The 56,382-nt window shown below is 63.8% G+C and carries 55 protein-coding genes and 3 pseudogenes; 29 read left to right on the top strand and 29 right to left on the bottom strand.

The genetic code is table 11. The features are described 5' to 3' along the window. Nucleotides 1-60 precede the first annotated feature (60 nt). Complete coding sequence (locus MLD63_RS17020; RefSeq protein WP_255331106.1) at nt 61-861, top strand: sugar phosphate isomerase/epimerase family protein; 801 nt, start codon at nt 61-63, stop codon at nt 859-861. Nucleotides 862-906: 45 nt separating this feature from the next. On the opposite strand, the gene ccoS is transcribed toward MLD63_RS17020, so the two are convergent. The 13 genes from ccoS to MLD63_RS16955 form a co-directional block, all read right to left on the bottom strand. Continuing rightward, complete coding sequence (gene ccoS / locus MLD63_RS17015; RefSeq protein WP_255331105.1) at nt 907-1,065, bottom strand: cbb3-type cytochrome oxidase assembly protein CcoS; 159 nt, start codon at nt 1,063-1,065, stop codon at nt 907-909. After that, nucleotides 1,062-3,215 carry a heavy metal translocating P-type ATPase gene (locus MLD63_RS17010; RefSeq protein ID WP_255331104.1) on the bottom strand — a complete coding sequence of 718 codons (2,154 nt, stop codon included), beginning with the start codon at nt 3,213-3,215 and terminating at the stop codon, nt 1,062-1,064. Before MLD63_RS17010 ends, ccoS begins: the two co-directional genes overlap by 4 nt. Beyond that, a complete protein-coding gene (locus MLD63_RS17005; protein WP_255331103.1) occupies nt 3,212-3,658 on the bottom strand; it encodes a FixH family protein in 447 nt (148 codons plus the stop codon). Before MLD63_RS17005 ends, MLD63_RS17010 begins: the two co-directional genes overlap by 4 nt. Then, the gene (gene ccoG, locus MLD63_RS17000; protein WP_255331102.1) at nt 3,655-5,190 is read right to left on the bottom strand and encodes a cytochrome c oxidase accessory protein CcoG; all 1,536 of its coding nucleotides are present in this window, start codon (nt 5,188-5,190) and stop codon (nt 3,655-3,657) included. Before ccoG ends, MLD63_RS17005 begins: the two co-directional genes overlap by 4 nt. A gap of 159 nt (nt 5,191-5,349) precedes the next feature. Beyond that, nucleotides 5,350-6,336 carry a cytochrome-c oxidase, cbb3-type subunit III gene (gene ccoP / locus MLD63_RS16995; RefSeq protein WP_255331101.1) on the bottom strand — a complete coding sequence of 329 codons (987 nt, stop codon included), beginning with the start codon at nt 6,334-6,336 and terminating at the stop codon, nt 5,350-5,352. Then, complete coding sequence (locus MLD63_RS16990; RefSeq protein ID WP_255331100.1) at nt 6,326-6,568, bottom strand: cbb3-type cytochrome c oxidase subunit 3; 243 nt, start codon at nt 6,566-6,568, stop codon at nt 6,326-6,328. The genes ccoP and MLD63_RS16990 overlap by 11 nt, the downstream gene beginning before the upstream one ends. Nucleotides 6,569-6,580: 12 nt before the next feature. Next, nucleotides 6,581-7,402: a cytochrome-c oxidase, cbb3-type subunit II gene (gene ccoO, locus MLD63_RS16985; protein WP_255331099.1), complete on the bottom strand. Its 822-nt coding sequence runs from the start codon at nt 7,400-7,402 to the stop codon at nt 6,581-6,583. Nucleotides 7,403-7,406: 4 nt separating this feature from the next. Then, nucleotides 7,407-9,014 carry a cytochrome-c oxidase, cbb3-type subunit I gene (gene ccoN, locus MLD63_RS16980; protein WP_255331098.1) on the bottom strand — a complete coding sequence of 536 codons (1,608 nt, stop codon included), beginning with the start codon at nt 9,012-9,014 and terminating at the stop codon, nt 7,407-7,409. A gap of 194 nt (nt 9,015-9,208) precedes the next feature. After that, nucleotides 9,209-9,946 carry a transcriptional regulator FnrL gene (gene fnrL, locus MLD63_RS16975; RefSeq protein ID WP_255331097.1) on the bottom strand — a complete coding sequence of 246 codons (738 nt, stop codon included), beginning with the start codon at nt 9,944-9,946 and terminating at the stop codon, nt 9,209-9,211. 55 nt (nt 9,947-10,001) lie between these two features. Beyond that, nucleotides 10,002-11,174 carry a 2-methylaconitate cis-trans isomerase PrpF family protein gene (locus MLD63_RS16970; protein WP_255331096.1) on the bottom strand — a complete coding sequence of 391 codons (1,173 nt, stop codon included), beginning with the start codon at nt 11,172-11,174 and terminating at the stop codon, nt 10,002-10,004. Further along, nucleotides 11,171-13,852, bottom strand: a complete 2,682-nt coding sequence (gene acnA / locus MLD63_RS16965) for an aconitate hydratase AcnA (protein WP_255331095.1) — start codon at nt 13,850-13,852, stop codon at nt 11,171-11,173. Before acnA ends, MLD63_RS16970 begins: the two co-directional genes overlap by 4 nt. 115 nt (nt 13,853-13,967) lie before the next feature. Then, entirely contained in the window at nt 13,968-14,828 is an 861-nt protein-coding gene (locus MLD63_RS16960; protein WP_255331094.1) for an isocitrate lyase/PEP mutase family protein, read from the bottom strand. A 2-nt stretch (nt 14,829-14,830) separates the two neighbouring features. After that, a complete protein-coding gene (locus MLD63_RS16955; RefSeq protein WP_255331093.1) occupies nt 14,831-15,553 on the bottom strand; it encodes a GntR family transcriptional regulator in 723 nt (240 codons plus the stop codon). Between the two features lie 201 nt (nt 15,554-15,754). Between MLD63_RS16955 and MLD63_RS16950 the strand changes: the two genes are divergently transcribed. The 8 genes from MLD63_RS16950 (at nt 15,755) to MLD63_RS16915 (ending at nt 24,421) form a co-directional block, all read left to right on the top strand. Further along, on the top strand, nt 15,755-16,768 hold the full coding sequence (locus MLD63_RS16950) for a tripartite tricarboxylate transporter substrate binding protein (RefSeq protein WP_255331092.1): 1,014 nt from the start codon (nt 15,755-15,757) through the stop codon (nt 16,766-16,768). 54 nt (nt 16,769-16,822) lie between these two features. Next, complete coding sequence (locus MLD63_RS16945) at nt 16,823-17,290, top strand: tripartite tricarboxylate transporter TctB family protein (RefSeq protein WP_255331091.1); 468 nt, start codon at nt 16,823-16,825, stop codon at nt 17,288-17,290. A 7-nt stretch (nt 17,291-17,297) separates the two neighbouring features. Then, entirely contained in the window at nt 17,298-18,821 is a 1,524-nt protein-coding gene (locus MLD63_RS16940) for a tripartite tricarboxylate transporter permease (protein WP_255331090.1), read from the top strand. Between the two features lie 232 nt (nt 18,822-19,053). Beyond that, nucleotides 19,054-20,634 carry a gamma-glutamyltransferase gene (ggt, locus tag MLD63_RS16935; RefSeq protein ID WP_255331089.1) on the top strand — a complete coding sequence of 527 codons (1,581 nt, stop codon included), beginning with the start codon at nt 19,054-19,056 and terminating at the stop codon, nt 20,632-20,634. 60 nt (nt 20,635-20,694) lie between these two features. Next, entirely contained in the window at nt 20,695-21,672 is a 978-nt protein-coding gene (locus MLD63_RS16930; RefSeq protein ID WP_255331088.1) for a Bug family tripartite tricarboxylate transporter substrate binding protein, read from the top strand. Nucleotides 21,673-21,734: 62 nt separating this feature from the next. Next, a complete protein-coding gene (locus tag MLD63_RS16925) occupies nt 21,735-22,205 on the top strand; it encodes a tripartite tricarboxylate transporter TctB family protein (RefSeq protein WP_255331087.1) in 471 nt (156 codons plus the stop codon). A 37-nt stretch (nt 22,206-22,242) separates the two neighbouring features. Further along, nucleotides 22,243-23,739, top strand: a complete 1,497-nt coding sequence (locus MLD63_RS16920) for a tripartite tricarboxylate transporter permease (RefSeq protein ID WP_255331086.1) — start codon at nt 22,243-22,245, stop codon at nt 23,737-23,739. 88 nt (nt 23,740-23,827) lie between these two features. Further along, nucleotides 23,828-24,421, top strand: a complete 594-nt coding sequence (locus MLD63_RS16915) for a CAP domain-containing protein (RefSeq protein WP_255331085.1) — start codon at nt 23,828-23,830, stop codon at nt 24,419-24,421. A 428-nt stretch (nt 24,422-24,849) separates the two neighbouring features. On the opposite strand, the gene MLD63_RS16910 is transcribed toward MLD63_RS16915, so the two are convergent. Further along, nucleotides 24,850-25,221 (bottom strand): aldehyde dehydrogenase family protein, encoded by a 372-nt coding sequence (locus MLD63_RS16910; protein ID WP_255331145.1) that lies wholly within the window; start codon nt 25,219-25,221, stop codon nt 24,850-24,852. 615 nt (nt 25,222-25,836) lie between these two features. Here MLD63_RS16910 and MLD63_RS16905 point away from each other — a divergent pair. Beyond that, nucleotides 25,837-26,085, top strand: coding sequence for a helix-turn-helix transcriptional regulator (locus MLD63_RS16905; RefSeq protein ID WP_255331084.1), 249 nt, complete (start codon nt 25,837-25,839; stop codon nt 26,083-26,085). 486 nt (nt 26,086-26,571) lie between these two features. Here the strand turns inward: MLD63_RS16905 and MLD63_RS16900 are convergent, their stop codons facing one another. Continuing rightward, nucleotides 26,572-27,006 (bottom strand): MerR family transcriptional regulator, encoded by a 435-nt coding sequence (locus tag MLD63_RS16900; protein WP_255331083.1) that lies wholly within the window; start codon nt 27,004-27,006, stop codon nt 26,572-26,574. Between the two features lie 89 nt (nt 27,007-27,095). Here MLD63_RS16900 and MLD63_RS16895 point away from each other — a divergent pair, with 89 nt between their 5' ends. Then, on the top strand, nt 27,096-29,327 hold the full coding sequence (locus MLD63_RS16895) for a heavy metal translocating P-type ATPase (protein WP_255331082.1): 2,232 nt from the start codon (nt 27,096-27,098) through the stop codon (nt 29,325-29,327). 27 nt (nt 29,328-29,354) lie between these two features. On the opposite strand, the gene MLD63_RS16890 is transcribed toward MLD63_RS16895, so the two are convergent. Further along, on the bottom strand, nt 29,355-29,762 hold the full coding sequence (locus MLD63_RS16890) for a c-type cytochrome (protein WP_439957688.1): 408 nt from the start codon (nt 29,760-29,762) through the stop codon (nt 29,355-29,357). 147 nt (nt 29,763-29,909) lie between these two features. Between MLD63_RS16890 and MLD63_RS16885 the strand changes: the two genes are divergently transcribed. The 8 genes from MLD63_RS16885 to MLD63_RS16850 all read left to right on the top strand — a co-directional run bounded on the left by MLD63_RS16885 (nt 29,910) and on the right by MLD63_RS16850 (nt 37,549). After that, the gene (locus MLD63_RS16885; RefSeq protein ID WP_210310521.1) at nt 29,910-30,290 is read left to right on the top strand and encodes a hypothetical protein; all 381 of its coding nucleotides are present in this window, start codon (nt 29,910-29,912) and stop codon (nt 30,288-30,290) included. Nucleotides 30,291-30,363: 73 nt separating this feature from the next. Next, nucleotides 30,364-31,911: a multicopper oxidase family protein gene (locus tag MLD63_RS16880; protein WP_189426713.1), complete on the top strand. Its 1,548-nt coding sequence runs from the start codon at nt 30,364-30,366 to the stop codon at nt 31,909-31,911. Between the two features lie 122 nt (nt 31,912-32,033). Next, nucleotides 32,034-32,162: a hypothetical protein gene (locus MLD63_RS16875; RefSeq protein ID WP_255331081.1), complete on the top strand. Its 129-nt coding sequence runs from the start codon at nt 32,034-32,036 to the stop codon at nt 32,160-32,162. A 16-nt stretch (nt 32,163-32,178) separates the two neighbouring features. Further along, the gene (locus MLD63_RS16870; protein ID WP_255331080.1) at nt 32,179-32,568 is read left to right on the top strand and encodes a DUF302 domain-containing protein; all 390 of its coding nucleotides are present in this window, start codon (nt 32,179-32,181) and stop codon (nt 32,566-32,568) included. 77 nt (nt 32,569-32,645) lie between these two features. Beyond that, nucleotides 32,646-33,131, top strand: coding sequence for a DUF305 domain-containing protein (locus tag MLD63_RS16865; protein WP_189426715.1), 486 nt, complete (start codon nt 32,646-32,648; stop codon nt 33,129-33,131). 186 nt (nt 33,132-33,317) lie between these two features. Then, complete coding sequence (locus tag MLD63_RS16860) at nt 33,318-34,628, top strand: APC family permease (RefSeq protein WP_255331079.1); 1,311 nt, start codon at nt 33,318-33,320, stop codon at nt 34,626-34,628. A gap of 68 nt (nt 34,629-34,696) precedes the next feature. Further along, on the top strand, nt 34,697-37,030 hold the full coding sequence (locus MLD63_RS16855; protein WP_255331078.1) for a heavy metal translocating P-type ATPase: 2,334 nt from the start codon (nt 34,697-34,699) through the stop codon (nt 37,028-37,030). A 90-nt stretch (nt 37,031-37,120) separates the two neighbouring features. Continuing rightward, nucleotides 37,121-37,549: a DUF411 domain-containing protein gene (locus MLD63_RS16850; protein WP_255331143.1), complete on the top strand. Its 429-nt coding sequence runs from the start codon at nt 37,121-37,123 to the stop codon at nt 37,547-37,549. Between the two features lie 26 nt (nt 37,550-37,575). Here the strand turns inward: MLD63_RS16850 and MLD63_RS16845 are convergent, their stop codons facing one another. The 3 genes and pseudogenes from MLD63_RS16845 to MLD63_RS16830 all read right to left on the bottom strand — a co-directional run. Beyond that, nucleotides 37,576-37,833, bottom strand: coding sequence for a hypothetical protein (locus MLD63_RS16845; protein ID WP_189426719.1), 258 nt, complete (start codon nt 37,831-37,833; stop codon nt 37,576-37,578). Nucleotides 37,834-37,995: 162 nt separating this feature from the next. Continuing rightward, nucleotides 37,996-38,664, bottom strand: a complete 669-nt coding sequence (locus tag MLD63_RS16835; RefSeq protein WP_255331076.1) for a YcbK family protein — start codon at nt 38,662-38,664, stop codon at nt 37,996-37,998. Between the two features lie 49 nt (nt 38,665-38,713). Further along, nucleotides 38,714-39,251 (bottom strand): annotated as a pseudogene (locus MLD63_RS16830) (baseplate multidomain protein megatron); the annotation flags it as partial. A 15-nt stretch (nt 39,252-39,266) separates the two neighbouring features. Between MLD63_RS16830 and MLD63_RS16825 the strand changes: the two are divergent. From MLD63_RS16825 to MLD63_RS16810, 4 genes and pseudogenes are all read left to right on the top strand, one after another. Continuing rightward, nucleotides 39,267-39,731 (top strand): annotated as a pseudogene (locus MLD63_RS16825) (5-formyltetrahydrofolate cyclo-ligase); the annotation flags it as partial. A gap of 200 nt (nt 39,732-39,931) precedes the next feature. Further along, a complete protein-coding gene (locus tag MLD63_RS16820; RefSeq protein WP_255331075.1) occupies nt 39,932-40,453 on the top strand; it encodes a DUF2243 domain-containing protein in 522 nt (173 codons plus the stop codon). A gap of 583 nt (nt 40,454-41,036) precedes the next feature. Beyond that, nucleotides 41,037-41,456: an OsmC family protein gene (locus tag MLD63_RS16815; RefSeq protein ID WP_255331074.1), complete on the top strand. Its 420-nt coding sequence runs from the start codon at nt 41,037-41,039 to the stop codon at nt 41,454-41,456. Between the two features lie 553 nt (nt 41,457-42,009). Continuing rightward, nucleotides 42,010-42,834: a manganese catalase family protein gene (locus MLD63_RS16810; RefSeq protein ID WP_255331073.1), complete on the top strand. Its 825-nt coding sequence runs from the start codon at nt 42,010-42,012 to the stop codon at nt 42,832-42,834. Nucleotides 42,835-42,916: 82 nt separating this feature from the next. On the opposite strand, the gene MLD63_RS16805 is transcribed toward MLD63_RS16810, so the two are convergent. From MLD63_RS16805 to MLD63_RS16775, 7 genes are all read right to left on the bottom strand, one after another. Further along, nucleotides 42,917-43,279 (bottom strand): hypothetical protein, encoded by a 363-nt coding sequence (locus MLD63_RS16805; protein WP_255331072.1) that lies wholly within the window; start codon nt 43,277-43,279, stop codon nt 42,917-42,919. A gap of 68 nt (nt 43,280-43,347) precedes the next feature. After that, entirely contained in the window at nt 43,348-43,698 is a 351-nt protein-coding gene (locus tag MLD63_RS16800; protein ID WP_255331071.1) for a hypothetical protein, read from the bottom strand. Nucleotides 43,699-43,838: 140 nt separating this feature from the next. After that, nucleotides 43,839-44,537, bottom strand: coding sequence for a recombinase family protein (locus tag MLD63_RS16795; RefSeq protein ID WP_255331070.1), 699 nt, complete (start codon nt 44,535-44,537; stop codon nt 43,839-43,841). 72 nt (nt 44,538-44,609) lie between these two features. Then, entirely contained in the window at nt 44,610-45,137 is a 528-nt protein-coding gene (locus MLD63_RS16790; RefSeq protein WP_255331069.1) for a phage terminase small subunit P27 family, read from the bottom strand. 7 nt (nt 45,138-45,144) lie between these two features. After that, a complete protein-coding gene (locus MLD63_RS16785; protein WP_255331068.1) occupies nt 45,145-45,609 on the bottom strand; it encodes a phage terminase small subunit P27 family in 465 nt (154 codons plus the stop codon). A 262-nt stretch (nt 45,610-45,871) separates the two neighbouring features. After that, nucleotides 45,872-46,084 carry a DUF7220 family protein gene (locus MLD63_RS16780; protein WP_255331067.1) on the bottom strand — a complete coding sequence of 71 codons (213 nt, stop codon included), beginning with the start codon at nt 46,082-46,084 and terminating at the stop codon, nt 45,872-45,874. Next, a complete protein-coding gene (locus MLD63_RS16775) occupies nt 46,081-47,397 on the bottom strand; it encodes a site-specific DNA-methyltransferase (RefSeq protein WP_255331066.1) in 1,317 nt (438 codons plus the stop codon). The genes MLD63_RS16780 and MLD63_RS16775 overlap by 4 nt, the downstream gene beginning before the upstream one ends. 466 nt (nt 47,398-47,863) lie before the next feature. Here MLD63_RS16775 and MLD63_RS16770 point away from each other — a divergent pair, with 466 nt between their 5' ends. Continuing rightward, entirely contained in the window at nt 47,864-48,325 is a 462-nt protein-coding gene (locus MLD63_RS16770) for a hypothetical protein (protein WP_255331065.1), read from the top strand. Nucleotides 48,326-49,028: 703 nt separating this feature from the next. On the opposite strand, the gene MLD63_RS16765 is transcribed toward MLD63_RS16770, so the two are convergent. The 3 genes from MLD63_RS16765 to MLD63_RS16755 all read right to left on the bottom strand — a co-directional run bounded on the left by MLD63_RS16765 (nt 49,029) and on the right by MLD63_RS16755 (nt 50,877). Beyond that, complete coding sequence (locus MLD63_RS16765) at nt 49,029-49,421, bottom strand: DUF305 domain-containing protein (protein WP_255331064.1); 393 nt, start codon at nt 49,419-49,421, stop codon at nt 49,029-49,031. A gap of 115 nt (nt 49,422-49,536) precedes the next feature. After that, nucleotides 49,537-50,337 (bottom strand): MauE/DoxX family redox-associated membrane protein, encoded by an 801-nt coding sequence (locus MLD63_RS16760; protein WP_255331063.1) that lies wholly within the window; start codon nt 50,335-50,337, stop codon nt 49,537-49,539. Nucleotides 50,338-50,352: 15 nt separating this feature from the next. Next, nucleotides 50,353-50,877, bottom strand: coding sequence for a DUF305 domain-containing protein (locus MLD63_RS16755; RefSeq protein WP_255331062.1), 525 nt, complete (start codon nt 50,875-50,877; stop codon nt 50,353-50,355). Nucleotides 50,878-50,983: 106 nt separating this feature from the next. Between MLD63_RS16755 and MLD63_RS16750 the strand changes: the two genes are divergently transcribed. The 5 genes and pseudogenes from MLD63_RS16750 to MLD63_RS16730 all read left to right on the top strand — a co-directional run. Then, nucleotides 50,984-51,256, top strand: a complete 273-nt coding sequence (locus MLD63_RS16750; protein ID WP_255331061.1) for a metal-sensitive transcriptional regulator — start codon at nt 50,984-50,986, stop codon at nt 51,254-51,256. A 474-nt stretch (nt 51,257-51,730) separates the two neighbouring features. Continuing rightward, complete coding sequence (locus tag MLD63_RS16745; protein ID WP_255331060.1) at nt 51,731-52,513, top strand: hypothetical protein; 783 nt, start codon at nt 51,731-51,733, stop codon at nt 52,511-52,513. Then, a complete protein-coding gene (locus MLD63_RS16740) occupies nt 52,506-54,386 on the top strand; it encodes a hypothetical protein (protein WP_255331059.1) in 1,881 nt (626 codons plus the stop codon). The genes MLD63_RS16745 and MLD63_RS16740 overlap by 8 nt, the downstream gene beginning before the upstream one ends. A gap of 202 nt (nt 54,387-54,588) precedes the next feature. Then, nucleotides 54,589-54,807 (top strand): helix-turn-helix transcriptional regulator, encoded by a 219-nt coding sequence (locus tag MLD63_RS16735; RefSeq protein ID WP_255331058.1) that lies wholly within the window; start codon nt 54,589-54,591, stop codon nt 54,805-54,807. Further along, nucleotides 54,804-56,382 (top strand): annotated as a pseudogene (locus tag MLD63_RS16730) (hypothetical protein); the annotation flags it as partial. The gene MLD63_RS16735 and the pseudogene MLD63_RS16730, both read left to right, overlap by 4 nt.

The following is a 56,382-nucleotide window of genomic DNA, read 5'->3' as shown; positions in this document are numbered from 1 at the left end:
GCACACACCGCTTGAGGACCTCGCCGTGATCGCGATGCCGCATTGAGGAGAGCGAGAACCTTGAGACGACTGTCGGTCGCGCATCTGACCGCCCTTCAGCTGCCGCCGCCCGCGTTGATCGAGGCTGCGGCCGCGGCGGGGTTCGACGCGGTGGGTCTCAGGCTGATCGCCGTGACGCCGACCACGCCCGGATACCCGCTGATGCACGATGCGAGGATGCTTCGCGAAACCAAGGCGACGCTCGCATCCACAGGACTGGCGGTCGACGACATCGAGTTCGTGAAGATCACCCCGGACATCGATCTGGATGCCCTGGAACCCGTGCTCGATGCGGGGGCCGAACTGTGCGCTCGCCACATCATCACTGCGCCCTATGACGACGATCTTTCGCGCCTATCCGATCGGCTTGCCGCGATACAGGCCGCTGCGCGGTCACGGGGCCTGACGGCCGTGCTGGAATTCTTTCCGTGGACCGCTGTTCCCGATCTCGCCACCTGCAGGTCCGTCGTCGAAGCCGCAGACCCGGATATCGGGATCCTTGTGGACAGCCTGCATTTCAACCGCTCAGGCTCCTCCCTGGATGATCTGGCCACGATCCCGATGACGCGCCTGCCCTTTGCGCATCTCTGCGACGCGCCGGTCGCACCGCCCTATAGCCGCGACGAGCTTCTGCGCACGGCACGTGAGGATCGGTTGTTTCCCGGCGAAGGGGACATCCCGCTGAAGGATCTGCTTGCCGCCTTGCCTGCCGACATTCCTCTGGGGCTGGAGGTGCCTGTCTCGAGGTCCCGGATGATCGCGGACCCGGTCAAGACGCTGACGCGACTGCGCGAGGCCACGCTGGCGCTGCTTAACAGGTGAGGCCGAGGCGTCGCGTAGAGATGTCCGGATCCCGAGTGACGATCTCTAATCCTTCGGCGCGGCGTCCCAGCGGTTGTCCAGGATCCGGTGTCGGTCGCCTTCGGTGTCGTCGTACTGCGATGCCCGCATCGTCCAGAAGAAAGCTGCCAGCCCAAGCAGTCCCAGACAGACCGACACCGGGATCAGGATCGCGAGGACGTTCATCGCAGTTTTCTCAGCGCGTTGAGCGACACCGTGACCGAAGACAGCGACATCGCGATCGCCGCCAGAAACGGTGTCGCGAGACCGGCCAGCGCCAGCGGAACCGCAACGACGTTGTAACCCGCGGACAGCAGGATGTTCTGACGCATCCGCCGCACACCCGCACGGCTGACCGTGACCAGATCTGCAAGACCCGCCAGAGAGCCTGACAGCACCACCACGTCAGAGGCCGCACGTGCCGCGTCGAGACCCGAACCCAGGGCAGCCGAAGCATGGGCCAGCGACAGCGCGCCGGTGTCGTTCAGCCCGTCGCCGACCATCAGCACCCGGTGTCCTGCGCGATGCTTGGCGCGGATCCACTCCGCCTTGTCGTCGGGGGTCATCGCGCATTGCACGTCATCGAGGCCAAGACTGTCCGCCACCCGGCGACACGGTGTCCTGCTGTCACCCGACAGCATGGCCACCGAAAGACCGGCCCCGCGCAGCCGCGCGATGAGCTCCCCCGCGTCGGCGCGGACGTCTTCGCCGAACGTGAACAGGATCGGCTCACCCGACCCATCATCCAGCGCGACGCCGTCGCCGGTTGTTCCGATCCACGACGGTCGTCCCAGCCTGACCGTCCGCCCCTCGACGATGGCGTCGATCCCAAGACCCGGTCGCTCCACGACCTTTTCGACCGCGCCCGGCACGATCCCGCGCGCCTTCGTCGCGGCGATCAGCGCGCGAGAATAGGGATGGGTCGATCCGGACGCGAGTGCCGCGGCCAGAGCCAGCTCCGCATCTCGCGGTGCGCCCTGCAACCGCGCCTCGCCTGTCGTCAGCGTCCCGGTCTTGTCGAAGGCCACGACGTCGATTTCGGCCAGTCGCTCAAGCGCCGTCGGGGACTTGACCAGCAGACCCTTGCGGAAAAGCCGCCCGGTCGCGACGACGGAAACGGCCGGGACGGCAAGTCCCAAGGCGCAGGGGCATGTGATGACGAGAACCGCGATCGCCACGTCGATGGCCCGCCAGGCATCGCCCGTCAGGTGCCACCAGGCGACGAAAGCGACGAGGCCGAGGATATGGACCAGCGGCGCATAGGCCCGTGCGGCCCTGTCCGCGATGCCGGTGAAGCGGGACCGCTGCATCTCTGCGGTCGCGACCAGTTCGGCCAGCCTGCTTAACGCCGTGTCCTTCCCGGCCCTCAGCACCCGGATCGTGAGCGGTCCCGACAGGTTCACCTCACCCGCCGACACGGGCGCGCCGATAGCGACGGGACAGGTCGCGGATTCACCCGTCAGCGCCGATCGGTCGACATCGCTCAGACCGTGCTCGACGGTGCCATCAGCCGGAAGACGATCACCGGGACGAACGCGGATCCTGTCTCCGGCGCGCAGATCTTCTGCCCGGACCACACGCTCACCCTCTGGCGTCAGCAGGACGGCTTGCGGAACGGTCAGGGCGGAAAGCTCGGCAGCGGCCGACCGCGCCGCGCTGCGTCCGGCATGGTCCAGAGTTCGGCCGATCAACAGGAAGAAGGTCAGCGCAAGCGAGGCGTCGAACCAGCTGTGACGATCCGCCCCCTGGACCGCGCCGATCAGCGAGACGACGGCCGAGAGAAGGATGGCAAGGCTGATCGGTACGTCCATGTTGAGACGCCCGTTCCTCAGCGCACCGAAGGCCGAGGCGAAGAAGGGCCGGCCGGAATAGGCGACGGCGGGCAGCGCGATCGCGGCCGATATCAGATGGAACATCCGCTGGGTCGTGTCCGCGGCGCCCGACCAGACAGCCACCGACAGCAGCATCACATTCATCATGGCAAAGCCGGCGATGCCGGTGCGCAGCAGAAGGCCGCGCATCTCATCGCTTTGGCCTGCAAGCATGCCTTCATCCAGAGTCTGCGCGCGATGTCCCGCCTTGGCCAAGGCGTCGATCAGCGGCGCAGGGTCGAGCCCCCATCCACTGACGACAGCCTGCTTGCGGGACAGGTTGACGCGGGCTTCCTGGACGCCGGGCATTGCCGACAGGGTCGTTTCCACAGACGCGATGCAAGCGGCGCAGCGGATATCCGGCAGATGCAGCAGGATGCGCTCGGACGCGGCCGCGCTGCCGGCGGTCGCCCTGTCGGCGGCAAAGTCGGCGGCTCCGACGCAGGCGGGGCAGAAGCCGGTCATCGGGCGATGTCCAGAAGCACCGCATGCATGAACGGCGCATGATCGTCCGAACTTCGAAGATCCAGACGCCATCGCCCCGGTTCAAGATCAATGTGTGCGTCGCCTTCGGCATCGAACATCAGCGTCGCGTCATCGCTTCGTGTGGTCGGTCGTCCGATCGTCGCGGTGAAGTGCGCCGGATCGATCCGCTTGCCATTCTGCGCCCTGACGCTGAGCCGCAGCGTCCCGGCGGCGTAGGTTACATCCGTTCTCCAGCCGAGCGCCTCTTGCGCGGCTCGGCGTGCCTGAAAGCTCTGGCTTTCGACATATGAATTGGCGACCTCCAGTCCCGGAAAGGTCCGCACGGCCTGGACGGCGAGCGTCACGTTGACCGCGATGATCAGGCCGAAGCCGGCCGCAAACATCGCCAGCACGTGTCGTCCATTAAGCGGGCTGCCGATCATGACGCGTCTCCGTTGAATGTCGTTTCGACCGATGCGGTTTCCCCGGTCGCCCTATCCGCGACGACAAGGCTGATCTGTGAGCGGTCGATGCGCGCCTCGACCGCATCGGCGGGGGCGGTGACGTAGACGCGGATCAGACGCTGGGTGTCGGCCTGAACGGAAACGGCGCCCGCTTGCTCTCCCTCGACCTCCAGCATCAGATCCTGCGATCCATCCAGGCTCAGCGCCACGTCCTGCACCGCGCCCAGCCGGTTGCGGACCCGCACGTCATAGGCATTGCGGATGCTGCCGTCGGATAGCGTGACGAAGGTCGGGTTGCGCACGGGCGAGACGGTCAGTTCCAGCATGGGTCGCATGAACAGCGCGACCAGAAGCACGATCCCGATCGCCGACCAGAGACCGAAATAGATCAGGTTGCGCGGCCGCAGGACGTGTCGCCACAGGGATTGCGGCGCGCCGCCCGCCCTTTCGCGCGGCGCGTCGGACAGCGCGAGATAGTCGATCAGACCGCGTGGGCGACCCACCTTTTCCATCACCTCGTCACAGGCGTCGATGCACAGCGCGCAGGTGATGCAGGCCAGCTGCTGACCCTCGCGGATGTCGATCCCCATCGGGCAGACATTGACGCAGGCATTGCAATCGATGCAGTCACCGGCCCCCTGATCCTGCGCGGATGGCTCGGATCGGATCACGCCCTTCATGTCGCGAAACTGCATCGGAACCAGCGGGGAGCGTCCGCCGATCTGCGGACCGGCGGCGCGCGTCATCGCCATGTCGGCGCCGTGACGCTTCAATCCCCGGGCGCGGGGTTCACCCCGCCATTCGCGGTAGGCCACCGTCAGCGTGCCATCGTCCATCATGGCGCCCTGGATGCGGGGCCACGGGCACATGTAGATGCAGACCTGCTCGCGCATGAACCCGCCGAAGACGAATGTGGTCGCGGTCAGGATCGCGATGGATGTCCACGCGACAGGTGGGGCGCGAAAGGTCAGCAGATCGCTGAGTAGGGTCGGCGCATCGGCGAAGTAGAAGACCCAGGCCCCGCCGGTGGCGAGCGAGATGGCAAGCCAGATCGCCCATTTCGTCAGCCGCAGCCGCCACTTGCGCGCAGTCCAAGGCGCCTTGTGCAGCCGAAGGCGGGCGTTCCGGTCGCCCTCGACCCAGCGTTCGACGCCAAGGAACAGGTCGGTCCAGACGGTCTGGGGACAGGCATAGCCGCACCAGACCCGTCCAAGCGCGGCGGTGAACAGGAACAGTCCCAGCCCCGCCATGATCAGCAGGCCCGCGACAAAGTAGAATTCGTGCGGCCAGATCTCGATCCAGAAGAAATAGAAGCGGCGATGCGCCAGATCGACGAGAACCGCCTGATCCGGCAAAGCCGGCCCGCGATCCCAACGCAGCCATGGCGTGACGTAGTAGATGCCCAGCGTGATCGCCATGATCTGCCACTTCAGGCGACGGAAGGCGCCTGATACGCGCCGGGGGAAGATCGGTTCGCGCGCGGCGTAGAGTGAGGTCGAATGATCGCTCATGCAGATGATATCCTGTTCGCCAGATCGCTATGCGCCCGCGTGGCGTGACCCGCGTTGACCTGAATCAAGTGCGGCGAACAAAAGGTGCGGGCGGCGACCCAGGAACCGCCGCCCGCGGTAACGCCACGCGCAATCGTTGCGAACAGGATGCGCGTGTCGCTACTCGGATCGGGATGCCGCGCCGCCGTCACCCTTTTCGGGAAATGGGACGTCAGCAGGGTTCGATGGGTCAGCCCCGGTCGCGATGGGGGCATCCGCCGCTTGCGCGTCGCCGATCTGCGTCTCGGCATCGCCCTCGCCGCCGCCAAGCTGATGGACATAGGCCGCGACGGCGCGGACCCCATATTCCCCAAGACGATCGCCCCATGCCGGCATCACGCCGTATGGTCCCTGCGAGATCAGGCTGGTGAGGATTTCGTCGTCCGGCGAATAAAGCCAGATCGCATCCGTCAGGTTCGTGGCCCCGATCTCGCGATCGCCGCGTGCATCGTCGCCGTGGCATGAAGCGCAGTTCTCGGCAAATAGCGCGCCGCCCGCACCGCCCAGGGGATCGGCCCCGTTCGGCAGCGACTGCACGTGGTCCACAAGCGTCGCGATCTGGTCGCGGTCGAGCATGTCGCCGAAGGCGGGCATCTGGCTGAAGCGCGCGTCCGGATCATCTTCGTTACGGATGCCGTGCCGGATCGTCAGGGCGATATCCTCGATACGACCGCCCCAAAGCCAGTCGTCATCCAGCAGGTTCGGATAGCCAACCGCGCCGGCCGCACCCGAGCCGTGGCATTGCGAACAATTCGTGCGGTAAAGGGCGCCACCCGCCTGAACGGCGTATCGGTGCAGTTCCTCGTTCCTTGCCAGCACACCAAGATCGGTTTCGACCAGTGCGTCGCGCAACTGGGACTGGCTCGCCGTCACGGCCTCGATCTCGGACGCAACCTCTGCCCGCTGCGACCAGCCAAGGACGCCCCCCGTGGCGCCGTTCACCAAAGGCCAGGCGGGATAGAGGATCGTGTAGATCAGCGCCCAGGCAATCGTGGCGTAGAACGTCCACAGCCACCATCGCGGCAGCGGATTGTTGTATTCCTTGATCCCGTCCCAGCTGTGACCGGTCGTCTCGACCTTGGGCTTGATCTCTTTCTTATCGGTCATCGGCCGCCCCCTTCTTGCTGCAAGCGCAGGTGGCACATTGCCTGTCGCATGCGCCTGCCAGCGCTCGTGGCGGCTCGACGCCCTCACGAAAGATCGAGCGCGCCGCGTCGTCGTGGAGCGGTCGGCTGCCCGGTCGCCAGACCCACAGGAAGGCGCCGACGAAAAAGCCCACCAGCGTCAGCAGGGCCCAGCTGTCGGCGAATTGGCGCATCAGGGTGTAGGTGTCATGCATGTCGCGTCCCCGTCATCGGCTGGCATCGGCGGTGAAGGTCGAGAAATCGACCGTCGTGCCGAGCATCTGGAGATAGGCGATCAGCGCATCCATTTCGGTCAGCTGGGGCTGCGCATCGAAATTGCGCACCTGCGCGCCGGGATAGCGTTCCAGCAATCCCTCGTAATCGCCGAACGGATCGACCTGGACGCGAAAATCCGCGGCGGCCGCCTCGATCATCTCGTCGGTGTAGGGCACGCCGACGATGGCGTGGGTCGCCAGCAGGTCATGAATATGATCAGGCGTAACCGGGGTGCGCAGCAGATAGTCGTATTTCGGCATGATGCTTTCAGGCACGACGCTTTGCGGATCGCTGAAGTGATCGACATGCCATTCGTCCGAATAGCGCCCGCCGACTCGCGCCAGATCCGGTCCGGTCCGCTTTGACCCCCACTGGAAGGGGTGGTCGTACATCGACTCGGCGGCGAGGCTGTAATGACCATAGCGTTCCACCTCATCGCGCATCGGGCGGATCATCTGGCTGTGGCAGACATAGCAACCCTCGCGAACGTAGATGTCGCGTCCGGTCAGTTCGAGCGGGCTGTAGGGCCGCACGCCCTCGACCTCTTCAATGGTGTTCTCCAGCCAGAACAGGGGTGCGATCTCGACGATGCCACCGATGGTCACGACGAGGAACGAGAACACCAGTAGCAGCGTCGCGTTACGCTCGAGGATGCCATGCCTGTCGATGAGGGCCGTGTGATGCGGCAATTCGTTTGGAACGCCGCCATCGCCGGGCTGCACGACTTGGGGGTCGTCCTGCGGATCGGGAACGCTGTCGTTGTGCTTGGTCATCGGCTTACTCCGCAGGGACTGGAACGATCACCGCGCGCGCCTGCGGACCGCGGATCGTCATCCACATGTTCCAGACCATCAGCACCGCGCCGGCGAGGTAGAAGACACCGCCCGTCGCGCGGACCAGGTACATCGGAAACTTGGCTGCGACGGTGTCGGCGAAGGAATTGACAAGGAAGCCCTGGTCATCGACCTCGCGCCACATCAGGCCTTCCATGATGCCCGACACCCACATCGACGCGGCGTAGAGCACGATACCGATCGTCGCGAGCCAGAAATGCCAGTTGATCGCCGCCGTCGAATGCATCCGCTCGCGGCCCCACAGTCTCGGTGTCAGGAAATAAAGGCAGCCGAAGGTGATCAGCCCGTTCCAGCCGAGCGCGCCGGAATGAACGTGACCGATGGTCCAGTCGGTGTAGTGGCTGAGCGAGTTGACCGCGCGGATCGACATCATCGGGCCTTCGAAGGTGCTCATCCCGTAGAAGGCGAGCGAGGCCACGAACATGCGGATGATGGGATCGGTGCGGATCTTGTCCCAGGCGCCTTCCAGCGTCATCAGCCCGTTGATCATGCCGCCCCAGGACGGCATCCACAGCATGATCGAGAACACCATGCCCAGGGTCGAGGCCCAGTCGGGCAGCGCGGTGTAGTGCAGGTGATGCGGTCCCGCCCAGATGTAGAGAAAGATCAGCGCCCAGAAATGGATGATCGAAAGCTTGTAGCTGTAGATCGGACGATCGGCCTGCTTGGGCACGAAAAAATACATCATGCCCAAGAAGCCCGCGGTCAGGAAGAAGCCGACGGCATTGTGGCCATACCACCATTGCGTCATCGCGTCCTGCACGCCCGCGAAGACCTGCACCGACTTCGAGCCGAGGATCGAGACGGGAAGCGACAGGTTGTTGACCACGTGCAGCATCGCGACGGTCACGATGAATGCGAGATAGAACCAGTTCGCGACGTAGATATGCGGCTCGCGGCGCTTGACCAGCGTGCCCAGATAGATCGCCAGATAAGCCAGCCAGACGATGGTCAGCCAGATGTCGACATACCATTCCGGCTCTGCGTATTCCTTGGACTGGGTCGCGCCCAGCAGGTAGCCGGTCGCGGCCAGCACGATGAAAAGCTGGTAGCCCCAGAACACGAACCACGCGAGGTTGCCGCCCCACAACCTTGCCGCGCAGGTGCGCTGCACCACGTAGAAAGACGTGGCGATCAACGCGTTGCCGCCGAAGGCAAAGATCACCGCGCTGGTATGAAGCGGACGCAGGCGACCGAAATTCGCGTAGCCCTCGGACCAGTCGAAATTAAGCTCGGGAAAGGCGAGCTGGAAGGCGATGAAGGTTCCGACCAGAAAGCCAGCCAGGCCCCAGAAGGCCGTCGCGATGACGCCCGCGCGGATCGGTCCGTCCATGTAGCCGGTCTGAACAGCCGGTCTCTGTTTGCCTTCGATCGCGTCCCCGAAGCGCTTGACCTCCCACAGAAGCAGAGTGGCCGCGATGGCCATCACCAGAAGCGCGTGGAACGCGAAGGCCGGATCGCGGCCCCTGTTCGCCGCAAACGCCGCGATCAGCGCGATCAGCGCCAAAGAAATCTGTCTGAATATTGCCATCAGGCCCTCGGTCGAATGCTCGCACCGCAGGACGACGGGCGCGCTTGTCGACCGTTCACTGCCATGCAGCGTCGCGGGTCGCCTTGACCTGGATCAATAGGGTGACGGCTTGATCATGTCCGGTCACTCGCAGAAGGACGAAGGAGCGCTTTTCCAGCGGGACCGATGCGCCGGCAGGATCAGACCCGGAACGCTCAGGCGGAGGGCGCGCCGTCTTCGTCCATCGCTTCCGGCATAAGGTCCACGAGGTCGGGCACGACGATTGTCCGCGCCGTCGGCGTTTTGATCAGGCCGTCCTTCCTCAGCGCCGTGAACTGCCTGCTCGTGGTCTCGATCGTCAGGCCGAGATAATCGGCGATCATTTCGCGCGACAGGGGCAGTTCCAGGCGGACCGGACCGGATCGATGCGCCGCACCCGTCTCCGTCGCTTCGCGGCGAACCAGACTGAGCAGGAAATGGATCACCCTTTCCCGCGCAGTGAGCCGCCCGAGCAGCACCTGCCAGTCCCGCGCCACGTCCAGTTCATCCAGCGTCATCGTCAGCAGGCGACGCGCGACATTGGGCGACGACCTGATGATCGCCTCGAACGCGCGGCGCTGAAAGCGGCACAAGGTCACGTCGGTCGCCGCCTCGATGTCGAAGGACAGGGTGGCACGGCCTGGACGGCCGATGAAATCGGACGGCAGCAACAGCCCGACCATCTGCCGGCGGCCATCGGCCAGCGTCTTCGAGACCGTCGCGCATCCCGAAACGACAGAGGACAGATGGTCCAGCGACTCTCCCGCTTCCGCGATGCGGCCGCCTTTCGGGACGGTCACATAGCTCTTGATGCCTTCCAGCACGGCAAGCTCGGTGTCATCGCATTCGGCACAGACCGCGCGATGGCGGATCGGGCATTCGATGCAGGACGTTCTGGCAAGCCGCAGGTTCATCCCGAATGTGTATTTCGCGCCTTGATCTGCATCAAGGCGGCAAGGCCACGCGATGTCAGTCGTTCTTCGTCGGCACCGGCACCAGAACAGACCCCTCCATCAGGCGGCGCGCTGTCCGGAACACCGTCGCGCGCTCGACCTTCCAGCCGGCGTCGGCGCGCGACACACTGGCCTTGACGGGCATCACGCCAGACGAATGGCCGATCCGCACCATTCCATCGGCATTCGCGCGAACCGTTTCGGCAACGCAACTGCCCGCGATGCCCGACGCAACCGCGGTGCACATTGCGCCAGTCAGGGTAACCGCGCGATGCGCCTGCCCCATTGAGATCATCCGGACGGCGATGTCGAAATCGGCGGCACCGATCGTCTCGCCGGCTGTGCTGACGTAATCCTGTGGCGCGGCAATCATCGCGATCTTTGGACTTCCTGCCAGCCGGGCCGCCGCATCCGTATCGGCCGCCAGCCCCATCCTGACGCTTGCCACCCTGCGGATCGCCTCCAGCCGCTGCATCAGATCACCGCGGGCTTCGATCTCATCAGGCGTCTCGTAGCCGGTCAGACCCACCGTCCTTGCCGGGATGAAGACTACGGCGTTGGTCGCGTCTACCAGCGACGCTTCGATCACACCATCGAGCGAGGCGTCCTCCAACCGGTCCAGTTCGCGTCCCGTCGGCAAAAGCCGTCCCGTCGCGGCCCCACCCGGGGAAAGAAAATCGAGCTGGATCGCCGACCCGGTGCCAGCCACGCCGGGATTGACGAAATCGCCTTCGACGAGCGGCACTCCGTCACGGACCTGAAACCGGCTTTCGATGATCTTGGAGGTGTTGGTGTTGTGGATGCGCACGACAGCTTCGCCGTCCGCTGTCTGAACCAGACCTTCCTCGACCGCGAAGGGTCCGATGGCCGATGACATGTTCCCGCAATTCGCGCTGTAGTCAGGACGATCCGTCGTCACCGGGATCTGGACGAAGGTGTAGTCGACGTCGGCATCCGGTCGGGTCGACGGTGCGATCACGCAGATCTTCGACAGCGAGGAAACGCCGCCGCCCAGCCCGTCAAGCTGACGACGCCCCGGGTCCGGGCTGCCGATCGCGCGCAGGAAGATGCGGTGACGTTCGTCCATGTCGGCCGGCAGGTCGTCAGCGTGAAAGATGATCGCATTGCTGGTGCCGCCGCGCATGAACACGGCGGGAATGCGAAGCTGTCGGGCCGATCCTGTGGTCATGCAGTCCCCATCGCGCTGCGCAGCACGTAATGCAGGCTGCCTCCGTTGCGGTAATAGTCCAGTTCCACCCCGGTATCGAGCCGGCAGATCAGTTCGATATCGGTCACGGCACCATCGGACGCCGTGATGCGGCACGGCAGGCGGCCCTTCGGCTTCAATCCGTCTGCGATGCCCTGGATGTCGAACGTCTCGGTTCCGTCAAGACCGAGGGTCTCGCGCGCCACCCCTTGTGTGAACTGCAATGGCATGACGCCAAAGCCGATCAGGTTCGAACGATGGATGCGTTCGAACCCTTCCGCGATGATCGCGCAAACGCCAAGCAGCTTCGTCCCCTTTGCCGCCCAGTCCCGCGACGAGCCGACGCCGTAATCCTTGCCGGCGATCACGACCAGCGGAACACCCGCCTTGCGACAACGTTCGGCGGCAAGATGGATGGGAATGATGTCACCGGTCTCCGGGTCCCGGGTCCAACCGCCTTCACGCCCGCCCGCCATCTCGTTGCGGATGCGGATATTGGCGAAGGCACCGCGGATCATCACGTCATGGTTGACCCGTCGCGCCGCGAAGGAATTGAACTCGGCGGGTGGCACGCCAAGTTCCTGCAGGTATTGCCCGGCCGCCGAACTTGGCGTGATGGTGCCGACGGGCGAGATATGGTCCGTCGTGATGCTGTCGCCGAACATGGCAAGGACCCGGGCGCCGCGAATGTCCTCGACGGGGCGTACGTCGGGGCCGATATCGCTGAAGAAGGGCGGCTCTTTCATGTAAAGGCTGCCGGCATCCCATTCGAAGGTTCCGGTGTCAGGGACTTCGACCGCCTTCCACCGCGCCTCGCCTTCGAAGACGTCGGCATAGCGGTCCCTGAACACCTGCGGGTCCAGCGCCCGATCGACTGCCTCGGCCAGCTCCTCTGCCGTGGGCCAGATGTCTTGCAGATAGACCGCTTGTCCGTCCGACCCGGTTCCAAGCGGTTCGCGCATGATGTCGGCGCGCATGCTGCCGGCGAGAGCGTAGGCCACGACGAGCGGCGGGGAGCAGATGAAGTTCGACCGGACATGGGGGTGGATCCGGCCCTCGAAATTGCGATTCCCGGACAGGACCGCGCTGGCCGCGACGCCGTGGTCGTCGATTGCAGCGGCGATGGCCGGATCCAGTGGACCGGAATTGCCCATACAGGTCATACAGCCGAAACCGACGAGCTGGAATCCAAGCTGATCGAGCGGATCCTGAAGGCCCATCCGGGCCAGATACTCCGCCACGACACGAGATCCAGGTGCGAGGGACGTCTTGACCCAAGGCTTCACCGACAGCCCCTTTGAGACGGCGTTTCGCGCCAACATGCCTGCCGCGAGCATGACCGAGGGGTTCGAAGTGTTGGTACAACTGGTGATGCTGGCAATCACGACATCCCCGTGGTCCAGCGTCCAGTCCTTGCCGGCGACAGGTGCCCCACCGCCTGGCAGCGGATCATAGCCTTCAGCCAATTCGCTGAACCGTCCCGAAGCATCGGCCAGGCGGATGCGATCCTGCGGCCGCCTGGGTCCGGCGATGCTGGGCTCTACCCGGTCCAGCTCCACCCGGATGGTTTCGGCATAGTCCGGCTGGGGTTCATCGGGATCGTGCCATAATCCCTGCGCCCGGCAGTAGGTTTCCACCAAGGCGAGGTGATCGCCGCCACGTGCTGTCGCGTCGAGATAGCGCAGGACCTCTTCGTCGATCGGAAAGAAGCCCATGGTCGCGCCATATTCGGGCGCCATGTTGGCCAAAGTCGCGCGATCCGACAGGGACAGTGATTTCAGTCCGTCGCCGAAGAATTCGACGAAGCTGCCGACCACGCCATGCGCGCGCAGGCGTTCGGTGATCGTGATGACAAGATCCGTCGCGGTCGTCCCGGCCGGAAGGCGTCCTTTCAGCTCGCAGCCCACGACGCGCGGGACGATCATCGTCACGGGCTGGCCCAGCAGGGCGGTGCCACCCTCGACGCCGCCGACGCCCCAGCCAAGGACACCGATCCCGTTGATCATCGGGGTGTGGCTATCGGTCCCCAGAAGGGTTTCGGGATGGGCGATCGCGGAATTGCCATCCGTCGTCGACCAGACAGCCCGTGACAGATATTCGAGGTTGACCTGATGACAGATGCCCGTGCCTGGCGGCACCACGCGGAAATTGTCAAAGGCGCCCTGCGCCCAGCGCAGAAAGCGGTAGCGTTCTTCGTTGCGCTCGAATTCCTTGTCGAGATTGGCGCTGAACGCCCCCGCCGATCCATGGGCATCGACCATGACCGAATGATCGACCACCATGTCAGCCGGAATTTTCGGGTTCACCAAGGCCGGGTCGCCCCCGTTTCGCACCGCCGCCGCCCGAAGCGCTGCAAGGTCCGCGACCAGCGGAATGCCGGCCGAATCGTTCATGAGGATCCGGGTCGGATGAAAGAAGATCTCCATCTCCTGATCGGGCTTGGCCGCGGCGCTAGCGAATTCGACAAGATGATCCTTGCTGACCGCGTCGCCATCCTCGTTCCGAAGAAGATTCTCGTAGAGGACCTTGAGGGAACGGGGCATCCGGGTGACGGGACCGGCCCCGGCCTCTTCGGCCGCATCGAGGCTGTAATAGGCGAAGGTCTGGCCGCGGACATCCATCGTCCGTTTGGTGCCAAGGCTGTCCAGGCTGCGTCCCATCGCATCTCCTCCCTGTCGTTTCGGGCGTCATGTGCGGGGGTCATGTGCGGGGGTCACCGGCACATACCCTCCGCCCTACTGCCAGCCCCTTTGGTGGAAAGCCGTTGCCTCCACTTCAGACCGCATATGCCTTGTCGCGGGCGAGCCAGTCCTTCGTGCCGATGATCTCTTCGCGATCGCTGAACGAGATCATGCTGTCCTGAAACGACGCCGAGGAACCGTCGGTCCGGATGGCGGTCAGCGTCCGTTCCATCGCGTAAAGCGCTGCACGCTGCAAATCGCTGGGGATGATGACCAGCGAGTAGCCCAGCTCTCCCAGACGCTCTGCCGGCATCAGGGGTGTCTTGCCGCCCGCGAACATGTTGATCAGCTTGGGGTAAGGCAGCATCTCGGCGATACGCTCGATCTGTTCGACGCTGGTCGGCGCCTCGACGAAGATCACGTCGGCACCGGCTGCCATATAGGCATGCGCGCGATCGATCGTGGCGTCGAACCCTTCGACGGCAAGTCCATCTGTGCGGGCGATCAGGACCAGTTCCTCGTCCGTCGCGGCATCCTTCACCGCCTTGATCTTCTGTTCCATCTCGCGCGTCGGCACGATCGACTTGTCGTCGTAGTGCCCGCAGCGCTTGGGGAACTGCTGATCCTCAAGATGGAAGCCCGCGACACCCGCCCGCTCGAAGGCGCGGACCATGTGCTGTACATTCAGCGCATTGCCGTAACCCGTGTCGGCGTCGGCAATGACGGGGATGTCGACCGCGTCGACCATCGTCGCAAGCCGGTCGGTGATCTCGGCCATGCTCATCAGGCCCAGGTCGGGGATGCCGGTGCTGCGGGCGATGGCGCCGCCGCTGGCATAGACCGCAGGAAACCCGGCGCGTTTGATCATCCGGGCGGAGATGCCGTCATAACCGCCGGGCGCCACGACGGGGCCGCCCTCGGCCATCAGCTGGCGCAGTCGCTTGGATGCAGTCATCGTCAGTCTCCTTCTGGTTTCAGGTCAGGCCAATCGGCCGTGTCCGCTTGGTCGCGCTGAGCCGCGTCCTCTGCCCATGACGGCTCGAACACGGCAAGCGCGGCGCTGATGTGCCGCCGCATCATCAGTTCGGCCATCTCGGGATCGCGGTCTTCGATCGCTGCAAGGATGCGCCAGTGTTCCTCTACCGCGCGACGCGCCCGCCCCCGCTTCGATTTGTGCTGATTGCGGAAGATCTTGAGCAGTTGGTATAGATCGTCACTCAGCAGCGAGACGAGCATCTCGTTCTTGGACCCGCGGGCGATGCGGTCGTGGAAGTCCCAGTCCTGCTGGTTCTGGCTGTAATCATCGCTTTGGCGGACATAGCGTTCGTGCGCTTCCAGCATCTCGCGAAGCTCGGCGATCTCGTCATCCGCCATGTTCTGGGCGGAAAGCCGTGCCGCCATGCCTTCCAGTGCCTCACGCACCTTGTAGATCCCATGCAGCTTTGGCCCGGTCAGACGCACCACGCGGACGCCACGTTGCGAAACACGCTCGACCAGACGACGCTCTTCCAGCCGGCGCATCGCCTCGCGCAAGGGACCACGGCTCATTCCGAAACGCTCGGCCAGCTCGACCTCGAGAATGCGGGCGCCGGGCGCTAGCTCGCCCGAAACGATGCTTTTCGCCAACGCGTCGTAGGCTTGATCCGCCAGGGTTTCGCTTTTCGTGTTGGTCGTATCCACGTTCGAAGTGACCTGAATGTCAACAATGATCCTTGTGATTTGTAGGCTTCGATCTATCGACAGGTCAATACTGCCCGCAAAAATCGGTATTTACGACAAGGATCGTTGACGGTTGACATAGCCTGCCCGCTAGCGAATGATAAAAATGTTGACATTACGTGGGGGAACGCATGTCAGCGCAGCAGAGGAGGAGGAGATTCAATGACACAAAAACATCGGCAGATTACACGCCGCGCCGCCACCGCCATGACGCTCGCGACAGCGATGGGGGTGGCCACGCCCCTGCAACTCGCAGCGCAGGAAACCGAATGGCCCGAACGTCCGATCACGTTCGTCGTGGGCTTCGGCGTCGGCGGAAGTGCGGATCGCACCGCGCGGGCGCTCGCCCAGTTCATGACCGATGAAATCGGACAACCGATTTCGGTCGTCAACCGCGAGGGCGCCGGTGGCCAATTGGCAGCGGCCTACGTTCTGGCGCAACCCGCGGACGGATACACGCTTCTTGCGACGTCGTTGTCGCCGTATCTCGCGAATTCGATCCTGAACACCGGCGCCGACTACACGCTCGATGATTTCGCGTTCATCAACGGACAATGGTCGGATCATGACCTGATCGCGGCAAGCGCCGAGTCGGGCATCTCGTCGATGGCAGAGATGATCACTGCCATCAAGGAGGCACCCGGCGAGCACAGCGTCAGCGTGGTGACGGGATCGGCAGGTGAACTTTCGACCTACATCCTTCTGGACGCAGCCGGCATTCCTGCGGACGACCTCAACATCGTGACCTATGAAAGCGGCGGCGCCGCACGATCGGCCGCAGCCGGCGGCCAGGTCGACTTCACCATCCTGGGAGCCGAGGGCAGCGATGCGATCCGCGACATGATCACCCCGCTCGCGGTCGTGGCCGAGGAGCCTCTGGAAGGCTGGGACGGCGTGCCGCTGGTCAACGAGGCACTGGCCGAAGCAGACTTGGAAATCCCGGTCGTCAGCGGCTCGATCCGCGGGCTTGCCGCATCGGCCGAGTTCAGGGAGCAGCATCCCGACCGCTGGGAAAAGCTCGTCTCAGCCTATGAGCGCACGATGCAGAACCCGGATTTCATCGCGCATCTGGAAGCCAACGAGATCGGCGCGGAATGGCTTGGGCCAGAGAAGACGACCGCACGGATCGAAAGCAATTTCGAGATCCTCGAAAAGTACGGACACCTGATGCAGTGACACGGAACGGGGGCTTCGGCCCCCGCTCTTGTCGCCAGCCCAAAGGGTAAGGGAATGATCGTCCAAAGCGCGAAACGCAGGATCGACTGGGGGCATCTCGCCCTTCTCGTCGTCCTTGCGGGTATCGTCGTCTGGTATCTCCACGACGCGTGGAGCGCCTCGGCGAGGGTTCGAAACCTGATCCTCGTCCTGCCGGCCAGTATCCTGTCCCTGGTCCTCGCTGCGGCGATTGCAATCGGCGTCCTGGTGCGGGGCGTCGACGAGGCAGAAGCGACGGAAGACAGCACAACCCGCGAGAAACTGTATCCGCTGATCCTGATGGCGATCTTCGGGCTCTACATCCTGACCCTGCCGGTGACCGGTTTCGATGTCGGCTCGGCACTCTTCGTATTGATCGCGCTGATGGTGGACGGTGAGCGGCGACCGCTGTTTCTGGCCATCTATCCAGTCGCCTTCGCCGCCGTTTGCACGATGCTGTTCCGCTGGCTGCTGCCGTATCCGATGACGACGCTGATCCTGTGAGGATGACATGATCGATCTGGGTGCGCTCGGCGATGCTTTCAGTCTGCTCTTCGGGTCATTCCAGCCCTGGATGGTGGTCGTCCCCGGCCTGATCATCGGATTGCTGTTCGGCTCTGTTCCCGGACTTCAGACCAGCATGGCGATGGCCGTGTTCCTGCCGGCGACGCTGGGCATGGATTTCCTTTCGGCGATGCTGTTTCTGACCGCGATCTTCACCGGCGGCATGTTCGGCGGCGGCGTCTCGGCAATCCTGATGAACATTCCCGGCACCTCTTCGGCGGTCGCGACAACCTTCGACGGCTTTCCGATGGCGCGGTCCGGCAAGCCGAGCGAGGCATTGGGTATCGCGCTTGGCGCGTCGACGATCGGCACAGCTTTCGGCTATATCGCGCTGTTGCTTCTGATCCAGCCGCTGACATCCGTGGTGCTGAAGCTGGGTCCGACCGAGATGTTCGTCGTCATCCTTTGGGGCCTGACGCTCATCGCGGCTCTGCGCGGCAAGTTCATGGCACGCAGCATCCTTGCCGGCACGATCGGGCTGCTGATCGGAACCATCGGGATGAGCCCGAACGGCGTCATTCGCGGCACTTTGGGCAGCCCGTTCCTGCTGGACGGCGTTCCGGTAATTCCGGCGATGATCGGCATGTTCGCCGCGTCGGAATTGTTCAGCATCGCCGGCAGCGGCTATCTGGTGGATAGCGAAGACAAGAAAAAGATAAGCCTCAAGCGTATCATGGCTGGCATCAGCGAGGCGTTGCGGATGCCGATGACGCTTTTGCGCGGAAGCATCTACGGCGTTTTGATCGGCGCCATCCCCGGGGTCGGCTCTTCGGTGGCCAATCTCGTCTCGTATGGCGACGCACGTCGTCGCGCGGGTAATCCCGACAGTTTCGGCAAGGGCGATGCGCGCGGGATCGCCGCATCGGAATCGGCCAACAGCAGTTCCGAAGGCGGCGGCATGGTTGCCCTGTTCGCCCTCGGCATCCCCGGCGGGGCCGGGACCGCTGTCCTTCTCGCCGCCTTCTCGATGCACAACATCACCGGCGGGCCGCGCTTTCTCAGCGAGCAGGCCGATGTGGTCTATGCGGTGATCCTGGCCAACATCGTGCAGGCTTTCCTTCTGCTCTTCGTCGGCATCTTCTTGATGCATTTGATGAGTTCGGTGGTGAAGGTCCCGCTGCGCATCCTGATCCCGTCGGTCCTGGTCCTGGCCACCTTCGGCGCCTTCGGGCTGACCGGAACGCTGGCCGGGCCGATCACGCTGCTTGTCTTCGCCCTGATCGGGTGGCTGCTGCGAAAATACGAGTATTCGGTCGCGGCAGCGGTCATCGGACTGCTGCTCGGACGGATGGCAGAAGGTGAACTTTTGCGCTCTTATCAGATCAGCGGGGGAAATTTCGACTATGTCTGGTCCCGGCCGATTACGCTTGGCCTTTTCCTTCTGCTAGTGCTGTCGCTGTTCCTGCCGTGGGTGGTCGAACGCCTGCGCCGCGGGTTACAGAGACGTGACGTGGCCGCGCATCACGAATAGATCGCGCGTGGCCCGGCTCTTGGACGGGGCTCGTCGATGCGGGCCCTGCTTGTGATCACGGTTGCAGGACGCTGGATGCGGAGGGTGACAATCGCACCGGCGTGACGCATCTGCAGGCGCGGCTTGCCGCGCATTCAACGATCGCCAAAGGCGAGACAACAGACGGGGACGGCACGCCTTGCCGGCTGCACATCGTCTTTTCATGGTCAGTCAGGCCGCAAGAGGAGTATCTATGAGAGATTTTCAACTTCCAGGCAGATCCCCCGTCCTGGGATTGAACGGAGCGGTCGCGACGTCGCACCCTCTGGCCAGCGCGGTCGCCCTTGAGATGCTGAAGGCTGGCGGACATGCCATGGACGCCGCAATTGCCGCATCCGCGGTTCTGACGGTGGTCGAACCCGGCATGACAGGGATCGGCGGCGACAATTTCACGATCGTCGCGGAAGCGGGCGGCCCGGTGCGCGCCTATAACGGCTCGGGTCGCGCACCCGCGGGTCTGGACGCCGAAGCGGTGCGCGCGGCGCATCGCACGATGCCCCGTTACAGCGCGCATTCGATCACCATTCCCGGCGCCGTCGAGGCCTGGTGCCGCCTTCACGAGACCTATGGCCGCCTTCCGCTTGATCGCCTGATGGCGCCTGCGGTGGCCTTCGCCCGCGACGGGTACGCCATGCACCAGCGCGTCGCCTTCGACTGGACCGCGCAGGTCGAAAAGCTCGGGCGCGACCCGCATGCGGCGGCGGTCATGCTGCCGGGCGGGACTGCGCCCCGGGCAGGATCGGTCCACCGGCAGCCCGCGCTTGCTGCAACGCTTGAGCGTATCGGCCGCGAGGGACGCGACGCGTTCTATCTTGGCTCTGTCGCAGAGGACATGGTCAACCGGCTGAAGGAGCTCGGCGGCAGCCACACGCTGGACGACTTCGCCGAAGCCGAAGGCGAGTGGGTCGAGCCGATCTCGACCACTTATCGTGGTCATGAGCTTCTGGAATGCCCGCCGAACGGTCAGGGTCTGGTTCCGCTGATCATGCTTAACATCCTCTCCGACTACGATCTGGGATCGCTTGACCCGCTGGGTGCAGAGCGGATTCACCTGTTCATCGAAGCCGCCAAGCTGGCCTATGGCGAACGCGACTCGCGCATCGCCGATCCCCGGATGAGCGATGTGCCCGTCGAAACCCTGCTTTCGGCAGACCATGCCGACCAGCTGCGCCGCAGCATCGATCGCGAGAAGGCGGGTCCCACCCCGCCGTCGAGCATGCCGGCAAGCGAGGACACGATCTATCTGTGCGTCGTCGACCGCGATGGAAACGCCGTCAGCTTCATCAATTCGATCTTCGAGAATTTCGGCAGTGGCCTGATGGCGCCGTCCTCGGGGGTCATGTTCCACAATCGCGGCTTCAGCTTCCGGCTGGATCCCGATCATGCCAACACGCTGGCACCCAAAAAGCGGCCGCTGCATACGATCATTCCGGCAATGCTGATCAAGGACGGCGCCGCGGTCGTGCCGTTCGGCGTGATGGGCGCCCATTTCCAGCCCTTCGGTCAAAGCTGGATGCTTTCGAACATGCTTGACCATGGCATGGACATTCAGGAAGCTCAGGATCTGGCCCGGGCCTTCGGATATGCCGGAGAGGTCACGCTCGAACGGGGGATTGCGCCCGATGTCGCTGCGCGACTGGCCGAACTCGGACATCAGGTCTCTGTCGCACCGACACCGCATGGCGGAAGCCAGGGGATCTTCATCGACCGCGAAAGCGGCGTTTTGAGCGCGGGATCGGACCCGCGCAAGGATGGCTGCGCACTTGCCTACTAATCGTCCGCGACAGTCGCACAGCCAATGAGCGCGGAGCAAACCAACAAGGAGAGACACGACATGCTTAAGGGAACCCCTTTCGCCGCCGCGGCGATGATCGCGGTGGGATTGGCAGGCGGGCCGGCCAGCGAGGCGCGCGCGCAATCCTTTCCGGAACAGGAAATCCAGCTGATCATCCCGTTCGGGCCAGGCGGCGCGACCGACATCATCTTCCGGCTGATCGCGGCGGAAGCCGAACAGCATCTCGGGACGACGATCGTGCCGGTCAACATGGCCGGTGCGGGCGCAACGCGGGGGTCACGTCATGTCCTGGAGGCAGAGCCGGACGGCTACACGATCCTTGGCAGCCATGACACGATCGCGCTGTCCAGCCTGGCGGGAATGGTCGATTATTCCTATGACGATTTCGAGCAGGTCGCGCTGCTGACGCAGACGATCAACATTCCGACCGCCAATGCAGAGCATCCGGTCAACAGCGCCGATGAGATCGCGGCCTATGTCGCCGAGAATCCGGGTGACGTGCGGTTCAGCATCATCCCGAGTTCGACGGATCACTTCTTCTGGGCGCAGTTCTTCGACGAGGCGGGGATCGACATGGCCGATGTTCGGCTGGTCGGCTATCCCGATACGGGCGAACAGGTGTCGGGCCTGCTGGCGCAAGAGGTCGATTTCGGCATGTTCAACCTGCCTTCCGCCGGTTCGCATTTCGAATCCGGTGCGCTGAAACCGTTGGGCGTCGCCAATGACGAGCGGCTTGCGGCACTAAGCGAGACGCCGACGCTGCGCGAGATGGGTCTGGAATTCGACCACGCGACAAGCCGCGGCATCTTCGCACCGAAAGGCACGCCGCAGGAACATATCGACGCGATCGCCGCCGCCTTTGAAAAGGCGCTGGAAAACGAAGAGCTTCGCAGCCGCATCGAAAACGAATTCGGCACGAATGTCCGCTTCCTTGCGGGCGACGATTACGAAGCCTTCCTCGACGAGAACGAGACGGCGCTGGCGGCTGCGGCCGAGGGCATCGAGTTCGAAAACTGATGACGTTGGTGGGGCGGTCCGACCGCCCCACCTGACCCTGTTCTGAAAACGGAAAGCTGCCGATGTTCACCCTGACCAAAGACCGCGCCTTCGCATTGGCGGTTCTGGCGCTGGTGGCGACGATGTATGTCGCGTCGCTCGACATTCGCCCTGCCACAAGCTGGCAACCCTACGGCTCGGCGTTCTATCCGCGCCTTCTGCTGGGCGTCGTCGGCCTGCTTGCCGTTCTGCTTCTGATCCGTAGCTTTCTTCCGTCCGCCCCGGTGCAGACGGCGATGATCCCCGCCCTTGTCGCGTTCGTCAGAACCAACCCGCGGGTGCCGGCGCTTTTCCTGGTGTTCGCGGCCTATGTCGCGATGATGCCGGTCACCGGCTATCTGCTGGCGACGATGGGCTTTCTGATCCTGTCCTTCCTGCTGCTGTCCGGATTTTCCAGCAGGCGCATCGCCCTGGTGAGCCTGATCCTGGTCATCGCGGTGCCGCTGATCGTCTTCTTCGTCTTCGAAAACATCCTGTCCATCCGGCTGCCCTGAGGGCGCGCCAGTCAATCCGCGCGGAGGCGATCCAACCATGCCCCAATTCTTCCTCGAAGCCTTTGGTCAGGTCATGTCGCTTCATGTGATCGGGTTGATCGCACTGGGCGTCGTGCTTGGCATCATCGGGGGATCGATCCCCGGCTTCACCGTCACGATGGCCATCCTTGTGGTCTTTCCCTTCACCTTCGCGATGGACCCGGTCGCCGGCGTTTCGCTGATGGTGGGCGTCTTCGTCGGCGGCTATTCCGGCGGTCTTGTCAGCGGGGTCATGCTTGGCATTCCGGGGACGCCCTCCTCCATCACCACGGTCTATGACGGCTACCCCATGGCGCAGAAGGGCGAGCCGGGACGTGCCTTGGGCATCGGCATTCTCGCATCGTTCTTCGGCACGATCATCAGCGTCGCGCTGCTTGTCGTTCTGGGGCCGCTCATCGCGCAGTTCAGCATGAACTTCCGCCCGTGGGAGATCACCGCCCTGATCGTCTTTGCCCTGACCCTTGTGGCAAGCCTGTCCGCCGGTGCCATGCTGAAGGGCCTGATCGCGGCCGGCCTGGGCCTGCTGGTCACCACCGTCGGCTACGACCGCAACAGCAACCTGCGCTTCGATTTCGGCTTCACCAGCCTCGAATCCGGCCTTCAGGTCCTGCCCGTTCTGGTCGGCGTGTTCGCCTTCTCGCAGCTTTTGGGCAACCTCGAGGAAAAGCCGTCGGGACCCGCAAACGACCCGGTGAACCGAAGCGTCAGCATTCCTTATGGTCTGATCTTGCGCGACATGGCGGGGCAGAAGTTCAACATCCTGCGCTCTTCGCTGATCGGCGCCCTTGTCGGCGCCCTGCCCGGCACCGGCGGGACGGTCGCGAATTTCGTCAGCTACGATCAGGCCAAGAAGATGGCCCGCCGGCCGGAGGAATTCGGAACCGGCATCCCCGGCGGCATCGTCGCGTCCGAGGCCTCGAACAGCGCTGTTGCGGGCGGGGCGTTCATCCCGACACTGGCGCTTGGGATCCCCGGCGACCTGCCGATGGCAATCATGATGGGTGTCCTGATCCTGCACGGCATCAATCCCGGCCCGCTGATGTTCGAGGAGAACGCGGTGCTCGTCGGCTCGATCTATGTCAGCCTGCTGGTCGCGGCGGTGGTCATGGTCCTTGCCAACTTCGCACTTGTGCGCTGGTTCGCAAAGATCTCGCTGATCCCGCAGCGGATCCTTGCACCCGTCGTCCTGGTTCTCTGCGCGGTCGGTTCCTTTGCGCTGAACAACAACCTCTTCGATGTCTGGGTGCTCTTCGGGTTCGGCGTCGTCGGCTACCTGCTGTGGAAGGCCGGTGTGCCGCTGACGCCGCTGATCCTGGGTGTCGTGCTTGGCGAAAACTTCGAGGCTCAGTTGTTCCGTGCGCTTGAACTGGACGACAGTTGGCTGACATTCGTGACGCGCCCGATCTCGGCCACGCTGCTGGCTCTGGCTGTCCTATCGGTCGTCGTCGCGGTGATGCAGAACCGGCGGGGCGCGCGGGAAGCGGTCAAGGAGTAAGCCTGCGGTGCGCCCCCGTCGGGCGCGCTGAAGCCACCGACACACGCTGACATGCGATTTATCAACGGCGACCCGGCACAATCTTTGGTTGTGTCAGCTTGAATGCTGCTCCATGATTAATGGTATCAAGGAGAGCGGTTTAATGAATCAAGGCATTTTCAGGGCATTTACTGCCTGCGCATTCCTTTCAGTTGCAGCCAGTTGTTCATCGACGGTGACGCCTAATCGGGATACCGGCCCGCACGACGTCAAGGCGTCGCCCCCCGGCAAAGCGCAATGTTTCGGTCCGAATTCGGCCGAACAGGCAATGGGCGTTCAGGCCACGAACCGGGCACGGTCCAGCGCCGGCCTTCCCTCGGTCAAGGCAGATGGCGCCCTGGCGCGCGCCGCGGCCGCCCATGCCTGCGACATGGCCGAGCGGGGCATCATGACCCATACCGGCAGTTCCACCTCGGGACCGTCGGCACGTGTCAAAAAGCTTGGCTACGCTCCGCGGGTGACCGCGGAAAATATCGCCGCGGGACCATATAGCGCCGCACAGGCTTTCGCGGCGTGGAATGGATCGAGCGGGCATTTGCAGAATATCCTCATTCCGCAGATGCGCGATTTCGGTGTCGGCAGCGCGGTCGGATCCGATGGAAAGACCGTTTATTGGGCTGCCGTCTATGCGGCGCGCCGCTGAAGGTTGATCCGGACCCGCGCTGGTCTTTTGTCTTATTTGTTGCCGAAAAGGACAGCTTCTCTGATCGCGTCGAAGGTCTTAGGTCTCGGATAGTGTTTAAGGTTGAGTCTCATGTTACGATTTTCTCTGTGTCTCGTCGTCCTTCTGGCAGCTTGCACCAAAGAAGCCGGACCCTGCGCCCAGGGCTGCATCAGCACGCTGGTGGAATGGGAAAACGGGTACGCGCCGTCCGGGCTGAAGTAAGCCTGACCTTGGTGTCTGGCGCTGCGCATGGCGCAAGACGAGGCTGAAGCCGCGAAACGCGCGCCGATGCCTGCGCACGACAGGTTGGATACAACGCCACCCCTGATCGTGCTCACGTCAGCGCGAAACTGGGTCGAGGCGGCGGGGCCGATTGGCCCACACCGCAGCCTATCAGGAAACGCCCCTCACACCGCCATCTGCGTGACGAACTTCGTCACCATATATGCGTCGATCGCCTCGGACCCGCCCTCGGTCCCGTAACCGGAATCGCGGATGCCGCCAAAGGGCACTTCCGGCAGCGCAAGGCCGATATGGTTGATCGTCATCATGCCCGCCTCGACCTCTTGCGCCAGTCGCTGCATCGTTTCGGCAGAGCGGGTGAAGGCATAGGATGCAAGACCGAAGGGCAGCCGGTTCGCTTCCTCGATGGCATCGTCGAGCGTCCCGAACCGGTTAACGACGGCGATCGGTCCGAAGGGCTCTTCGTGCATGATCCGCGCGGACAGCGGGACGTCGGCCAGCACCGTCGGCGCGAAGAAATTGCCGTTGTTGCCGATCCGCTCGCCGAACCGGCATTATCGAGGCAACCGGAATTCCGGTATTTTCGGTAACGTCACGACTTAAATCGTCTCTGTGCAGTCAAACCAGAGTCGATAGGGATCATGTCGGCACGCGGCACTTTCCGAGCTGGAATTAAGATTGCGAATCAGTCTCTAGTCGTTCCAGAGATCACCAAACGCAACCGCATGGGTTTTGCTCAAGGTGGCTCGCACATGGCCAGCAGGTTAGATGCAATAGCGGACCCGCTTTATGCCGGGCCGCTTCTTTAACCGAAATCCGACTACCTTTCTGCTCTCGTCCGAGAAGAAGCTGCAAGGCGTGCTGCTATTCGGTGCGCAAGTGAAGCCTGCCCTCGCCGACGCCTCTTTCTTGACCAGCGTTCGCTGGCCTCGGAAGCGATATCCACAAGAACATAACAGCAAGACTGCAGTTCCCGTTTCAGCCTCTACGCCCTGATCGCTATATTGTCCGTGCTGCGAAGGAAGACGCCTGCGCAGCCGCCGCTTCGGCAGCCGCACAAGCGAGAGTCTCGACACCTCTTTCTCTGCGTCCGGACGGCGATTGAGTCAACCGGTATTCGACCCGCATTGGGTCGGGCGAAAGAGGATGGAATGATGAGGAAAGACAATCGCGTCGCGGGTGAAGACCTGCGCCTTATCAACAAGAATGAACTCTGCAAGATGCTCGCAGCGAGCGAGGCATCTGTCGACCGCTGGCTGCGCTCTGATCCGAGCTTCCCTCAGCCCCGCCGACTTGGGCCTGGCTCGATCCGCTGGGTGCAAGGCGAAGTGATCGGCTTTATCGAACAGCTCGCAAAGGTGGAATACGAGGATCACGCCTTCTCGCCGGATCTCGGTTGATGACTGTCAAGTTCGAGATGAGTCTCCACGCGCATGATGCGGCTCTCGTCTTGGAAGACATGCGCCAGCGAGGGCTCGGCAAGAAGGAGGTGCAGCTGCGCGACTGTCTTCTCGCCGGTCCCGCTGATCGGTCGAATGAGCTTGCGACCGTGTCGGGCACGGTCGGGATTTTTTTAGGAGGCCCTACAATGGCCAGACGCTCCGCCCTATATTGTCACGCAGGGTAGGATCACCCTATCTCATCAGGCCAAATGCTACCCATCTGCTACCGCAGAAATTCTGGCCGGAGAAAAGATATTAAACATTAGGCCGATACGAAGGAAGAATGGCGGAGGGAATGGGCCTGACCTCCAACCTTCTCCACTTCAAGTCATTGATATTGTTGATCCGCCTGAGCTGCCAACAAGCCGATTGCAGCATCAGTCGAAAAGCCCGCAGGTTCGGCCAAAGCCGCGGCGGCATAGATTGCCATAGTCGACAATGCTCTCACCCAACTGCCTCGGAAGTCCTGTGGTCCTGCGCGCAGTGTGAATGGTCGCCGATCACCTCGATGATCCGGCAGTCGGCGATGGTCCCCTGCGCACACTGGGTAATCATCCGCTCCAGCTCCGCCTTCAGCGCCGTCAGACGCGCGATGCGCGCCTCCACCGCGGCAAGCTGGTCCTTCGCAATGATGTCGGCGGCTGCACACGACTGGTCCGGTCGGTCGGAAAGGCTCAGGAGGTCGCGGATCGCCTCCAACGGAAACCCTAGCTCGCGGGAGTGGCGAATGAAGGCCAGCCGTTCCAGCGCGGACTTCCCGTAGAGCCGCTGGTTCCCGGCGCTCCGCTCGGGCTCCGGCAGGAGCCCGATCTGCTCATAGTAGCGGATCGTCGGCACCTTCACCCCGGCCGCGTCGCCCAATTTTCCAATGGTGAGCATCAGATGCCTCTTGAACCTCTAGCTGCTAGAGACTTCAGGTTTCCGATGCGAGAATAACAAGAGCCGCGTGCTGCGAGTGGAAGGACAAGATGACGACGAGCGATGGAGCAAGTTGCGAGTGGACGGTCACCGGCATGGATTGCGGGGCTTGCGCGGGCAAGGTCCGGACTGCGGTCGAGCGTCTGCCGGGTGTAAGCCAGGTCGAGGTTGCCCTGATGACGGAGCGGCTGCGCGTCACGCTAGATGAGGGGCAGACCACGCGCGAGCGCGTCGAGGCGGTGGTCCGGTCAGTCGGAGACGGCATCGCTCCGAAAGGGACTGTACCCGCGCGCAAGGGCTTCGTACTGCCCGAAAGCGGACGTCCTGCCACCGGCAGCGGTGCCGCCTTCGAAGACCAGCCCGCGCGCGCTCCCGAAGGCATCGTAGCCGGCGGCTCCATCGCGCGTTCGCTGCCATGGCATCGGACTAGGAAGGGGCGTCTTGTCATTGGCACCGGGCTGCTGCTCGTCGTCGCCTGGGCTGTGAACCTTCTGGCGTCGGACGAAGTCGCGCGCTGGGCATTCGTCCTCGCGACGCTGATCGGGGTTGCGCCCATCGCGCGGAGGGCTTTCAGCGCTGCCCATGCGGGCATGCCCTTCACCATCGAAATGCTGATGACCATCGCCGCGACCGGAGCGCTGTTCATCAATGCCGACGAAGAGGCCGCGCTGGTCGTGTTCCTCTTTGCCATGGGCGAGGTGCTTGAAGGTGTCGCTGCGAACAAGGCCCGCGACGGGATTCGAAGCCTCGCCAGTCTCGTGCCGAAGACGGCGCTGCTGGAAGTGGATGGGAGAACCCGCGAAGTGCCCGCCGAGGCGCTTGCGATCGGGCAGATCGTGCTCGTGCGTCCTGGTGCTCGTATCCCTGCAGATGGAGAGGTGATCGACGGTATCTCAGGCGTGGACGAGAGCCCGGTCACGGGCGAGAGCGTGCCGAAACCGAAGGAGCCGGGCGACGCGGTGTTCGCAGGTTCGATCAACACCGAGGCCGCGCTGCGCGTGCAGGTCACGAAGGCGGCCGAGGACAACACGATCTCCCGCATCATCCGTCTGGTCGAGGAAGCCGAGAGTGCCCGCGCACCGACCGAGCGTTTCATCGACCGCTTCAGCCGCGTCTACATGCCTGCCGTGGTCGGGGTCGCGCTGCTGGTCGCCATCGTCCCGCCGCTCGCTTTCGCGCAGGCCTGGGATGTCTGGATCTACCGCGCGCTCGCACTGCTCCTCATCGGCTGTCCCTGCGCCCTCGTGATCTCGGTGCCGGCCTCCATCGCCTCGGCGCTCTCCTCGGGCTCGCGCCGTGGTCTGCTGATGAAGGGTGGCGCGGTCATCGAGGCGGCGGCCCGGATCACGGATGTTGCGTTCGACAAGACGGGCACGCTGACCCTCGGTCGTCCCCGGGTGACGGACGTGGTCCCCCTCGGCGGGACGGAGACTGAGGTTCTGTCGCTGGCCGCCGCAGTCGAATCCGGGTCGAGCCACCCGCTGGCGGCGGCGATCCTTGCGCGCGCACAGGCTGACGGCGCCCCGTCGCTGCCGGCTTCCGCAGCCAGGGCGCTGCCCGGAAAGGGAGCGGAGGCGGTGATCGGTGGCGAACCTGCATGGGTAGCCTCGCCACGGTTCGCTGGAACCAGCGGCGTCATGAACGATGAGGTCAGCCATATTGCGGCCCGTCTCGAAGAAGAGGGCAAGACCGTCGTGGCAGTCTTCCGACCGGGCCGACTGATCGGGCTGATCGCTCTTCGCGACGAGCCGCGCGAGGATGCGGCGGAGGCGGTGCGTCAGCTTCGCACGCTCGGTATCCGCTCGGTCATGCTCACCGGCGACAATGCCCGTACCGCCGCCGCGATCGCAGGCCATGTGAGAATCGAGCACCGCGCCGAACTGATGCCCGAGGACAAGGTCGCCGCAATCCGCGAGATGGTGGCGAATGGTCGGGTCCTCATGGTCGGCGACGGCATCAACGACGCCCCGGCCCTGGCCTCAGCGCATGTCGGCGTGGCCATGGGATCCGGAACCGATGTGGCACTCGAGACCGCCGACGCCGCGATCCTGCGCAACCGGGTCACGGACGTTGCCGGCAAGATCAGGCTCGCCCGCGCCACCATGACGAATATCCACCAGAACGTGGCGATCGCGCTTGGTCTGAAAGCGGTCTTCCTCGTGACCACCGTCCTCGGGATCACCGGACTCTGGATCGCGATCCTCGCCGACACCGGGGCGACGGTGCTGGTGACGCTCAACGCGTTGCGGCTCCTTGCCTTCAACCCGGATCGCGAGATGTGAGACGCTTTCACCCCTTCGCTGCGGTGTTCACTCGCCCCTCGTTACCGCCTGTTGGTATCCGCGCTCTCGCTCCGGCCAGCTGCTCTTGATGTAAGCGAGGACGGCCCGGATCTCCGGATCACCCAGCACGTCTGCGAAGGCTGGCATGTCGCTCTCATACCCGCCACCGACGATGGCGGCCGTACCTTTCTTGACGATGCGGAACAGCATGTCGTCGGGATGGTGCCAGGTGTGGCCGCTGGCGTCATGCGGTGGCGCCGGCAACCGGCCGGACGGTAGCGGCGAGCGCCAGTCGGGCTGGCCCTCCAGATCCGCACCATGGCAGGCGGCGCACTGATCTGCATAGACCTGCCGCCCCTGCGCGATCACCTCCGCCGACACGACGGCATCGGATGCAGTGCCGGGAAAGAGTCGATCGCTAAAAAGAGCGACGATCAGACCTCCGACGAGCAATCCCACCACCACAATATTTCGAACGCCATATCTCAAGATTTCGGGCCCCGATCACGACAGAAGGTCATTGGCCTCACGTAGAGGTGCAGGTTTGCCAGACGCCTGCCTTCGGCGACAATGGACATTCTCGTGAGCAGTACCTATTTTGCCAGCATGATCCGCCGTCTCGCCACCTTGCTTGCCATACTCGCGATCACCGTGGTGACGAGCCTCGCCTCTGCGCATGCTGCGCGCATGAGTTCTGGCGTGGATCGTGAATCGCATGTCGCAGGCATGGTGCATTCGTCGGACATTGCGGAACGCACCTGTGACGCCGGACAGCACTGTGGCGCGGCCGATGCCGGGATGTGCGAGTTCGTCTGTGCGGGTCTTTCGGCCTTCCTGATATCGCCAACCGGCGAATCCGGACGGGCCCACGGTCCTGCCCGGCATGACCTTCCGTCCGAGGCAAGTCCCGTCAGCCGCGCGCCGGGGCTGAACGAACGACCTCCCAAGCTCCGTCTCCTCTGAGCGCGCCCGGGCCGGTGCCCGTGGCGTCCCATCGGTTTTGATGAACGGGACCTAAGGTCCCGAGGAGACGACCATGAATACCCTTTCACGACGCGGCTTTCTCGCCGCCAGTGCGGCAGCCATTGCCGCAGCTCAGATGCCCCGCCTTGCGTTTGCCCAGACCGGGGCGGCGATCAGCCTCTCGGCCGCCACACGGACGCTCGACATCGACGGACGCGCGGCCACTGTCTTTGGCCTTGCCGGTCCCGGCGGTCAGGGCCTGGTGCTCGACCCCGGCCAGAGGTTCCGGGTCGATCTGACCAACGATCTCGATGTGGGCACCATCATCCACTGGCATGGCCAGATCCCGCCCAATGTGCAGGACGGCGTGCCGGACATGCCGATGCCGCTGCTCGCCCCGGGAGAGACCCGGTCATACGATTTCGAGGCGCGGCCGGGCACCCACTGGATGCACAGCCATGTGCCGATCCAGGAGATGCGGCTGCTCGCCGCGCCGCTGATCGTGCGCTCGCAGGAGGATATCGCTGCCGACAGGCAGGAAGTCGTGATGTTCCTGCATGATTTCTCCTTCAAGACCCCGGAGGAGGTTCTGGCGGAGATCAGCGGCGGGCACGGCGCAGGTCATGCCGCCGCCGCCGAAGCGAGCCCCAGACAGGGCGTGCCCATGGAGGGGCTGGGCGGGATGCCGGGCATGGGGCATGGCGGTATGGGGCACGGCGCCATGGGCGGCATGGCGATGGGCAATATGCCTGAAATGGGCGGGATGATGGGCATGGGCGGCCAGATGGGCGGCATGGCCATGGACCTGAACGACCATGACTGGGACGCCTATCTCGCCAACGACCGGACCCTGTCGGACCCCGAGGTCGTGCAGGTCGAGCGTGGCGGGCGCATCCGGCTACGCGTGATCAACGCCGCCGCGGCGACGGTGTTCTGGATCGACAGCGGGGCGGCCGAGGCACGCCTCGTTGCGGTGGACGGCCACGCCGTCCAGCCTATCGCGGGCAACCGGTTCGGGCTGGCGATGGGCCAGCGTCTGGACATCGAGATCGACCTGCCGAAGGAAGGCGGCGCCTGGCCGATCCTCGCGTTGCGCGAAGGCGCGCGGGAGCGCACCGGCCTGATCCTCGCCACGCAGGGTGCCGAGGTTCGGCGTCTCGATCCCCTTGCGGAGTCAGAAGCGCCCGCTTTCGACACCGATCTGGCACAGGAGGCACGCCTTGTCGCTCTGAACGCCCTGCCGGACCGGCCGGTGGATCGCAGCCAGATGCTGATGCTGGGCGGCGCGATGCAGCCCTATGTCTGGACGATCAACGGCGCCATCTGGGGCCAGCACCAGCCGATCACCGCACGCAGCGGCGAGCGGGTCGTGCTGTCGTTTCACAACATGTCGATGATGGCCCACCCGATGCATCTGCACGGGCATGTGTTCCAGGTCGTCGGCCTGAACGGGAGGCGTGTCGCCGGTGCCTTGCGCGACACGGTCCACGTGCCACCGATGTCGATGGTCGATGTCGCCCTCGATGCCGGCGAGGCCGCCCACTGGATGCTGCACTGTCACCACATGCCGCACCTCGCAAGCGGGATGATGACCGAGTTCGCGGTCACGGCGTCCGTCTGATCCGGCCGGGGCGTTCGGATAGGGCGCCCCCATAGCGGCCCCAAACCGTGCCGGGCTGACGGCCGATGCCGCAAGAGCAGATCACACGGTGCACCTTGCAGCAGGAAAACCAGGAGGATGAGATGATGAACTGGAACGACATGGGCCCCGGAATGGGTTTCAGAATGGGGTTAGGCTGGCTTTTCGGCCTGCTGATCCTCGTGCTGCTGGTTTTGGCAATAGCGGCGCTGATCAAATACCTCCGGAAATGAAGGAAAGGACTTTTCAATGGCTTACACAATCAATCGCATGGTTCCGGGCACCGGGATCGACGATGTCGATGCGCGAACGCGCAAGGCGCTCGCAGATCATGGCTTCGGCGTGCTGACCGAGATCGACGTCAAGGCGACGATGAAAAAGAAGCTCGATGTCGAGATGTCGCCCTATCGCATCCTCGGAGCCTGCAATCCGAAGATGGCGCATCGGGCGATCGGGATCGAACCTCGGGTGGGCGCGATGCTGCCCTGCAACGTCATCCTACGCCAAGTCAATGGCGGCGGCGTGGAGGTCAGCGCGGTCGACCCCGTGGCCTCGATGCAGGCGATCGAGAACGCCGAACTGACCGCCGTGGCGGGCGAGGTCCGAGACCTTCTGGCGAAGGCGGTCGAGGCGATCTGAGATGAGCCTTTGCGATTCTTGGGATCACTCTGCTCGGGGTGTCAAAACGGCAATAATATTTGATCAGGAGCTGGAATATGAACTACGGACGTTTCCTTGCAATGATCGCGACTTCGACGGTCGTGATGTTTGGATTGATGTATCTCAACACCTACGCACTCGACCATATATTCTTCTCGCAGACGCGCATGTGGATGGCGATCTATATGGGTGCGGTGATGGCGATCATCATGCTCGCTTTCATGCTGGGCATGTATTCCAATAAGCGGCTCAATCTCGCGATCTTCGCCGGAGCTGCTGTAACCTTCGCCCTGTCGCTCTGGCTTGTCCGAAGCCAGGAGACTGTCGACGACCTCGCCTGGATGCGGGCGATGATCCCGCACCATTCCATTGCCATCCTGACCAGCGAGCGGGCCGATATCTCGGACCCGAGGGTCAGGGCACTGGCAGATGCAATCATCGAAGCGCAGCGAAGCGAAATTGCCGAGATGAAGAGTTACATCGCAGACATCGAGGCGAACGGCGAGGCACCCGCGGGCACACCCCGAGCCGAACTTGAATGACGCCCATGAACCGAAAGGAACGTCAGTAGCCGACACGATCAACCGGCTTCCGGCTTGCGCATTTCCGCGGTGAGACGCCAGCGGAGACCTAGGCCGCGCCACGTGGGCTGTGCTCGCCCTCGGGCTCGTCACGGGGTTGCCGCTGCTTTGGGTGGCAATGCGGAGAGGGCCTGAAAAGGAAAATCGATGACAAAAAGCGATTACGAGAAGAACAGCATCACCCTCCTCGGCGCCATCGCCATGGGGACCGGTGTGATGATCGGCGCGGGCATCTTCGCGCTGACCGGCCAGATCGCCGAGCTTGCCGGGCCGCTCTTCCCGCTCTCGTTCGTCGTCGGCGCCATCGTGACCGCATTCAGCGCTTACACGTATATCAAGATGTCGAACGCCTATCCGTCGGCGGGCGGCATCGCGATGATCCTGGAAAAGGCCTATGGCCCGACGACAGTGGCGGCAGGCGCCTCGCTCCTGATGGCGCTGTCGATGGTCATCAACGAAAGCCTCGTCGCGCGGACCTTCGGCACCTATACGCTACGGGCATGCGGCGGCGACCCGGAGAGCGTTCTCGTCCCGATTCTTGGCGTTGGGCTGATCGTTTTCGCCTATCTCGTGAACGTCTCGGGCAACCGGTCAGTCGGGCTGTTCTCCATTGTCATGGCCGTGCTGAAGGTGGGCGGCATCGCGCTGTTCGGTGTTTCCGCGCTTTGGGCCAGCGGTCTGTCGTTCGAGGCGACGGGCGGAGACGCGAGCGCCACCGGCTTCGTGGCGTCGGTCGCGCTGTCGATCCTGGCCTTCAAGGGCTTCACGACAATCACGAACAGCGGCGCAGAGGTCACCGACCCGCACCGCAACGTCGGTCGGGCCATCATTCTGTCCATCGCGATCTGCGTCGTCGTCTATCTGCTTGTCGCCTTCGCCGTCGGCTCCAGCCTGCCGCTCGACCGCATCGTCGCCGCGAAGGATTATGCACTGGCCGAGGCAGCCCGGCCCGCCCTCGGACAGACCGGCTTCTACCTGACGGTGGCGCTGGCGCTGGTCGCCACGGCGTCGGGTCTGATCGCCAGCGTATTCGCGGTCTCGCGGATGCTGGCGAAGCTGACCGACATGAAGATGATCCCGCATAGCCATTTCGGGATGCCGGGAAGGATCAAGGACCATACGCTCGTCTACACGGTCGTAATCGCTGGCTTCCTGACGGTCTTCTTCGATCTCAGCCGGATCGCCTCGCTTGGCGCCTTCTTCTACCTGGTGATGGACATCATCATCCACTTCGGTGTGTTCCGGCATCTGCGCGAGAAGATCGGCGCGCAGGGCTGGGTGCTGCTGACTGCCATCGTGCTCGATGTCGTGGTGCTGGCGGCCTTCGCCGCGATGAAATGGCAATCCGATCCGCTGATTGTCGTGATCGGCATCGTCGGCATGGCACTGGTGTTCCTGTTTGTCCGGGTCTTCCTGGCGCGTAACCCGATCAAAACGGGGAAACACACTCACCATTAAGAAATAGCTTGAGCCTCCAGCGGGAGGAAACCTCAGGTTGAAACAAATCAGATGAAAGTTGGCAAAACATGGAACACGACCATTCACACACGACGCCCGACATTCCGGAAGGGACCGAGACTGCCAAGGATCCAGTCTGCGGGATGACTGTTCAGGTCGGGTCAGAAACGCGTCACGCAGCATTTCAGGGCAAGACCTTCCATTTCTGTTCCGAGGGTTGCCAGACAAGGTTCAAGGCCGACCCCTGGTTCTACGCCTCGGGGCGCGCCGCGGGGCAAGAGACGGCGGCCCCTGCGGACGCGCAGTACACCTGCCCGATGCACCCCGAGGTCATCCGCGATGAACCCGGAGACTGTCCGATCTGCGGCATGGCGTTGGAGCCGATGCTCCCCTCGGACGAGCCGAGCGAGGAGCTGACCGACTTCACCCGCCGGATGTGGGTCTCAACGGCCGCGGCGGTGCCGCTGATCGTTCTGGCAATGGGGGAAATGGTTGCCCTGCCGGTGCGGGACTGGATCGGGCACCGGACGGCGAGCTATCTGGAATTCGTGCTGGCGACCCCGATCGTGCTCTGGGCGGCATGGCCCTTCTTCAAGCGCGGCTGGGAATCGGTGCTGAACCGCTCGCCCAACATGTGGACCCTGATCAGCCTCGGTGTGGGCGCGGCCTATCTCTATTCGCTGGTCGCAACATTCCTGCCGGGCGTGTTCCCTGAGCAATACCGGACGGGCGACAGCGTCGGCAACTATTTCGAGGCGGCAGTGGTGATCGTGGCGCTGGTCTTTGTGGGCCAGGTGCTGGAGTTGCGCGCCCGAGAGCGCACGGGCGACGCGATCCGCGCGCTGCTGGATCTGGCGCCAAAGACTGCGCGGCGCATCCTGCCTGATGGCACGGAATACGACGCGCCGCTGGAAAACATCATGGAGGGCGACCGGCTGCGGGTGCGCCCCGGCGATGCGGTGCCGGTGGACGGGGTGGTGATCGAGGGGCGATCCTCCCTGGACGAAAGCATGCTGACCGGCGAGTCGATGCCGGTGGAAAAGGGGCCGGGCGACGAAGTGACCGGGGCCACGATCAACAAGAACGGCAGCCTCGTGATCGAGGCCGGCAAGGTCGGCGCCGACACCGTGCTGGCGCAGATCGTCGCTATGGTGTCAAACGCCCGCCGCTCGCGCGCGCCGATCCAGGGGATGGCCGACCGAGTTTCCGCCATTTTCGTGCCGACCGTGGTGGCGGTCTCGATTATCGCCTTCATAGTCTGGATGATCTTCGGACCCGAACCGGCGCTGGTCTTCGCCATTGCCTCGGCGGTCTCTGTGTTGATCATCGCCTGCCCCTGCGCGCTCGGCCTCGCTACCCCTATCTCGATCACCACGGCGGCGGGGCGCGGCGCGCAAGCGGGCGTTCTGATCAAGGACGCCGAGGCGCTGGAGCGCATGGCCGCCGTCAATACGCTGATCGTGGACAAGACCGGCACACTGACCATGGGCAAGCCAAGGCTGACGGACACCATCGCGCTGGGAGACCTGCCCGAGGCTGACCTGCTGTCGCTGGCCGCTGCGCTGGAACGCGGATCCGAACACCCTCTCGCCGAGGCCATTGTCGATGGCGCCGAAGCGCAGGGTGCCGCCCGTCAGGAGGCGACCGAATTCGAGGCGGTCACGGGCAAGGGCGTGCGCGGCAAGGTTGGCGGACGCAGCGTGGCGCTCGGCAATGCCGCGATGATGAAAGAGATGGCGCTGGATACCGCGCACGCCGAGGCGGAGGCCGACACCCTGCGCGCACTCGGCAAGACGGCGATGTTCGTCGCGGTGGACGGGGCGCTTGTAGGTATTGTGGCGGTGGCCGACCCGATCAAGGAGTCGACGGCGCAGGCGATCGATGCGCTGCATGCCCAGGGGCTGCGCATCATCATGGCGACCGGCGACAACGAACGCACCGCGCAGGCGGTGGCAGACAGGCTCGGCATCGACGAGGTGCGCGCGGGCGTGTTGCCGGAAGACAAGAAGACGCTGATCGACCAACTGCGCGCCAAGGGCCGCAAGATCGCCATGGCGGGCGACGGGGTGAACGACGCGCCCGCTCTGGCCGCCGCCGACGTCGGCATCGCCATGGGCACCGGGGCCGACGTGGCAATGGAAAGCGCCGGGATCACGCTTCTGGGCGGTGATCTGATGGGTATCGTTCGGGCCCGCAAACTGGCCCGCGCCACGTTGCGCAACATCAAGCAGAACCTGTTCTTCGCCTTCGCCTACAACGCGCTTGGCGTGCCCATCGCGGCCGGGCTGCTCTACCCCGTCACCGGCCTCCTGCTCTCGCCGATGATCGCGGCGGCCGCGATGAGCCTCTCGTCCGTCTCGGTCATCAGCAATGCGCTGCGGCTGCGTCGGATTGATCTCTGACCCCACAGAAAAATTTCCAATCAGAAAGAGGAAAACCAGATGACCGAAGATAAACTTTCGCGCCGCATGATCCTGATCGGCGGGACCGCCATGTTGACGGCATCGCCACTGAAGGCGCTCGCGCAAGGCGCCGGACCGGCGATCCACGTGATGAAGGACCCCAACTGCGGCTGCTGCTCGGCTTGGATCGAGATCCTCGAGAACGACGGTTTCGCCGTCACGACCGAGCGCAGCCTCGGGACGCTTCTGATGCGCTACAAGCTGGAGAACGGCATCCCGCAGGAAATGGCCTCCTGCCATACGGGTAGCATCGAAGGCTACATGATCGAGGGGCACGTACCTGTTGCCGACATTCGCCGTCTCCTGGAGGAGCGCCCCGAGGCGGTCGGCCTTGCAGTGCCCGGCATGCCCTACGGATCGCCCGGCATGGGTCCGGAAAGCGAACGCGAAGCCTACGAGGTGTTGTTGATCCGGCGCGACGGATCGACCGAGGTGTTCACACGCTACGCTGCCGCCTGACCACCAAGCTGCGAGTCAGCTTCTGATCAGAAAGAAGAGCACAGGCGCGCCTGCTCCCGCATCACCGCGTAGTCGCTCAGGATCCCCTCGATCGCTGATCCGTCCGGCAGCAGGTGCAGTTCTTCGGCAGCGCGCGCCTGGAGCGCGGGGCTGTACTCAACGACAGGCGGGCAGGTCCTGATCCCGCCAGCTTCAGAACCGACCATCGCGCAGCCGCTCAGCAAGCTCGTTGCGATCCCGAGGACGGCGAGCCGCAGCCTCCAGCATCCGGCGTTGGATTTCATTGGTCTTCTCCGTGGTTTCAAGGCGTTCGGCGAGGCGTCCCGCTCGCTCGCCAGAACGCCGAAGCAACAGCAGGAGCAGGAGCACGGCGAGGACAATGGCGCCGTAGCGAAGCGCCGACCGCACCCTCGAGCTGGCAGCGAACCCAGTGAGCAAATCGGCAATCACCGCCGCCCCCGCTTCCAGTCGTCGAGCCGAGCGTAGATCGTGACCGCGATGCCTCCGAGCGCGACGGCGATGAACACCCAGCGCAGCGTATCGAGGTACGGCACAAGGGGCAGGATTGCGGACTGGGTCTCGGCGAGGAGGCTCTGCGCGACCTCGACGCCGGCTGCGCCCAGCGTAGCCACCCCGCCGGCCCCCTTCATGGTGCGGCTGTCGGCCAGCAGCTCGCGCGCGGGCGGCGTTTCGGCTGCGAACGCGGTCGCACGTACCGGGAACCGCTCGCCCCATTGCCGAGCGGGACCGAGATCGATGTGCATGAAGCCCGAGCGGGGATAGTAGCCGAAGCCGAGGAACCCGACCTCGCGCGCCGCGGCCTCGAAGGCCACCGGGTCGTGGTTCGCCATGGCGATGTCGAAGGCGGCGCCCTTCATGTGTTTCGAGCGGGTCGCGCCGCCGACGGCGCGATTGTGCTCGGGGCTGCGATAGGCTGAGCGCACGATCAGCGGCTTGCCCATCCGGTCGCGCAGCGCCTGCAGTTTGTCGAGCGCCAGTTCGTTGATCAGCAGCTTGCCGGTGCCGCGGCAGGCGATTTCGGGGGGGCTGAAATTCGGCCAGCGCCAGGTGCTTTCCGGTACATCACGCCAATGGCGGTGGAAGGTTGTGTTCATGAGGGTCCTCCGAAACGAAAAAACCCGCCTCGAGGGCGGGTGCTGTTGGGCTGATAAATGGGGACGGGGTGCGGCTACGGGCCGCCGCCGAAGATCTTGAGCTTGATGGCGATGCCCGCGAGCAGCGCCAGGTGACGCCGGAGAGGTCCATCGGCTTGCCGTCGGCCCAGATGCGCCCGATCCCGGTGATCGGGCCCTCGCAGAGCGCGACCGCGAAGCTGGCGTAGTAGAGATACTCGGTGGTCTTGACCTTGCCGCCCCCGCCGCCCTTGCCGCCGCCTTGGGTGGTGGTTTTTGGTCTCCTCGCGGAAATCCGTCGCCCAGATGATGTTGCCGCCCATCCGCATCCGGCCGTAGAGGCGAGGAATGACCGCGCCCTCAGTGGCCGAGGTGATGCGCAGCGTGTCGAGCCGCGCGCCCTCGATGCGCTGCGTCGGCGCCAGCGATGAGATGATCCAGCTGTCGACGACCGAGCCGATGGTCGAGCCGATGAAGCCGCCGATGGTGGCGGCGCTGACACCGAGGATCGCGCCGCCGATGCTGCCGCCAATGGCCGCGCCAGCGGCGCCGAGAACGAGGGTGGCCATGGTCGGAAAAAGCACGTCCTTTCCGGCTACTGGCCGATCAAGGGGGAGCTCGACCTGCGTCCCCTGCTGAGCGACCTGCACGAAGCTGGAGTTCGGGTCGCGCTTCCCCTGGTCGAGGTCAAGCAGGCCCCGCTCGTCTTCCGCCGCTGGACCCCCGAGACGCGGATGGTGCGCGGTGACTGGAATATCCCTGTGCCGCCCCCGGATGCGCCGATCGTGACCCCGGATGTGGCGCTCGCCCCGCTGGTGGGCTGGGACCGGGAGGGCTATCGGCTGGGCTACGGCGGCGGATATTTCGACCGCACACTCGCCGCCCTCGCGCCTCGTCCCTTTTTGATCGGCATCGGTCTGCAGGCGGCCGAGCTGACCACGATCTATCCGCAGCCGCACGACATTCGCCTGAACGCGGTGCTGACCGAGGACGGTTTGCAGGTGCTGCAGTTGCGAGAAGATATCGAACCACGGATGGGTGACAGGTGACGAGTAGTGCCTATCGGAAGCTATCACTCGCCCCCCGCTCAGATCCAGGCTTTCAGAGTGGGTCGCCCATGTCACGGGCCCGATCGCAGAGGGAACAAATTCGGTGCCGGGAAGTTTGCAGACGCAGTTCCTTTAATGCGCTCTCAGCGTTCCGCCAATCTTAGCCACTCACTACAAGCTTCAGTCTCACGAGTGCAGGCATGACGGATGACAACGACATGCGACCAAAGCGCTTTCCGCTCTCGGCGGGTATCCTATTAGGTCTGGGTGTCGGCGGATTTTTCGATGGGATAGTTCTCCATCAGATTCTTCAGTGGCACCACATGGCGACCAGCGTCTGGCTGCCGGTGGACGGCGCGTCCTCGGCATCGGAAGCATTGAGGAACCTCAAGCTGAATACAGTGCTGGACGGTCTTTTTCATGCAGCGACCTATATCTTTGTCCTTGCCGGACTGGTTGTGCTTTGGCGCTCGGCGCGCAAAACGCATATGCGCTGGTCCTCGCGACGCCTGAGCGCCTCACTCCTGATGGGCTTTGGTATTTTCAATGTTGTCGAAGGCCTGATCGATCACCATTTGCTCGGCATTCACCATGTCAACGAAACGGTTCCTCGCGGCCAGTGGATCTATTGGGATCTCGCATTCCTTGCCTGGGGGGGCGCGATGCTGATTGCCGGCTGGCTTTTGTCGAGCAGGACGAAGTCCGATCAGCCAATTTCATGACGTCCGAAAACCGATCGAGGCGAAACCAACATCCGCAACCTCGCCAGTTCGCACTAGCGACGCTCGCTCGGAAAAGAGAACCGCTGCCTTGTCCCGCTGACCGAGTTTGCCGAGCCGCTCGGCAAGGGCCAGGGTAATCAGTGGTTCGCACCTGCCGAAGAAGGTCGGACACTGTTCTTTGCGGGCATCAAGGTTCGGGGCTGGACGTCAGTCCGAAAGGTCAAGGAGGGCGAGACGACGATGATCTCTATGCCTGTCCCCCGAATGCGGAGGTCGAAGCGATCCAACCAAACACAATGCCCGTCATTCTGCTTAAGCCCGAGGAGTGTAACGCCTGATTCGAAGGTGTCGAGGCAACTCCCATGCAGCGGCCATTGCTCGACCGCCCCCTGCGGCTGGGGGATAGCGAGACCTAACCAGGTCTGGCGACAGAGCTTATGTGGCTAAGCCGCGAATAGCGAGGCTCGTATAATCGTGGCTCGTATAATATCGCCGGCAAATCGTTGCGCTTTTTACAAACGCTGACTTGAAGTAATCTAAGCTGGTCACTGCAGGGGCGACGGGAGCCCAGGGAGACGCCTGAGTGAGCAAGTCCATCAAGCTTGTCTTCTCTCCTGTCGGTGGAACAGGCGCCGGCTTGGCGCAAAGCGCCGATGGCCACACGCTCCTCGCGGATCGACCGGCTGGAAAGGCCTCCGGATCAGGCCTGGGCTTCAACGGCGGCGAACTGCTGGCCGCATCGCTCGGCGGCTGCTTCTGGAATGACCTGCACTACGCGGCTGAGTCCGCTTCCGCGTCCGACTTCCGGGTCGAGAGGGTGGATGTGAAGGTTGACCTAGCGGGCGAGCCGCTCCGGGTGGTTCGCGCGCGGATCGCTGCCTGCTTGTCAGGGAGCGACCGACAGACGCTCGCTCGAATCTTCGAGGCGGCCCGATCCGGGAGCACAATCGCTAATTCACTCAGTCCTGCGTTTCCGATCGACTTCGAGCACGTGACTGGCTGACGTCAGCGCTCCAAACGACCGCGTTGTTGGCGTGGTCCCCGAGATTAATGTATTGCATGCGTCACTTTCGCTCTCCCGTGCAGCCGCGCCAGCAGGTTCTTGACCGTCGACCCTGCCAACGACCCCCACGTCGTGTCAGGATGCCGCTCGCGTTCAACGCTCCCGCGATCATGCGTAGACTGCGGACGCGGGGCATCTCCAGGCCCGCCTGGTCGTCCAGATCCCGCAGGTCCGTTTTCCGAAGCGTTAGGGCATCAGGCATCTCGCGCTGCATCGGCCAGCCGTGGGTAGACGCTCGGGCAGTGTAAACCCACTCCTTCCGTCCGACGAGCCACAACGACGGCAAAACCAAAGTCCTGAGCGACTGCTCGGTAAGAGGGCGCGCGTTAGTGCTCGAGCTGGATGGTAATCGAAGGACCGTCCCAGCCTCTCAGAGTGCTTATTAAGATTAGTTAGATGTGGCCGACGGAAAGGAACAATGACAGCGCATCCCGGCTTCAGGGTTTGCGGACGGCCATTGGGCTGCCGGCCCAAGGAATAAAGGAGAGCCATCATGTTCCATCATTCCAGCAAACTTCAGTACAAAGTTCGTGTTGATCGCCCCGACCCCCAATTCGCCAAGTACTTGCAGCAGGCTATTGGCGGTATCGAGGGTGAAATTCGCGTAGCCATGCAGTATTTCTTCCAAGCCATGGGCGCGCGCGGTGACAGCAAATATCGCGACATGCTCATGATGACCGCGACCGAGGAGTTGAGCCACATCGAGTTCTTGGGCCATGCGGTGGCTCTCAACCTTGAGAATGCGCCACTAACAGCACAAGAAGAGGCCGCACAGGATCCGGTCGTCCACGCCATCATGGGCGGCGCCAACCCCCGGCACATCCTGTCATCGGGTCTCTCGGCGATGCCGGTCAATGCGAACGGTGTCCCCTTCGACATGAGCCATGTTTACGCGACCGGTAACATCGGTGCGGACATGCTTGCCAATGTCACGGCAGAGGCCGGGGGTCGCGTTCTGGCCTCGCGCCTTTATAACATGACTGACGATGCGGGAATGAAGGACATGCTTTCGTTCCTGATTGCGCGCGACACCATGCATCAGCAACAGTGGCTCGCCGTGATCGAAGAGTTGGGTGGCATGCAGAATGCTTTGCCGATCCCGAACTCGACGCCGGAAGCACACGAGGCGACCGAACACTCGTATTACTTCCTCAACACGTCCCTTGATGAACCGACACCCGAGGGTCGCTGGACATCAGGGCCGTCGTTGGATGGACGCAGCGAGTTTTCCGTTCGTGAGAAGGTCGAACCCCTCGGCCAGAAGCCGGATCTCGGGAAGGCGCGCCCCAACTCCGGAGCCCAAACGGAGCAGCAGTAAACTAGCGCTGGCGGCATCGGGCGACGATGCCGCCTGTCGGATACAGGTCGGGCATTAGGCACGCGGAAAGGTGTCCACACCCTCAGCGATGTGGCGGCGGATCGCTGGCCGGGAACGATTCATCCGATGCTTCGTCGACGCGGTCCCACTCCGCAGGCGGGTTCTGCATAGCTTCTGGGCCGGCGGAACGAACGGGAGGCTCGTCGGCAGCAAGACCGGTGATGCCATCAACGGTCAGCCTAAATTCATCCGCTAACGCCAATTCTACACCGGCGCCGGCGGCCTCAACTGCTCCAGGATCCTCTTGCCCGTCCTGGAACATCGTGCGCTCTCGGAGAAGAGATTGCACTCGCTCGCCGGAGGGCGTGTTCGCGAGCGCGGTGACGATCAATTGCAGCATGCGCCGGTGAGCAAGCAATCGGCCCTCAAACTCTTCTTCATTCATCGGTTGCTCCTATTACACAGCAGCAGAAACGAGCATCTTCATCAGAGGAGCGGCGACCTCAGCCCAGATCAAGTATGGGCCGCGACCTGAGCGTGTTGAACGACCGACCAGTCGTCATGCCCCTTGCGACGATAAACGGACGTGCAGGCCGCCGAGAACCGGCTCTCGCCCTTGATCGCCTCGACTTTATAGCCAACGACGATCAACCCTTCTTCGGGCCGGGACACGGACTTGTTCGAGAACGTCACCTCATCCCAATCAGGCGTTCCGCTGACTGCCTCGGTCGCAGCCGTCCCTGTGAACAGATGCGGCGCATGACTGAGCGCCATGATGCACTCTGGATCGACGCGCTCATGGTAGGCTTCGTCTGTTGCCTGCCAAAGGCTTTGCTCGAATTTCCAGACGCGTTCGTCATCCATGGGTTACTCCTTAAAAAGAAGCCTTGGGTAAAATGAGGTCTCGTCGTGCTAATAAGTGGAACAGCGCTGCTTTGCGGACAGCGGTGCATGGCCGCACAGTCAAACGCGATCTGCCGGTAAAGGTTGCTTGCCAGTCTCTGCTAGACCTTTTGCTCCGCCAACTTGCCTTTCAGGTTCCGGACCGTCGACACATGCCAGCGACCCCCGCGCCGCGTCAGGATGCCGCGCGCATTCAACGCTGCGGCGATCTCACGGAGGCTGCGGATGCCTGTCGCCTCCAGATCGGCGAGGACAGTCTCCAGCGAAGCCGCATGTGCGTCGGCATTGCGCGAGACTGCGGCGCGGAGCGCCCGTCCGTCATCACCGCCGCGCCTGAGCGCCGTAGCGCCGTTGGGATTGCCGAGCCTCACCCCACGCGCCTTTGCGGCTGCCAGCGCCTCCTTCGTGCGCCGGGAGATCGCCTCGCGCTCCTGCTGGGCCACCAGCGCCATGATCCCGATGGTCAGGTCATTCGCCTCTGGCATGTCGCAGGCCAGGAAGCGAACACCGCTGTCGCGGAGCTGCAGAAGGAAAGCCGCGTTGCGTGACAGCCTGTCGAGCTTGGCGATGAGCAGCGTCGCGCCGGTCAGGCGTGCCTGGGTCAAAGCCGCTGCCAGTTCAGGTCGGTCGTTGCGCCTGCCGCTTTCGACCTCGGTGAAGCGGCCTGAGAGGGTGGCACTGCGTGACTGGAGGAACTCGTCGATCGCACGGCGCTGCGCCTCGAGCCCGAGCCCGGACCGTCCCTGCCGCGCGGTCGAGACCCGCTCGTAGGCGATGTAGCGTTGTCCTGATCCTGCCATGGCTGACCTCGTACAAACCTGCGTAACGGTGGTTGCGCAGTTCTGTACATCGGCTCGAGCCCGATCACGTAGTCAATTGATCGGCCGGTTGCCCGATATCCTGTCGGGCTTTGTGTCGCCTTCGCCTGAACGGTCCCGAGGGCCCTCGTCCTTCGCCTCGGTGCGGGTCTTGCCCTCGTAAGGCACGAGCTGGATCATCGTCGGGAACGTCACGGTCTCCGGCAACTCGATCGAGAGCCGGGCCCGGGCAACCGGTGTCAGACCCAACTCCGCCATGAAGCGACCCATCAGCTCCATCTGCTTGTTGGCAACCGAGAGCCACGGCGATTGCTGGACGTAGCCGCTCGGCGTTTTCAGCAGCGCGGGCGTCTCGGCGAGCTTGGTTTCGGCCTCCGCCCAACGACCGTAAGCCTGACAATAGGCCGCGAGTGCAGAGCGGTCGGCCAGTGTCAGGATCCCCGCTTCATGCAGCGGCGTGGCCAACCGGCGCCATTCCTTCTGAGCCACATGGGAAAGATGGCTTGGGCAGCGCGGCAGCGCGTTCAGCCGGGTCTTCGTCAGGGTCGGCTTGCGAGGGATGGGTTTGCGTCCGGTTCTCATCGTGGCCTCACATGTCGAACTGCGCCCAGACGGCCGCGACCGCGGGATCGGTGGCCGAGACGTCGACCGCCAACCGCGATCTTGAAGATGGGGTCAAGCCGAGTTCGGCCATGTAGCGCGCCATCAGCTCGCGTTCCTTGTTGGCAATGGTGAGCCAAGGGGAATGCTGGATGTAGCCCGAGGGCATCTTCAAGAGAACCGGCGTCTCCTTCAGCTTCCGTTCCGCCTCGACCCAGCGGCCGTAGGACTGGCAGTAGGCCGCGAGCGCCGCGCGGTCGACCATGGTCAGGAGACCGATGCGGTTCAGATCGCGAGCCAGCCGCTTCCACTCGGCCTTGGCAGAGGGGTTGAGATGAGCCGGACAGGTCGGCAGATCCGCGGCGGGCTCTGGCTCGGCGCCATTGATCGGCCGCTTGCCGGGGTTGCCTGCGACGAGCTTAAGGCGGGTCGGTGTCGGCTTGCGGCCTCTCATGTCCCGCTCCTCGCTTCTCCACGGTCAACCAGTCGCGGGTTCGTCTGCGGTGTTGGTCGAGTCATCGGGACCTCATCAAAGCTGCCCAAGGCCGCATCCGACCCATAATTGCGGGCGATTTGCATGCAAGGTCTTGAGGATACCCGGTCGGCAATTTCGCGGTCGCGTGCGCGTGCCGAGGCCGCCGGTCCCGTGGCAAAGGCTCCCTGACTTTTGACCGCCCCCCGCGGCACCGCGCGGGCGAGGTCAGCGCGACAGCGGCTCACCTTCCCAGCCTCGTGAACAGGCGGCGCAGAACATAGCTGCGCGCGAGCGACATGACCGTGAAGGCGACGCACAGTCCAACCTGTTCGCGCACGCTTGCCTGAATACCCGTGGCTCGGAACAGCACCGCCTGAACGGTGAGGGCTAGACCGAACCCCACGGTGACATTGGTGACCGCCTCGATCAGCGACATGGCGCGGGACTGGCTCATGAGGCTGCCTTGAGCGGTGCGGCCTCGGAAGGTGCCAGCTCGATGCGCGTGCCCTGCCGTTCGGCGGCGATCGTCCCGAAGGTGCGGCCGTCGCCCTCCAGCACCGCCTTCTTGCCGGTGAAGACCTGCCAGCGCAGCACGATCACATCGACATAGGCCGGATCGAGCTCGACCGCGTAGCAATGCCGCCCCGTGGTCTCGGCGGCGATGATGCTCGACCCCGATCCGCAGAAGGGCTCATAGACCGCCTGCCCCGGGCTTGAGTTGTTCAGCATCGGCCGGCGCATGCACTCCACTGGCTTTTGCGTGCCGTGCACCGTTTTCGCGTCCTGGTCACGGCTCGGGATCGTCCACAGCGTCGATTGCTTGCGATCGCCCGACCAGTGCCCGGTGCCGCGGACCGCGTACCAGCAGGGCTCGTGCTGCCAGTGATAGTGCCCGCGGGAGAGCACCAGCCGTTCCTTGGCCCAGATGATCTGGGAGCGGATCGAAAAGCCCGTCGCCTCGAGGCTCTCGGCCACCGTGGTGGCGTGGAGAGCGCCGTGCCAGACATAGGCCACCTCGCCGGGAAACAGCGCCCAGGCTTCGCGCCAGTCGGCGCGGTCATCGTTCAACACCTTGCCGGTGCGCCTGGTCTTTGCGGCGCCCACGTCGTTGCGCCACGCCGGATCGTAGTTCACGCCAAACGGAGGATCGGTTGCCATGAGATGCGGTGTCACGCCGTTCAGCACCCGCGTCACCGTGTCCCGATCGGTCGAGCTTCCACAGATCAGCCGGTGCGAGCCGAGGGTCCAAAGATCGCCCGGGCGGGAGACCGGATCGGCAGGCGGCTCCGGTGTTTCCTCCTCGCGAGGATCGGGTGCGTCGTGACCGAGCAGCTTGTCGAGTTCCGCGCCTTCGAAGCCGAGGCTGGTCAGATCCACGTCGAGATCAGCGAGATCGCCGAGCTCCAGCGCCAGCAGCTGTGCGTCCCAGCCCGCCTGTTCGGCCAGCTTATTGTCGGCCAGGATGTAGGCCCGCTTCTGCGTCTCGCTGAGATGCGCCAGCTCGATGACCGGCACCTCCGCCAGTCCAAGCTTATGCGCCGCCAGCACCCGGCCGTGACCCGCGATGATGCCGTTCGCCCCATCGACCAGCACCGGGTTGTTGAAGCCGAACTCCCGGATCGAACCGGCGAGGCCCGCCACCTGGGCCTCGGAGTGTGTCCGGGCATTGTTGGCGTAGGGGATCAGGTCGGCGACCGCGCGGCGTGTCAGGTCGCGGGCTCCTGCGAAGGGACGGGTGTTGTCGGTTATGGTGTTCTGTCCGGCCATGATGCCCCCTGACGCGTTTCCGGGCCCACGAAGCGGGGCTCAACGCCATCATACCAGATCACGCAACCGCTTGTAAGAATGACACTTTCCGCCTCACGGCGACAGACGGCGACATTGGGGCCTCGGCGCTGCGGTCAGTGCTCCACGCAAGCGACGACGGCTTTGACGCGCCGTCGAGGTACCTTGGCGAAGCGCTGAAAGGACCCCCCAGCAGCCGCAGGGACAAAAAGGGACAAACTGCAGACTATCGGGCGTATGGCAATTCTGAGCTTCTTATACGGGCGATAATGGGAAACTGTCCCTTTTTGTCCCTGTGCAGCGCCTGAGTGCCGTAAGACGTATCGTGGATGGGGTTCAGGTAGCGGGGACGAGGCACCGATGCTGTCCTCCCGCACGATGTCTATCTTTGACTCAACTAACGAACAGAGGTGCGTTACAATAAACGATGACTCGCGGGGAAATCCATTTGGACGACTGTGACGATTCACTTCCACCCCGGCTCGCTGATCCGACTGATCTGCAGCAGCGCCTTTCGTCATCGGACGGAGCAGTCACGCTCACGCTGACCGCCCAGAGCGACACGGACGAGATCGAAGCGTTCCTGATCGCCGTCTTCGACGTGACCCGCAGCTTGTCCTCTTACCGTGAGCAGAACGCGCTGATGCGGCAGGTCATCTCGCAGCTGGATGAAGCTAACACAATCGTCTGCGCCGGCTGTAATGTTGAAGTTATCCTTGATCCGCACAACTGCGAGATGCGGCATGACCTCCCGGCAGTGTCCCTGGACCTCATCGCATTCGCCATGCTCGAGGCATTCTCCGACCTCACCGATCCCGCCGGCATGATCGTTTCTGGCTTCGCACGGATCTGGGAAAGCCCCTCGATCGAAGCGGCACACCGTCTGACATCAGCATCGCAACATCATTGAGGCGGCCTCGCCTCGCGCGTGCGTGTGACTCTCTACTCTTACCGGGTCCCTGTCGGTTGGTGAGCCCTTGAGCAGAAGGCAGAGGACGACCAGCCCCGGCGATTGCCAGAGCCGGTCCCTGCTGCCGTCGCGATCCCTGTCGGCCGGAGCCGCCCCGTCGCTTTGGCCCTCAAGACCGCTGATGCCCTGCGTCTCGAGGTCAGCCGCTACTTGCGACACCGGACCTGGTGCCGGGGGACGCGCTTCGGCCTTTCGGACTGCGCCTGACAGATGTCCCCGCCCCGTGGTCTGTCCTTCCGGTTCCCGGCGCCACGGTCTTGAAAACCCTCCGCGCGGACCAGGCCGCGGGCTGACCAAAGAGGCGATGCCGCGGCCCTCCTATGATGCCTCAGACCACAAGTCATTGTAAGAATGTCATTTTCCACCTCAGGACGACAGGAACCGACATCGGGCCCGCGGTGACTTCTCCACAGCCTGGCGCAAGCTGCTACGGTTTTGGCGCTTGCGGCTCTGGGGTCGACCTGTGGGGTTTGAATTCGGCTGAGGCGTCAGCCAATCGAGCCGCAGGGACAAAAAGGCTATCGAGCGTATGGCAATTCTTCGCTCCCCATACGGATAATAATTCGAAAATCGACCCTTTGTGTCCCTGTGACCGGGATGCACGGTCTGACCGCCACCGATGCCAGGCGCCAGACTGACAAGGCTAGTCGATAGGATGCCCTAGTCGCGCTAGCATGCCCTTCATGTCCTTGATCTCGGCCTGCTGGGTGTCGATCACCGCCTGCGCCAGAGCTGCCACCTCGGCGTCATTGGAATCCTCCAACAAGGCCTGAGCCATGTCGATCGCACTTTGATGGTGGGGGATCATCAGCAGCAGAAAGTCAGCGTCGCGATCGCCGGTCAATTCAGTCGCGTCCATGCTCTGCATCATCGTGTCCATGGCCGCGGAATAGACCGAACCGGTGTCATGGCTCGCCATCTCGCCGTGACCTGCGCCGTGATCGGACGCGCTTTGGGCGGCAACGGACGCGGCGGAAATCGCCATTGCGACTCCGATGCCGGTAGCCCGCAAGGCATAGTTTCGCAATCCGGTCATAGGTTCTCTTCCTGTCTGGTTGATCAATGAGGCTAGGTTCAACCGACGAGCGTGCCTACCTCGTCGAAGGTCCCCAGCCTCGGGGGTCACGATTATGCACTGCGGGAGTGACCTGTCAGGTCAGCAATATCACCAGCATCACGATCGACATACCCATCATGGCGAGGTTCTCGGTCAGGCTGACGAAGCCCAAGGGCACGTTCGAGCCGCCGCCCACACAGGCGCATTTCAGTTCGCGCTTATCGATGTAGACGGCCTTGAACACGCTCCATGCGCCGATCGTCGAGATGACCAGGGCCGCAGGGGCGGCGAGCCATGGCAGCAGCATGCCGGTCATCAGAACGCCCGCGCCGGTCTCGACCCAGGGGTACACATAGGCGTAGGGCACATGACGGCGCGCAAGAACGTCGTAGTTCAGAAACATCGTCGAGAAGCTCTCGATGTCGCGCAGCTTCTGCATCCCGAGCAGGATCATCGAGATCGAGATGAACCAGCCCAGCGTCTGCCAGGTGATCGCGCCAATAAAACCGATCGACAGCGCGAGCGCCGTCGCGGCAGCGACCGCGAACAGGTAGATCACCGGCTTGTAGGTCGTGGCGTCGGGATCCCAGTCGGTCAGGCGCTGACGCAGGTCGGTGTAGCCGCCCACGCGCTCGCCCTCGATCCAGACCTGCGGCGTGGTCTTGACGCCGTGCTCGGCCTTGAAGGCGTCCACTTCCGCGCGGGTGCGGAACAGGCGGTCGTCCACCTGATAGCCCTTGGACTTCAGCAGCCAGCTTGCCTTCTGGCCCGAGGGGCACAGGTGATCAGGCAGCGCCATGCGATAGAGAACGGCGGTCTTGCCGATCGCGGCAATGGCGGGGGCGGTGGTGACGTCAGCGACGTCGCGGGTGTCAGCAAGGATGTCCTTGGGCATGGGGCCTCCGGGGGATCAGTATTTCTCGTCGCGGGGGGTTCCCGCGGGGGCGTCGCCGTTCGCCTGAATGTCGGCGATGTATTCCTTCATCTCTGCGATCTCCGCCTCTTGCGCCGCAATGATCGCGTCGGCCAGCGCGCGCACGCGTGGGTCGGACAGGTTGGCACGCTCGGACGTCATAATGGCGATGGAGTGATGCGGTATCATCGCCTTCATCCATGCGACGTCGCCGACCGTGTCCTGCGAGCGCACCAGATAGAGCGAGCCTGCAAAGGCCAGCGCGGCGCCGGCAAAAATGGACAGGTTGAGATACCGATTTCCGTACATGCCCAGCATGAACGCCAGCATGATGACGGTCATCGCTGCGCCCATGTAGAGCGCCATCCACATCCGCGTTTGCGAGAAGTAGACGTGATCGAGCGCGTAGGTGTTGAGATACATCAGCCCAAACATCACGACGGTGGACGTCGCAATCATCGCGGCGAAACGGCGATAGGAGCCATGAGTGGTGGGGTCGGGGGATTGAGGATCGTGCTTCATCGCTCTAAAAATATACCCCATTAGGGTATCGTCAAGTGCTGCGATCGATTAACGTATCGCGACGTTCATCTCGACAACCGACCACCCAATCTCCTTATGATGCAGCATGCATGAGAACCGCGAAAACGCATTAAGACGGCTGAAGCGCTTGGAAGGTCAGGTTCGAGGCGTAGCGCGGATGGTCGAGGAAGATCGCTACTGCGTCGACATTCTGACGCAGATCGCGGCTGTCCGCGCCGCGCTGAAGGGCGTCGAGAAGCTGGTGATCGACGATCACGCCGCCCATTGCATCGAGGACGCGCTGGCGTCCGGTAACCGCGCGGATCAACGGGCGAAGTTCACCGAACTGCTGGACCTGCTGGACAAGGCTCGCGGGTAGGAAATCTGCGCGCGGTCGAATTTTCCAACCGCGCTGGCCTCGCGCCTGTGCGTGTCTCTCAACTCTACCAGGGTCCCTGTCGGTTGGTGAGCCCTTGAGCAGAAGGCCGAGGACGGCCAGCCCCGGCTTTCGCCCGAGCTGGTCCCACTGCCGTCGCGATCCCTGTCGGCCGGAGCCACCCCGTCGCTTAGGCCCTCGAGATCGCCCACGCCCTGCGTCTCGAGGTCAGCCGCTACTCGCGACACCTAGTGCCGGGGGTCTCTTCGGCCTTTCGGACTGCGCCCAGGCATTGAAGGACGGATGGGACAGATAGGACAGATAGGACAGGTAATTTTGGATAGTTTCTCACGCGCGCGCGTGAGACAGCTTATGGAATCTTCTGTCCCATCTGTCCGATCCGTCCCGGTTGCTGGCGGCGGTTGACGGGACCGACCTCGGTCGCGCAGACTATCCGGCAGTGAGGAGGTTCCTGGGATGGGCCATATCCATCTTCAGGTTTTGCCCGGTTCGCTGAAGTGGCGGCAGGTGGTCGACCTTCTGGGTAGCGAAGCTGCAAACGAGACAGTCTTTGCCGCCAGCGCGATCGCCGCGGAGGGCGATCTCGCCCGCGCCGCAGATGATCCCGTGTTCGTTGAGGCCGTCCGGCTCCTGCTCATGATTCCGTTCTCGGCCCGAAGCGATGACTTCGGTCTGGCGTTGCGGGATTGCGATCTGTCCGTAGGCTCGACGCCCGACCTGTTCGAGATCTGCGCTGGCGCTTCTGAACGGCTTGATGACATCGCGCGCGCCGCCAGCCGCCGAACCGACTTCGGAGAACTCGCGGGACGCGCGCTCATCGGCACACTCAACGACCAGATCGGTGCGGCGCTGCCGGGCTTGTTCGAGGCAACCGACCGAGACGTCCAGATCGAGGCACAACGGCTTTCCCGTCCGAACGGAATCGCGGCCCTCTCGCGTGCGTTCTTCGGGCGACTGCTCTCGGACTCGCTCTCGTACTGGCTCGATCGGACCCTGGCCATGCAGACCGGGACCGGACGGCGCCTTCCGGATGTCGGCGCCCGCAGTGCGTTTGACGTCGCGCTGCAGACCTACACCCAGGAGGCAACACGGATCATCCAGGAGTTTGCTCCGGGGTGGTACGGAAAGCGTCTTTATGAGGACGGGCGGATCGAATCGCCGCAGGCTGCGGCCTTCGCCGCCGTAGCGATGAAGAAGATCACCGAGGAGCTTCGGCGCAAGAGGGATGCCGATGCCTGAGGGGGTCGTGGGAACTGATCGCGCACGCGGACCGCTTCGCATCCGGCTGAACGGGACCGCCCCGACGTTTCGGCTACGCGCCGACCGCATTTCGGCGGCGCTTGTCCGGCCCATCGAACCACGACTGCAAGATCTGCTCGACATCGCGGCCTATGTCTTCGCAGCCGATAGCGAGGTGCAGCGAGGGGGTCCTACCCGTCCGCACATGGGAGAGGATTGGCATCGGCAGTTCCACTTCGATCTGCCGGTCCGTAATCCCGGCTTCTGGAACCGCCCGGAGGTGGCGGCTGCGCTGACCGACGCCATCACGTTTCTCACAGGCGACATCGTCAGTTTTCGGTTCCACGCGCAGGATACCGTTGACCAGGAGGAGCCCTTCCTCCCCTTCGAGCCGGAGGGCGATGCCTTCGCGGCGGACGAGGTCATCCTGTTCTCGGGCGGGCTCGACTCCTTCGCCGGCGCGCTTGAGACGCTCTCGACGTCGAACGCCCGCATTGTCCTGGTCACACATCGCTCGTCGCAAAAGGCTGCGACACGTCAGGGACACCTCGGCCGGTATCTCAAGCATCGCTTTCCCGGACGCGTGCTGCAGATCCACGTGATGGCACAGCGGGTTGGCACGGAGGCGCGGGATGCAACACAGAGATCACGCTCCTTTCTCTTCGCGGCGCTGGGTCAGGTCGTCGCACGCATGTTCGGAGCCGATCGGCAGAGTTTCTTCGAGAACGGGATCATCGGACATAACCTCCCGATTTCGCCCCATGTGGTTGGCACCATGGCGACGCGGACGACGCATCCCCTTGCCTTGAGAAAGCTCGAGCATCTCATGATGCTGGTCGGTGAAGGGGCTGGTGCGGCCATCCGGAACCCATATGAATGGATGACCAAGACCGATGTTGTGCGTCGGATCGCCGACCATGGCGCCGCCGATCAGATCAGAGAGGCGGTGAGTTGCACCAGTATCCGCGAGCAGAACACCTTGCACACGCATTGCGGCGCCTGTTCGCAATGCCTCGATCGTCGCTTCGCGATGCTCGCCGCAGGCCTTGCGGACGAGGATCCCGCCGACATGTATGGCACCGATGTACTGACCGGGTCGCGCGAAAAGGATCGGTCGCGGACCCTGGCGCTCGACTGGACCCGCCATGCCGTTCGACTGGCCGCGATCGACGATCGCATGTTCCTCAGCACGTTCGGTCAGGAACTGACGCGGATCGCGAGCGGATATCCCGATCAGGGTCGGACGCAGGTCTTGCGCCGCATCCTCGAGCTCCAGCGCCGCCACGGCAGGCTGGTCAGGGATGCGCTGGCACAAGCCATCCGCGACAATGCCGAACACCTTGCCCGCCAGGAACTTCCGGACGGGGCGCTGATCCGGCTTATGGTCGCGGGAGAGGACCCAGCGGCGACGGCGCTTGCTCCCGACCCGCGCGCGACCGCGCCTGCTCCTCAGCAGCCTATGGAGAATTCGTCCGATGCGCCGGATCTAATTCTTCACGAGGACCGCCCGCTTGAGGTCTTCTTCTCGGAGGAAGACGATCGCTTCCTGATCAGTGTCCGGGGTCTCGGCCGTATTGAAGGTGCGGCGGCGCGTACTGCCTGTATGATCAAGCCGGAATTTGACGAGGATCGTCATCGCGGGCTTTCCCGCGAGGAGCACCGCTACGTGCCGACCGGCACACTTGCAACGCGAGCGAGTGTCAGCAAAGAGGTCGTCGCTCAGCACGTTCGCCGGTGTCGAAAGGAACTTGCGCAGTTCCATCAGCAGCTGTTCGACAGGCCGCCGGCTCGGCCCCTCTTGATCGAGAGCGAGGGGCGACGTGGCTATCGCATCGATCCGGATATCCGGGTTCTCAAACGGGACGCGACCTGACCTCTTTACCCTAGGCGAATCGTCATTGGCCTGATGCTGTCAGGGAATAGCCGTCTTCTGTCATCTACGCGGCCTTGACGGCTTGTTATTACTACAAAATCAGCCGACCATTTGTGATGAGTCGGTGGCTCCGTGTCAGCCTCCCGGGCGTGAACAGGAGCCGTTTCCGGGCCATTCTTGGGCATGACCAAGGAGGCCCGCGATGGCGATCCCTGCCGCTAAGCCGAACGATAAACTTGAGCCCATCCTGACCGAACGCGCCCTCGCGGCCCGTTGGCACGTATCCGTGCGCAGCCTTCAGCGACGTCGGGCGGCGGGGACCGGCCCCGCCTGGCTGCGGATCGGCGACCGTGTCCGCTACCGTCTCGAGGATATTCTCGCCTTCGAGGAAGACTGTCGCGTGACCGAGGCGACGGCATGACCCTGGAAGCCCTCCGATCCGAGATCGATCACGGCGCGATGACCGCCTTCACGGAGGTGGTGTTTGATGGTCTGGCCGGGATCGTTCCGATCCGCATGCTGGCGGAGACCGGAACCCCGGATCAGAAGCCGCAGTCGAAATTTGTCGAAGTGACACAGCTGACGTCTGCGTTGCCGGATATCGCCAAGCATGCGGCAAGAGCGGTCCGCGGCATCTATGCCGTTCCCGGCATCGTCAGCAGGCCCGGCTCGGCGCGCGCCAGGGACATCATCGCGACGCAGGTTCTGCTCGTTGATCTCGACAGCGGAGACATATCGCTCGCCCGCGATTATCTCTGTCGGCACTTGGGCGAGCCGAGCCTCGAGGTCGCTTCCGGCGGACGGACCGACGTTGGGGAGGCGAAGCTGCACCTGTACTGGCGGTTGCATGAGCCGGCGCGCGGCGATGATCTCGAGCGGATCCGGTCGCTGCGCGAGATGGTGGCCTTGAAGGTGGGCGGCGACGCGTCGTTCGGCAGCCTGCACCAGCCGATCCGCGTTCCGGGCAGCATCCACGGCAAGAATGGAAAGCTCACGGCGGTCCGCTTGCTCGCACGCGGCCATGGGTGCTACCCACTTGATGAACTCCTCGCGCGGGCCGCGGCAATGCCGCCGCTGTCTGGCATTCCGGAGGTGAAGCCGCGACAGCGCAAGCCCGCCGTCTCGGGGCTCATGAGCCGCAAGGTCCTGGCTGGGGGCCTCGACGACTTGACCCGGTTCGAAGCGCTGTCGCGCGTCATCGGTCACTGGATCCGCCAGGCGCGCCTTGGCCACGTCAGCCTCGATGACGCCCGGAGGGCCGTAATCGAGCACAACGCGGCGCTGATCATGCCACCGTGGGACGATGCCGGCCTGGAGCGTGAGTTCACAGCGCTTCTGCAAAAGGACATTCGCGAGAATGGGCCGATGCCCACGCGAAAGCCGGACGACGCAGCGCGGGACGCGCCCTCCTTCAGAGAGGACGCGATCGCTGCAAGTTTTGTCGATCGGCATGCCGGAGAAGCGCGTCATTGCAGCGCTCTGGGCGGATGGATGAGTTGGACCGGGACCCACTGGCGCCGCGACGATCGCGACATCACGCGCGAGCTCATGCGCCAGGTCTGCCGGTCAGTGGCCAAGGATACCGACTCCCCAGCCATGGCTCGCCGCATCGCCAGCGACAGGACCGTCTCGGCAACCCTGCGGCTCGCCGCAGCCGATCCCGCGATCTCCTCATCGGTCGATGCCTGGGACGCCATTCCGATGGCTCTCAATACCACCGCCGGCCTCGTCGATCTCGAGACTGGCGAACTTCAGGCCCATGGTCCGGCCCGGTTGGTGACACAGATCGCCGGCGCAGCCCCCCGCGGCGACTGTCCGCTCTGGATGAACTTTCTCGATCAGATCACCGACGGTGATCGGGACCTGCAAGCCTATCTGCAGCGCATGGCAGGCTACTGCCTGACCGGATCGACACGCGAGCAGGTGTTCTTTTTCTTCCACGGAACCGGCGCAAACGGGAAGACGGTCTTTCTGCAGACGCTCTCGGCGGTCCTCG

The sequence above is a fragment of the Paracoccus albicereus genome, assembly GCF_024359525.1.
GTDB lineage: Bacteria > Pseudomonadota > Alphaproteobacteria > Rhodobacterales > Rhodobacteraceae > Paracoccus > Paracoccus albicereus.
Note: the sequence above shows the minus strand (reverse complement) of the source record. Positions and strands in the feature narration are given on the sequence as shown.

Bases quoted from the DNA above. Each gene is read 5' to 3' on its own strand.
- ccoS (WP_255331105.1), bottom strand. From the start codon at position 1,065: ATGAACGTCCTCGCGATCCTGATCCCGGTGTCGGTCTGTCTGGGACTG.
- MLD63_RS17010 (WP_255331104.1), bottom strand. From the start codon at position 3,215: ATGACCGGCTTCTGCCCCGCCTGCGTCGGAGCCGCCGACTTTGCCGCC.
- MLD63_RS17005 (WP_255331103.1), bottom strand. From the start codon at position 3,658: ATGATCGGCAGCCCGCTTAATGGACGACACGTGCTGGCGATGTTTGCG.
- ccoG (WP_255331102.1), bottom strand. From the start codon at position 5,190: ATGAGCGATCATTCGACCTCACTCTACGCCGCGCGCGAACCGATCTTC.
- ccoP (WP_255331101.1), bottom strand. From the start codon at position 6,336: ATGACCGATAAGAAAGAGATCAAGCCCAAGGTCGAGACGACCGGTCAC.
- MLD63_RS16990 (WP_255331100.1), bottom strand. From the start codon at position 6,568: ATGCATGACACCTACACCCTGATGCGCCAATTCGCCGACAGCTGGGCC.
- ccoO (WP_255331099.1), bottom strand. From the start codon at position 7,402: ATGACCAAGCACAACGACAGCGTTCCCGATCCGCAGGACGACCCCCAA.
- ccoN (WP_255331098.1), bottom strand. From the start codon at position 9,014: ATGGCAATATTCAGACAGATTTCTTTGGCGCTGATCGCGCTGATCGCG.
- fnrL (WP_255331097.1), bottom strand. From the start codon at position 9,946: ATGAACCTGCGGCTTGCCAGAACGTCCTGCATCGAATGCCCGATCCGC.
- MLD63_RS16970 (WP_255331096.1), bottom strand. From the start codon at position 11,174: ATGACCACAGGATCGGCCCGACAGCTTCGCATTCCCGCCGTGTTCATG.
- acnA (WP_255331095.1), bottom strand. From the start codon at position 13,852: ATGGGACGCAGCCTGGACAGCCTTGGCACCAAACGGACGATGGATGTC.
- MLD63_RS16960 (WP_255331094.1), bottom strand. From the start codon at position 14,828: ATGACTGCATCCAAGCGACTGCGCCAGCTGATGGCCGAGGGCGGCCCC.
- MLD63_RS16950 (WP_255331092.1), top strand. From the start codon at position 15,755: ATGACACAAAAACATCGGCAGATTACACGCCGCGCCGCCACCGCCATG.
- MLD63_RS16945 (WP_255331091.1), top strand. From the start codon at position 16,823: ATGATCGTCCAAAGCGCGAAACGCAGGATCGACTGGGGGCATCTCGCC.
- MLD63_RS16940 (WP_255331090.1), top strand. From the start codon at position 17,298: ATGATCGATCTGGGTGCGCTCGGCGATGCTTTCAGTCTGCTCTTCGGG.
- ggt (WP_255331089.1), top strand. From the start codon at position 19,054: ATGAGAGATTTTCAACTTCCAGGCAGATCCCCCGTCCTGGGATTGAAC.
- MLD63_RS16930 (WP_255331088.1), top strand. From the start codon at position 20,695: ATGCTTAAGGGAACCCCTTTCGCCGCCGCGGCGATGATCGCGGTGGGA.
- MLD63_RS16925 (WP_255331087.1), top strand. From the start codon at position 21,735: ATGTTCACCCTGACCAAAGACCGCGCCTTCGCATTGGCGGTTCTGGCG.
- MLD63_RS16920 (WP_255331086.1), top strand. From the start codon at position 22,243: ATGCCCCAATTCTTCCTCGAAGCCTTTGGTCAGGTCATGTCGCTTCAT.
- MLD63_RS16905 (WP_255331084.1), top strand. From the start codon at position 25,837: ATGATGAGGAAAGACAATCGCGTCGCGGGTGAAGACCTGCGCCTTATC.
- MLD63_RS16900 (WP_255331083.1), bottom strand. From the start codon at position 27,006: ATGCTCACCATTGGAAAATTGGGCGACGCGGCCGGGGTGAAGGTGCCG.
- MLD63_RS16895 (WP_255331082.1), top strand. From the start codon at position 27,096: ATGACGACGAGCGATGGAGCAAGTTGCGAGTGGACGGTCACCGGCATG.
- MLD63_RS16880 (WP_189426713.1), top strand. From the start codon at position 30,364: ATGAATACCCTTTCACGACGCGGCTTTCTCGCCGCCAGTGCGGCAGCC.
- MLD63_RS16875 (WP_255331081.1), top strand. From the start codon at position 32,034: ATGATGAACTGGAACGACATGGGCCCCGGAATGGGTTTCAGAATGGGG.
- MLD63_RS16870 (WP_255331080.1), top strand. From the start codon at position 32,179: ATGGCTTACACAATCAATCGCATGGTTCCGGGCACCGGGATCGACGAT.
- MLD63_RS16865 (WP_189426715.1), top strand. From the start codon at position 32,646: ATGAACTACGGACGTTTCCTTGCAATGATCGCGACTTCGACGGTCGTG.
- MLD63_RS16860 (WP_255331079.1), top strand. From the start codon at position 33,318: ATGACAAAAAGCGATTACGAGAAGAACAGCATCACCCTCCTCGGCGCC.
- MLD63_RS16855 (WP_255331078.1), top strand. From the start codon at position 34,697: ATGGAACACGACCATTCACACACGACGCCCGACATTCCGGAAGGGACC.
- MLD63_RS16850 (WP_255331143.1), top strand. From the start codon at position 37,121: ATGTTGACGGCATCGCCACTGAAGGCGCTCGCGCAAGGCGCCGGACCG.
- MLD63_RS16845 (WP_189426719.1), bottom strand. From the start codon at position 37,833: ATGAAATCCAACGCCGGATGCTGGAGGCTGCGGCTCGCCGTCCTCGGG.
- MLD63_RS16835 (WP_255331076.1), bottom strand. From the start codon at position 38,664: ATGAACACAACCTTCCACCGCCATTGGCGTGATGTACCGGAAAGCACC.
- MLD63_RS16820 (WP_255331075.1), top strand. From the start codon at position 39,932: ATGACGGATGACAACGACATGCGACCAAAGCGCTTTCCGCTCTCGGCG.
- MLD63_RS16810 (WP_255331073.1), top strand. From the start codon at position 42,010: ATGTTCCATCATTCCAGCAAACTTCAGTACAAAGTTCGTGTTGATCGC.
- MLD63_RS16805 (WP_255331072.1), bottom strand. From the start codon at position 43,279: ATGAATGAAGAAGAGTTTGAGGGCCGATTGCTTGCTCACCGGCGCATG.
- MLD63_RS16800 (WP_255331071.1), bottom strand. From the start codon at position 43,698: ATGGATGACGAACGCGTCTGGAAATTCGAGCAAAGCCTTTGGCAGGCA.
- MLD63_RS16795 (WP_255331070.1), bottom strand. From the start codon at position 44,537: ATGGCAGGATCAGGACAACGCTACATCGCCTACGAGCGGGTCTCGACC.
- MLD63_RS16790 (WP_255331069.1), bottom strand. From the start codon at position 45,137: ATGAGAACCGGACGCAAACCCATCCCTCGCAAGCCGACCCTGACGAAG.
- MLD63_RS16785 (WP_255331068.1), bottom strand. From the start codon at position 45,609: ATGAGAGGCCGCAAGCCGACACCGACCCGCCTTAAGCTCGTCGCAGGC.
- MLD63_RS16780 (WP_255331067.1), bottom strand. From the start codon at position 46,084: ATGAGCCAGTCCCGCGCCATGTCGCTGATCGAGGCGGTCACCAATGTC.
- MLD63_RS16775 (WP_255331066.1), bottom strand. From the start codon at position 47,397: ATGGCCGGACAGAACACCATAACCGACAACACCCGTCCCTTCGCAGGA.
- MLD63_RS16765 (WP_255331064.1), bottom strand. From the start codon at position 49,421: ATGACCGGATTGCGAAACTATGCCTTGCGGGCTACCGGCATCGGAGTC.
- MLD63_RS16760 (WP_255331063.1), bottom strand. From the start codon at position 50,337: ATGCCCAAGGACATCCTTGCTGACACCCGCGACGTCGCTGACGTCACC.
- MLD63_RS16755 (WP_255331062.1), bottom strand. From the start codon at position 50,877: ATGAAGCACGATCCTCAATCCCCCGACCCCACCACTCATGGCTCCTAT.
- MLD63_RS16750 (WP_255331061.1), top strand. From the start codon at position 50,984: ATGCATGAGAACCGCGAAAACGCATTAAGACGGCTGAAGCGCTTGGAA.
- MLD63_RS16745 (WP_255331060.1), top strand. From the start codon at position 51,731: ATGGGCCATATCCATCTTCAGGTTTTGCCCGGTTCGCTGAAGTGGCGG.
- MLD63_RS16740 (WP_255331059.1), top strand. From the start codon at position 52,506: ATGCCTGAGGGGGTCGTGGGAACTGATCGCGCACGCGGACCGCTTCGC.
- MLD63_RS16735 (WP_255331058.1), top strand. From the start codon at position 54,589: ATGGCGATCCCTGCCGCTAAGCCGAACGATAAACTTGAGCCCATCCTG.